The following is a 57441-nucleotide window of genomic DNA, read 5'->3' as shown; positions in this document are numbered from 1 at the left end:
CCGATCCCGCCGAGGCCCTCGAACAGGCGGGCCGCGTCGCCGAAGCGGTGGGTGCGCATGACCGGGTGCAGGTAGGCGTCGGCGTCCAGCACGTCCTGGTCGCGCGGGTCGGCGCCCGGTGAGGTGCCCGTGCCGTAGCGGCCCGCGGACCGGCCCAGGCCCAGCCGATGCACCACCGACAAACCCTCTTCGCCGGTGTCGCCGCCCGACAGCAGCCGCACCAGCTCGCGGTCGATCAGCCGCTGGTGCTCGCCGAAGCTGTGGAACAGCCACAGGTACATCAGCCCGCCGGGCGACAGCCGCTCGGCGAGCCAGGCCAGGCCCGCGCGGGGGTCGTCGAGGCAGTGCAGGACCCCGGTCATCACGATCAGGTCGTAGGGCCCCTCGAAGCCGTCCCCGCCGATGGCGCCGCGCACCAGCTCCACGTTGGTCAGCCCGTTGCGCTCGCGCAGCTCCTCGGCCACGTCGAGCGACGACCGCGACAGGTCCATGCCGGTGAAGTGCGCCTTGGGGTACTGCGAGGCGAGCCCGAGCAGCTGGTGCCCGGTGCCGCACCCGGCGTCCAGCACCCGCTTGCCCGCCAGGGTCTTGTCCCTGGCGACCATGCCGATGCCGAGCGCCAGGTCCAGGATCAGGTCGTCGCCGACGGTCAGCGACGGGCACGGGTAGCGCTCGTACAGCTCCCTGACCTGCTCGACGGCGCTCATGGAGTGTCGATCTCCTCGTACGGGATCTCCTCGACCCGGCGGGCGAAGACCCAGTGGTGGCCCTCCAGGTCCTCGCTGGTGTAGTTGCGGTCGCCGTAGAAGCGCGTGTCCGGCTTGTCGCGGATCACCGCTCCGGCCGCCTTCGCGCGCTCGTAGTGCCCGTCCACGTCGTCCACGAAGACGTACAGGCTCTGGCGCAGCTCGCCCTCGCCCTGCGGCTCGTGCTTGCGGCCGTCACCGGTCCCGGCGAGCTGCACGACCCCCTCGCCGAACGACAGCTCGGCGTGGACGACGGACCCGTCGTCGTCGTTCAGCACCTTGCGCTTTTCGAATCCGTACGCCTCGATGAGCCATTCGATGGCTTTCTCGACGTCGGAGTAGAAGATGACGGGGGTGATTCTCGGCATTCCGTCGGGTGGGGTGAGCAATTTCTTCATCTCCCTCGATCGGTGACCATGGAAACGTAAGGGGACGCTACCCCGCATCCCGCCGGCGAGACGTCCCGGCGTTCACGGGATCGGTGTCCTGCTCGGAGACTCCGTCCCCGAACGTCTCAGGATCTGGGCAGGCGCAGGCCGCCGTCCAGGCGGACGACAGCCGCGTTGAGGTAGCCCAGCTCGCACACGGCGCGCACCGCCCGCGCGAACTCCCCGGGCGTTCCGGGGCGGGGCGGGAAGACGATCTGCCGTACCAGCGGGCGCCGGAACTCCGGGGGGATCGCCGCGAGCAGCGGGGTGTCGAACAGGCCCGGTGACAGCGCGCACACCCGCACGCCGACGGAGGCCAGATCGCGGGCGGCCGGCAGGGTGAGCGCCGCGACGGCGCCCTTGGAGGCGGCGTAGGCGACCTGACCGGCCTGGCCGTCCTCGGCGGCGGCCGAGGAGGTGTTGACGACCACGCCGCGCTCGCCGTCCTCCAGCGGCTCGGTCGCGGCCATCGCGGCGGCGGCCAGGCGCATCACGTTGAAGGTGCCGACCACGTTGACCGCGAGCGCCCGCTCGAAGGTCTCCACGTCGTGCGGTCTGCCGTCGAGGCCGACCGTGCGGGCGGCCGGGGCGATCCCCGCGCAGCTCACCGCCACGCGCAGCGGCCCCGAGACCCCGGCGGCCACCTCCACGGCGCGCTCGACCGACTCCGCGCGGGTCACGTCGGTCTCCACGAACGTGCCGCCCACCTCGTCGGCCACCGGGCCCCCGGCGGCGGCGTCCAGGTCGGCCACGACCACGTGCGCGCCGGCCCTGGCGAGCTCGCGCGCGGTGGCGGCGCCCAGCCCTCCGCCGGCCCCCGAGACCAGCGCCGTCACACCCCGCAGCTCCATATCCGTTTCGCCGCCTTTTCGCAATAGAGGGAAAATGCTCTCGCTTATCCAGACATATCCTGACGCAAAATTCTGCATTCACGCTGCACCCCACAGACGTGAGGACACCATTCACATGACGATTGCCAAGAGCGCGGACAATGTGCACGACCTGATCGCCCGCCGCCGGCGCGAGCGAGATCGCATCCCGCGACATCCCGTGCCGGCTTCGGGGGTGCCGGTCTCCTCCACCCAGGAACGCATCTGGTTCGGCGAGATGTTCAATCCGGGTTTCGGGTTCTACCACGTGCCCGCCACCCTGCGGCTGCGCGGCCCCCTCGACGCCGCGGCCCTCGACCGGGCGCTGTGCGAGGTGATCAGGCGCCACGAGATCCTGCGCTCCACCGTCGAGGAGGTCGACGGCATGCCCGTGCAGCGCGTCGGCGACGCGCCCGCGAGCGTGCTGCGCTCGGTGGACCTGTCCGCTGACCCGTCCGTGGACCTGGACGCCGATCCCGAGACCGGTTCCGGCGCCGATGCCGATGTCGAGGTCGATGTCGAGGCCGAGGCCGCGCGGATGGCCGCCGACGACATCCTGGCCCCGTTCGACCTGCGCCACGGGCCGCTCTGGCGGGCCCTGCTGCTGCGGCTGGGACCCGACGACCACGTGCTCGTGCTCACCTTCCACCACATCGTCTTCGACGACCCGTCCTTCGGCATCGTCGGGCGCGAGGTCGAGGCCCTCTACGGCGACGGCGGCTCGGCGAACCTGCCGGAGCTGGACCTGCAGTACACCGACTTCTCCGTCTGGCAGCGCGAGCGGCTGCGCACCGAGGACGTGCGCTCGCGCCTGGTCGACTACTGGCGGCGGACCCTGGACGGCGTCCCCCGCCTGCTCGACCTGCCCTCCGACCGGCCCCGGCCGCCGCACCGGCGCCGCGCGGGCCGCTTCCACCGCTCCCGGCTGTCCGGCGACGTCGTCGCCGCCGTGCGCGCGGTGGCGCGCGACGAGGGCACCACCCCGTTCACCGTGCTGCTGGCCGCCTACGGCGTGCTGCTGTCGCGCTACGCGGGCCAGGCCGACATCGTCACCGCCGTACCCGCCGCCGGGCGCATCCGTCCCGAGCTAGAGGCGCTCGTCGGGTGCTTCATCAACATCATCTGCCTGCGCCTCGACCTGCGCGGGGAGCCCACCTTCCGCGAGCTGCTGCGCCGGGTGCGCCACGCCTCCGTCGAGGGACACGACCACGAGGAGATGCCCTTCGAGGAGCTGGTCCGCGAGCTGCACCCGCAGCGGCCGCAGAGCCACACGCCGCTGTTCCAGGCCGGGCTCGGGGTGCGCGACAACGACGGGGTCTTCCTGAACCTGCCGGGCGTGCGGGCCTCGGAGTTCGTCCCCGACGTCGAGGTATCGCACTTCGACCTGATGGTGGACTTCAGCGTCGACGGCGACGGCATGGCGGGCCTGTGGGGCTACAACGACGACCTGTTCGACCCCGCCACCGTCGAGGTCCTCGCCGAGCAGTTCGCGCTCCTGGTCACCAGGGCCTGCGCCGACCCGGACCGGCCGGTCGGCGACCTCTCCCTTCCCCCCGCCCCCCGACTCGCGGAGCCGGGGACCGGCGACGCCGAGAGCGCGGCCGCCGTCCTGGCCGAGCGGGTGCGGCTCACCCCCGGCTCACCCGCCGTCACCACCCACGGGTCCTCCGCTTCCACGGGTATGTCTTCCACGGGTTCCGAGGGCCTGTCCTCCGCGGGCACGCCTTCCGGGGGCGCCTCCTCCGCCGTCACGCTGACGTACGCCGAGCTCGACGCGCGCGCCGAGACCCTCGCGCCCGCCGTGCGCAGGGGAGCCGAGCCCCCGGCCGCCGACAGCCCCGACCCCGCCGTCTGGCGGTACGCCCATCTCAAGGCGGACGCCCACGACGGCCCTACGGCGAGCACGGCGAGCACGACGAGCACGACGAGTGCGGCGAACACGACGAGCACGACGAACACGGCGAGCACGTCCGCCGCGCCGATCGCCGGCCTGGCCTCGCGGATCGGCCTGGGGGCCGCCGACACCGTGCTCACCTTCGCCCCGCCCGCGTCCGGCGCGTTCGCCGACGCCATGCTGCTGGCACTCCTGCACGGCGCGCACCTGGTGACCGCGCCCCCCGAGGCCGCCCGCGACGCCGGGCGGCTGAGGGAACTGGTCGCGGGCGCCACCGTCGTGCACGCCCCGCCCGCCGCGTGGCGGCTGCTGCTCCGGGACGGCCTGCCCGCCGACCGGCCGCTCACCGCGCTCTGCGACGCGGCCGCCACCCCGCCCGGCCTCGCGCGGGAACTGGCCGCGGCCGTCCCCACCTGGACCCTGTACGGGGAGCGCTGGGCCTCGGCCCACCGGGTCGACCCGCTCGCCGAACCCCGCAGGGGCGTCCCCCTCGGCGAGCCCCTGCCCGGCACGCCGATCGAGGTCGTCGACCGGGCCGGGCGCCCCGGTGCCACCGGCGTGCCCGGCGAGATCCACGTCCGCGGCACCGCCACCGGCGACCGCGGCCGTACCCTCCCCGACGGCTCGGTCGAGCTGCTCGGCCGCTTCGACCGGATGTTCACCGTCGGCGGGTTCCGGGTGGACACCGACGAGCTGGCCCGCTCCCTGGCCGGGCGCCCCGGCGTGGCCGAGGCCGCCGTGGACGTGCGCCACGACCGGCTCGCCGCGTACGTGGCGGGGGAGGGGATCGACCCCAGGGAGCTCACCGCCCACCTGCCCGAGTACCAGGTGCCCGGCTCCGTCACCGTCCTCGACTCCCTGCCCAGGACCGCCGGCGGCCACATCGCCCACGAGGAGCTGCCCGGCCCCGACGCCCCCGCCGACGAGGGCGGGCACGTGCCGGTCCAGGGCGGCACCGAGGAGACCGTCGCCGGGATCTGGCGCGAGCTGCTCGGCGTGGAGGAGATCGGCGCCTCCGACGGATTCCTCGACCTCGGCGGCCACTCGCTCACCCTGGCCCGGCTGAGCCTGCGCTACGAGGTGGCGTTCGGCGTCGAGGTGGAACTGCCCGACCTGCTGCGTCACGCGACCGTCCGCGAGCAGGCGGCGCTCGTCGACGAGCGCCGCGCGCAGGCCGGTCTCACCGGAAAGGAGGCGGCGTCATGACATCGGTAGCCGCCAGGCCGTCACCGGGCACGATCGAGGGCCCGCCCAGGACGCGGCTGGAGTCACTGACCGGGCTGCGGTGGTTCGCCGCGTTCGGGGTGTTCTTCAGCCACGTCGCGATCCTGCTGCCCCTGCCCTACCTCAACGAATTGTTCGTCCTCGGCACCGCCGGGGTGACGTTCTTCTTTGTCCTGTCCGGCTACGTCCTCACCTGGACGTTCTTCGACAGGGACACCGCGCCGAAGTTCTACTGGCGCCGCTTCGCCAGGATCTGGCCGTCGCTGCTCATCACCACCGTCGCGGCGGTCGCGCTGCTCGTCGGCGGCCAGCTCTGGCCCACCGAGGGCGGCACGTCGCTGGTGTGGTGGACGGTCGCCACGCTGCTCATGGTGCAGGCGTGGTTCCCGTCGTCGTTCCAGGGCGACACCGTGCCGCACACCGTCTCCTGGTCGCTGTCGTGCGAGGCGTTCTTCTACGCGGTCTTCCCGTTCGTGGTGCGCCCGATCGTGCGGCGCACGCTGCGCCAGATGGTGATGATCGCCGCGGTGCTCGTCGCGATCAGCATCGGCACGCGCGTGTGGCTCTGGCTGGCCAACCCGCAGCTCACCGGGGAGAACTGGTTCACCTCCGACCTGTACTACTTCGCCACCCACTCGCCGATCTCCCGGGTCAGCGAGTTCGTGCTGGGCATCGTGATCGCCGCCGCGGTGCGCCGGGGCTGGCGCTGCCCGGCCGGGCTGCGCACGGCGACCGCGATCACGGTCGGCTACTTCGCGCTGCTGTGGGCGTGGTCCTGGTCCGGCGTGTGGCAGACCGCGCTGGCCGAGACCGCCAACCGGGGCAGCATCGTGGTGTTCGCGCTGCTCATCGCGGCGGCGGCGACCAACGACCTGGCCGGGCGGCGCAGCCTGCTGAGCTCCCGCCCGCTGGTGGCGCTCGGCCAGTGGTCCTACGCCTTCTACCTGATCCACTTCCTGGTGCTCTTCCCCATCGCCAAGCACGCGTTCGGGCGGCAGTCGCTCTACGACTTCCCGCAGCCCACCTGGGCGCACCTGCCGTACGCGCTGGCGGGCCTGGTCGTCAGCGTGCTGCTGTCGTGGGGGCTGTACCGGCTGTACGAGTACCCGATCGAGAAGAGGCTGCGGGCCCTGCTGCGCCGCGAGCCCAAGGCCGTCACCCCGGCACCGGGCGCGGAACCCTCCATGTGAGGCACGAGCCCGCGGGGTGGTCACGGTGGCCCCGTGACCACCCCGCGAGCTTTCTAGTAGCGTTCCGCCACGCCCGAGTTGATCTCGGTGAGGACCAGGGTGGTCTTCGTGTAGCGGACGAGGTTGGGCAGGGCCGGTGGCTGGGCCAGGGTGGTCTGGGCGTAACGGACGGCGTCGCCGACCGTGTTCAGGCCCAGGGCGCGCGTGGTGAGCGTGCTGACGGCCGTGCCCGCGTTGATCCGGCGGGACGCCAGGTTGAGCGTGGTGGCCAGCAGCTCCGCCCGCAGCGTGCGCGGCTGCGTCACCGGCAGGAACAGGACGGCCGAGGCCTCCCGCTGCGACAGCGCGCCGTCGGCCGCCGAACCGTCGGCCCCGTCGAAGCGGGTGTCGGTGGCCTGGACGCGGGCCAGCATCTCGGCCGTCCGCAGGTCCGCCCGCAGTCCCCACAGCGCCGGGAGCATCGGCAGCCTGCTGGGCGCGACCGCGGTGACCGACGTCGCCGCCGAGGCCGCGACCGGGGCGAAGGCGCACGCCCCGCCGGCACTCCGGTAGCTCACGGACACGGTGCCCGTGTACGCCGTGCCCGCCGTCGCCAGCAGCGTCGGACGCGCGGTGAAGACGATCGTCCGGTCGCCGGACCGCGCGGGCAGGGCGCCCACGTTCCAGACGAGCGTCCGGGTGCCGTCGCCGTTGAGCGTGACCGAGGCGGGTTTAGGGCCGGCGCCCAGGTCGAGCGCCGGGCTGTAGTAGACGCCGGCCGGCAGCGTGCCGGTGACGGTGACGCCGGACGCGCCGTCGCCGCCGGTGTTCGCGTAGACGACCGTGTAGGTGATCGCCTCACCGGCGTTGACCGTGGCCGTCGCCGTCTGGCTCACCGTCAGCACCGGCGCGCGCACCGTGGTCGTGGCCCGCGCGGTGTTGTCGCCGGTGTACGGGTCGGGCACCCCGTCGGTGTCCGTCCCGGTGACCGTGACGCTGTTGGTGAGCACCGTCCCGTCGGCCGTGTCGCACGGCACCTGGTAGGTGAACTTCGGCGTGACGGTGGCGACGCCGCCGTTGGCCAGGTCGGGCAGCGAGCGCTGCCGGGTGGTGCCGTCGGGCAGCGTGTCGGTGACCGAGACGCCGGTGGCGGTGCCGGGGCCGAGGTCGGTCACCGACACCGTGTAGCTCACGGTGTCCCCGCCGACGGCCGTGGCCTGGTCGGCGGACTTGGTGACCTTGAGGTCGGCCTTCTGCGCCATCGCCCTGACCATCTTCTCGGTCAGCTCCGGCGGCGTGCCCGGCCGCGCGCCGTCGGCGAAGAACGTGGCGTTGAGGCGGGGGTTGTACTGGATGTTGGCCCAGTCGTCGAAGCCGTCCAGCGTCTGCCCGGCACTGGTACGGCTGCACCCGAACTCGTTGTCGGGGCCGATGGACTCGATGTGGTTGATGTCGGCGGCGATGTCACCCTCGGTGTCGCCGTTGGCGAGGTTCCAGTCGATGCCGTCGTCGTCGGCGGGTGCCGTCCTGAGCTTGCCACCGGCCCCGTATATCAGCGTGCGGGCGGGGTCGGCGGGTGTCCCGTGAACCCCGTCGTTCTCGTCGAGGTGGGCCTCGTCGAGGTCCGTGGCGGCCGTGGTGCCGAGGGCGGTCCCCTTGGCCGTGCTGGAGTAGTCCAGGGGCCGCGAGGAGTCGTTGTTCGCGAACTGCAGGGGGTAGTTCATCACGCTGAGGTAGTTGGGCTTGCAGTTGGTGTAGTCGTCACCGCCGTGGCCCAGGCCCAGCGTGTGTCCCAGCTCGTGCATGAAGGTGGCGGCCTCGGCGCTCCTGCGCCCGCCCGCGTCGTCGATGCCGTCGGTGTCCCACGAGCCGAGCGTGACGATGAAGTCGTTGCCGCCCCGAGGACTGACGGAGGTCCACTCGGCACTGCCCGAGGAGCCGTTGCCGTCGAAGTAGCTGTCGCCGAAGATCATGTAGCGGTACACCTGGCGTTTGGCGTTCAGGATGTTCACGCAGTTCTGGCTGGAACGGTCGGCGGCCGTGCCGAAGAAGCCCGTGCAGAAGCCGGGTGCCAGGACGGCCGGGTTGCCGTTCTTGAGGTCGTCGAAGTCGTCCTTGGGCTTCGGCCCGGGGTTGTCGAACCTGAGGTCGGGCACGTCGGGCACGGCGTCGTTCTCCGTCGCGTGCAGGGCGATGCCCTGGTGCCTGGTGACCGACGGGTCGGCCGGGTCGGGGTAGGGGTCGACCGGCGCGCCTGCGAACGCCTGGACCACGTCGGCCAGGGCTCCCTCCTGCGGCTTGTCGGACTCCATGTAGTCGACCTCGACGAACAGGTCCTTGCGGTAGGGGAGGGCGCCGTACGGCCCCTCGCCCAGCGCCAGGTCGACCGTGCCGTCGTTGTCGACGCCGAGGCCCCGGCCGGGGGTCTCCCAGGTGTTCATGATGCCGTCGCCGTCGCTGTCGGCGTCGCCCGCCAGCGCGAGGCAGGCCGGGGTGGTGATGGTGAAGTACGCCCGCGCCGAGTCCTCACCGCCGGTCTCGCTCTCCCCGGCCAGGGTCGGCAGGTTCGCCCCCTGCCGGGTGGTCAGGCCGCCGCCGGTGAACACGCACGTGTTCAGGTCGAACTTGAGATCCAGGTAGTCACCGCTCGTGACCCAGTGGATGGGGTCGTCGCCGCTCAGGTCGTCCTGGTCCCACAGCTCCAGGTGGATGTCGACGGGGTTGCGGGTCGTGTCGACGGTCTTCTTGTGGACCCAGTTGGTCCTGAAGTCGGACCCGTGGGCGCAGCAGTAGTCGTCACCGCCGTCGAACAGGCCCTGGTGGTCGATCTCGAACTTCGGGTAGTAGTCGTTGCCGCAGGCCTCGCCGTCGCCCTCGTCACACGACAGCTCGACCACCCTGTACAGGCTGACGGTGACCTCCACGGTCTCGGCGTGGGCCGGGGCGGCCCCGAACGCCACCCAGGTCAGCGCCAGGAGCGCCGCCACCAGCGAGCGGGCGAGCAGACCGGGACTCCGTTTTCCGCTTGAGGGGCTCATCAACGTACCTCTCCACACCTCGACGGGCGAAGATCGCCCGATGCCCGCGCCGCGGCCGCCGTCGATGCCGGCGGCCGGGTCGGGCCTTCTGGGATCGACGTCGCCGCGCCCCCCCGGCACGCCCGCGATCCGCTCGCGTGGCACCCCGACGTCGCCCTCATCGTCGCCGCGTTCGCGACATTCCGCCTGAGTAGGGGGTACTCATGCGACAGCCCGCCCCGGCGTGTGGATCACCGGGGCGGTGTCGTCACGGGGACGGGCGGCTTACCCGAGTTCGCGCAGGGCCGAGGCCAGGCCCGCGGCGGTGGGGCGTTCCCAGAGCAGCCGGGCCGCGACCGGCCTGCGCAGGCCGCCACGGAGGCGGCCGAGCAGCGTCACCGCGAGCCGGGAGTCGCCTCCCGACTCGAAGAAGGCGTCGTGCGGGCCCATCCGCGGCTCGTCCAGCACCCGCCGGAAGGCCTCCAGCACCTCCAGCTCCAGCCGGTCGCGCGGCTCGTCCGACCGGCTACCGGCGCGGGCGGCCGAGGCGGCCAGCCGGCGGCGGTCGATCTTGCCCGCGGTGGTCAGCGGCAGCTCGCCCAGCACGTGCACGGTCCCCGGCACCATGTAGCCGGGCAGCCGCCCGGCCGTCCACGCCCTGGCGTCCTTCGCCGTCACGGGGGGAACGGCGGAGGCGGCCACGTAGGCCACCAGCTGCTCGTCCTCCAGTGCCACCGCCGCGTCGTCCACGCCGGGACAGGCCCGCAGCGTCTGCTCGACCTCGCCCAGCTCGATCCGGTAGCCGCGGTGCTTGACCTGGTGGTCCACCCGGCCGATGAAGTCGAGGCGGCCGTCGGGGCGCTGCCGTACCAGGTCACCGGTCCGGTAGAGCCGCCCGCCGGGGGGCGCGGCCGGTGGCGGTGCGGCGAGGGGGACGAACCGCTCGGCGGTCAGCGCGGGCCGCCGGTGGTAGCCGCGCGCCACGCCCGCGCCGCCGACGTGCAGCTCGCCGGGCACCCCCCACGGCGCGACGCGCCCGGCGGCGTCCAGCACCAGCGCGTACGCCCCCGCCATGGGCAGCCCGATCGGCGGTACGCCCTCGCCGGGCGAGCAGTCGGCCAGGGTCGCGATGACGGTCGCCTCGGTCGGCCCGTAGGCGTTGACCATGCGCCGGCCGCTGCCCCAGCGCTCGACCAGCTCGGGGGTGCACGCCTCGCCGCCGGTCACCAGCACCCGCAGGCCGGGCAGCGGGTCGTCGCCGGGCAGCGTCGCGATCACCGAGGGGGGCAGCAGCACGGCGTTCACCTCGCGCTCCGACAGGCACCTGCTCAGCGCCCGGCCGACGAGGATGTTCCCGGCCTCCGGCACGCACAGGGTGCCGCCGGAGACCAGCGTGGTGAACACCTCCCACACCCAGGCGTCGAAGGTCGGCGGCGCGAACTGCAGCAGCCGCACCCCGGGGCCGATGCCCAGCTCGGGGGCGAGGGCCATCACCAGGTTGCACGCGCCGGAGTGCTCCAGCAGCACCCCCTTGGGCAGGCCGGTCGAGCCCGAGGTGTAGATCATGTACGCGGGGTCGTGGGGCCCGGCGGGACCGGGCGGAGTCGTCCTCGCGGGGTCGGGCCGGTCCTGCCCGGGGGGGTGGGGGCGGGAATCGCGGCGGTCGAGGTCGAGGCGGCGTCCCCCGCCCTCGGGCAGGCCGCCGAGGATCTCCCCGGTGCTCACCAGGACGGCCGCCGCCGCGTCGGACAGCAGATACTCCAGCCTGGGAGCCGGTTGCGACGGGTCGAGTGCCAGGAACGCGCCGCCCGCGTACAGCACCCCGGTCACGACCGTGACCAGGCGGGCCGAGCGCGGCAGGCAGATCGCGGCCACCCCGCCGGGGCCCACCCCCTCGGCGGCCAGCCATCCGGCCAGCTCCCTGGCGCGCTCGTCCAGCTCGCGGTAGGTGAGCCGCTCGTCGTCCCCGTCCACGGCCGTCGCGTCGGGGGTGCGTCCGGCCTGGGCGGCGATCAGCGCGGCCAGGGTGGAACCCGGGGAGTCCAGGTCCACCGCCGGGGGCGGGCCCGCGATCGGGCCCGAGCGGTCGTCGAGCGGCAGGTCGAGCACCGGCCGCCCGGGGGAGCGGGCCATCTCGCCGAGCAGCCGGGTCAGGCGGGCGGCCATCAGCTCGATCGTGGCGTGGTCGAAGACGTCGGTGGCGTAGGCCAGGGTCGCCCACAACCGGTCGCCGCTCCCGTCCCCCTTCCCGCTCCCGTCTCCCTCCCCGCTCTCGATCCCGGCCCCGTTCCTGCCGGTTCCGTCATTTCCGGTCCGGGCGCCGGTCCCGTCCGGTGCTCCCGTGGTGAGGCGCAGGTCCAGGTCGCAGGCCGTCCGCCGGGCGACGGGCTCCTCCTCGCCGAGCGGTTCGAGGCGCAGGCCCGCCGCCTCGTGCGCGGCGGGGCGGGGGACGACGCCGTACGCCACGTCGAACAGCGCGCCCCGGCTGGGGTCGCGGGGCGGTGCGACGGCGGAGGCCAGGTCCTGCAGCGGCAGCCGGTACCGCCAGGCGTCGCTCGCGACCCGCCCCAGGCGGGCGGAGAACGTGGCGAGGTCCGGGTCGCCGGACAGGTCGACGGGCAGGGGGACGACGTCGTCCAGCGGCCCGGCCGTCCCGGCGAACGCGTTCGGCTCCCCCTCCAGCAGCCCCGAGACGCGGCCGGGGGCGCGCGCGCCGATCGTGAAGCGCTCCTGGCCCGAGCAGCGCGACAGCAGGACGGCGAACGCCGCGAGCACCGCGAGGGAGGGGGTGCCCAGCTCGGGCGGCACGGTCACCTCGAAGCGGTGCGCCCCGCCCGCGCCGGAGCGGCGCCCGGGGCGGGGGCGGTCGGTGGCCGGTTCCAGCGGCGGCACGTCCCGCAGCGCCTCCCGCCAGAACTCCCCCCTGTCGTCGCCCGTCACCTCCGTGCCGGTGCCGGTGCCCGGGGCCGGTACGGAGGCACCGGACGATCCGCCCACGCCGTCGGCGGACGACGCGTGCCGGGTGGCATCGGGGGACGACGCGTCCCGGCTGTCGCCGGGTGACGACGACGCCGGGACGCCGGGGGCCGTCGCCTCCGGGCGGGGGAGGTCGTCCTCGGCGGGCACGCGAGGCACGGAGGGCAGGCGCGGGGAGTCGTCCTCGGCACGGGCCCGGTACAGCTCGGCCAGGTCGGCGGCGAGCACGGCGACCGAGCCCTCGTCCGCGACGCACGGGTGCATGCGCAGCACCAGCACGTGCTCCCGGGGGCCGAGTCCCAGCAGGGAGACGCGTACCAGCGGACCCGTCACCGGGTCGAACGGACGGCCCTCCACCTCGGCCAGCGCCGCGCCGAGCCTCTCCGGCTCGACCGGCACCGCCCGGGGCACGGGCGGCGCCCCGGCCGACACCACCGGGCGGGGGCCGTCGCCCCGGGTGGGCAGCACCCAGCGCAGCACCCCGTGCCGCGCGGCCAGGTCGCCGAGCGCCGAGCCCAGCGCCTTCTCGTCGAGGGGGCCGGTCAGCCGCAACCGCAGGGAGATCCCGTCCGGTACGGCGTCGCCGCGGATCCGGTGTTCCAGCCAGGCCCGCTCCTGGGCGGGCGAGAAGAGTCTCACCGGTCGCCTCCGGGCAGGTTCAGGCGGAGCCACTCCAGCTCTTGTTCGATCATGCTCTGGAAGTTCGCGGGGGAGATCATCGAGTACGGCATGTGCGCCTCGCCCCAGTAGCTGACCAGCCGCACCTTCTTGCCCTGCCTGGCCAGCGCGGTGTACATCTCCTCCGAGCCGGTGTGGGTCAGGTAGTCACGCTCGCCGTGCAGCATGAGCACCGGAGTCTTGATCTTGCCCGCGTGCAGGAGCGGGCTGTTGCGCACGTACTTCTGCGGGTCCTCCCACGGCGGCTTGCCCAGCCCGAACTCGAACGCCGGGTCCTCGATGTAGGCGGGCGCGAACCACTCCTGGGCGCGCGGCGAGTAGCGGAAGCGGGAGTCGAACACCCCGTAGCTGCTGATCACGTCGGAGAAGCCGGAGATCGCGATCGCCGCCTTGAACCGGTCGGTCCGCGTCACGAGGCTGTGCACGTTGTAGGAACCGAAGGAGTGCCCCAGCACCGCCAGCCGCTCGGGGTCGGCCACACCCTCGTCGATCGCGGCGTCCACCGCGTTCATGATCGGCTTGGTGGGCCAGGTCATCGGCTCGGACGCGGCCTTGCCCTCGGGGCGGGGGATGGAGGGGACGAGCACGGCGTAGCCGCGGGCCGCGAGGAACTGCAGGGTGAGGTAGCTCGGGTTGTTCACCTGGAACTCCGGCACGTCCTCCAGCGTGGAGACGATCCGGGTGCCGTACACGTTGACCACGAGCGGGTGACGCTGCCCGTCGCGGTGGTCCGGCGGCAGCAGCAGCGCGCCGGTCAGCTTCTCCCCGCCCGCGCCCCTGTAGGTGACGAGCTCGCGCTTCGGCGGGAGCACCTGGGCGAGATGGCCGTTCAGCGACAGCCGCTGGGTGTGGCGCCCGGCGTGGGAGGTCCACAGCGCGGTGCCCTGGTCGCCGCCCGCGCCGAAGACCGCGGTGCGGTTCGCGGGGGAGTACCCGGCGACGCCCGCCTCGGGGTGGGGCAGCGGGAGCGGGGTCAGCGTGGGCGAGGCGCCGGGCGCCAGCTCGTACAGGCCGCCCTTGGCGTCGCGTGCCAGCACCATGGGGAAGTCGCGGTCGAGGCGGGGGTTGGCCGGTTCGGCGCCGCCCCGGTCGGTGGGCCGCACGCCGTTGCGCCGGACGCCGTCGTCGAGCGGCCAGGCCAGCTCCGCCAGCGGGGCGGCGCCGGTCGCCTTCAGGTCGCGCGCCTGCCCGGTGCGCGGGTCGATCAGCCAGGCGCGCCCGTCGGCCACGCCCAGCACGCCGCCGGGCACCGGCACCAGCTCCAGCGGCGGGACCTCGAACCGCGAGGTCAGGTCGCGCGGAGTGGCGGCCGGGTCGGCGGGGTCGAACGCCCACCAGTCCTGGCGGGCCGCCGGGTTCGCAGCGTCGGCGACCTTTGTCCCGCGCACCAGCGGGGTGCCCGCCCCCCACAGCAGGCCGGTGGCCACCAGCCGGTCGGCGGCCAGCGGCGCGGCCTTCCCTCCGGCGGCGGGGACGAGATAGGCGGTGAACGGGTCGGGCGTCTCGGGGGTCGCCTTGCCGACGACCAGCAGCCGGGAGCCGTCGGCGGCCCAACGGGGCTGCACGGTGACCGAGGGGCTCGGCACGTCGCTCACCAGGCGTGGCTGCCCGCCGGAGGCGGAGGCGATCGCCAGCTGGGTGCGCCGCTCCATGATGCGCTTGAGCTTCCCGGCGACCGCCGGGGTGGGGCCGAGGTCGTCCACGCGGGCGATGTTGCGCCCGGTCGGGTCGGCCACCAGGTTGCCGGCCGTGTAGGTGCGGGCCGGGCCCGCCGAGGTGATCTTCCCGGTGACGGCGTCGACGACGACGATCTCCTCGTCCAGCTTGTCCTGGCCCTGGGTCATCGAGCTGTCGAGCACCGCGGCGGTGGCCTCCTTGCCCTTCTCGACCTTGGCCCACGCCTTCGGGGCGACGCGCTGGGCCTCCAGCCACTGCCCGTACTCCAGCGTCCACCGGCCCGCGTTCACCATCGGGGCGATCACCCGCCGCGCGTCCAGCCACTGGATCAGGTAGCCGGAGGCGTTCGTCATCGTCTGCACCCCGCGCGGGGTCAGCTTGCGGGTCTCGCCCGTCTCGCGGTCCCACACGTGCAGGAAGACGTCGTCGCCGCCCCGGGTGGAGGCGAAGGCCAGCATGCGCCCGTCGGGCGACCACACCGGGTTGTAGTGGCCGGTGCCGTCTTTCGCGCCGTGCGTCACGTCGCGGGCCGGGCCCTGGCCGTCCGCTATCCAGATGTCCGCGCGCTCGTTTCCGTCGACAAATGATGCGCCATATCTGCTCGATTCGCTCGGCCCGCGTTTCACGACCGCCGCCACCGATTTACCGTCGGGGGACGGGACGACCTGACCGAGTTTCCTCGTGGCCATGAAGTCCTGCATCGCGAACGGCTTCGCGGCCCCCGCGGCGGGACGTTCCTCCGCGGGGGAGGCGGGCGGTGAGGCGCCTCCCACCAGGGCGGCGGCCGTGAGCAGGGACACGATGAGCTTGACACGTAACACCATGGGAGGACGATAACCATGTCGCCGGAAACGCGAGAAAACGCTCGGACGGCTCTCTGGAAAGCGGCCTATAATCCCGCCCTCGCCTTAAACGGGACGACAATCAGGATGGCGGCCGGGGCGACAATCGGTGCGGTGATGAAGACGGCGATCGAGATGGTGCGAAGGTTGCCGAGGACCGTCTCGCCGGCGGCCGGGTCCGGAGGTGATCGGCCCGGAGGTGACCGGGCCGGAGGTGACCGGGCCCGCGCTGATCGGGGCATCCCGCCGGCGAGATGACCCCCGCCGGAAGAACTCTCTGTGGAACCTGTGGAATCCGAGGAATGGGAAGTTCCAAATGACTGATGTCGATCTGGCCGACGCCGATCTGCACGTCGGCGACAGACCCCACGAGGTCTTCCGCCACCTGCGAGACAACGACCCGCTCTACTGGAACCCCGACGGCAAGGAGCCCGGCTTCTGGTCGGTCACCCGGTACGAGGACTGCGTGAGCGTCCAGAAGGACCCCCAGACCTTCAGTTCCAACCAGACCAACACCCTCGGCCCGCACCGCAACACCGGTGACCAGGGATCCGGCAAGATGATCAACACGACGGACCCGCCCCGCCACACCGAGCTGCGCAAGCTGGTCAACAAGTGCTTCACCCCCCGGGCGATCGCCGCCCTGGAGCCGTACCTGCGCTCGGTCGTGAAGGACGTGTTCGCCGGCGCGCTGGAGAAGGGGGAGTGCGACTTCGCCACCGTCGTGGCGGCCCTGCCCGTCGCGGGCATCTCCGCGCTGCTGGACGTGCCGCGCCAGGACTGGGACCTGATGCTCAGGCTCACCTCCACCGCGTTCGGCTCGCACGACAGCGAGTACCAGATGACCTCCGACGTGCGCGCCAACGCCGCCCAGGCGCACGGCCAGCTCCTGCTGTACTGCCAGGGCCTGGTGGAGAAGCGCCGCGAGTCGCCCGGCGACGACATCGTCAGCCTGCTCGCCCGCTCCCAGGACGAGGGGGTGCTGAGCGAGGAGGAGTGCCTGCTCTTCTTCGACGTGCTGATGCTCGGCGGCAACGAGACCACCCGGCACGCCGCCGTCGGCGGGCTGCTCGCCTTCATGGAGCACCCCGACCAGTGGGACCGGCTGCGCAAGGAGCCCGAGCTGGTGCCCAACGCGGTGGGCGAGCTGCTGCGATGGACCTCGCCCAGCCGCCACGTGCTGCGCCGCGCCGCCCGCGAGACCGAGCTGCACGGCAAGACCATCCACCCGGGCCAGGACGTCGTCATCTGGCACACCTCCGCCAACCGCGACGAGCGCGTGTTCGACTCCCCCGACGTGTTCGACGTCGGGCGCCCGCGCAGCTCGCGCAGCGGGCACGTCGCGTTCGGCTCCGGGCCGCACTTCTGCCTGGGAGCCGCCCTCGCGGAGCTGGAGCTCACCGTCTTCCTGGACGAGCTCGCGAACTCGGTGTCGGGGGCCGAGCTGCTCGGGCCGCCCGACTATCTGCGCTCTCCCGTCATCAACGGTGTCAAGCACGTCCAGGTTCGGCTCCACCCCATGGGGTAGAAGCGTCGACCATGAACTCACTCACCTGGGATCAGGTCCACGCGCGGCGGCTGGCCCGCCACCATCTCGTGAAACCCGTCTCCGGCGACCTGCGCAAACCCGTGCGTGACGTGTGCGGGGTGCAGTCGCAGGTCGCCGCCGCGGCCGAGCTGGCCATCGGGTCACGGGTGAAGGGCGCCACGCAGGAGCAGGTGCGCGCCGAGCTGTACGACAAGAAGCGCCTCGTCAAGACGTACAGCCTGCGCGGCACCCTGCACGTGCACGCCGCCGACGAGCTGGCCCTGTGGATGGCGGCCATGCGCTGGAAGCCCTACTGGCGCGCCAAGGGCAGCTGGCACGCCCACCACGGGCTCACCGCCAAGCAGGGCGAGGCGTTCGTCGACGCGGTCCGCGAGGCGCTGGACGGCGAGTGCCTGACCCGCGAGGAGCTGGCGGGGGAGGTATCCGGGCGCGTCGGCGCGTGGGCCAAGGACAAGCTCGCCTCCAACTGGGGCGAGCTGCTGCGTCCCGTCGCCTACCTCGGGGTGCTCTGCTTCGGCCCGGTGCGGGGGGCCAAGGTCACCTACGTCAGGCCCGACCGGTGGGCGGGGCTGAAGACCGAGGTCAAGGACCAGCCCGACCCCGAGGAGTCGGCGATGGAGATCGTGCGCCGCTACCTGCGCGCGTACGGCCCCGCCACCCACCAGGACCTGGCCCGCTGGTTCGCGCTCAGGCCGCCCGAGGCGCGCGAGGCGCTGGAGTCGCTCGGCGACGAGGTCGCCCAGGTCGCGGTCGAGGGCCGCAAGGCGTACGTCCTCGCCGCCGACGAGGGCCGCTGGCCGTCCGACCCGAGCTGCGTGCGGCTGCTGCCGCAGTACGAGGCCTACGTCCTGGGCAGCGGTCCCAAGGAGGTCGTCGTGCCCAAGGACACCGCCGCGCGCGTCTTCGAGCACGGCCGGGGAAAGTACGAGGGCGCGGTCGCCCACCAGATCATGCTGGTCGACGGGGTCGTCTCCGGCATGTGGGAGCGCAGGGAGAAGGGCGGCAAGGTCGAGATCAAGCTGGAGTCGTTCGTCGAGCTCGACTCCGGCCAGACCAAGGAGCTGGAGAAGGAGGTCGAGCGCGTCGGCCGCTTCTACGGCGCCGAGGCCACCCTGTCCACGGGCAGGCTCACCGGCAAGAAGCGCTGAGTTCCGCCCGTGACCCCCGCCGGCCGCCGGCCCGGTGGGCACACCCGGACGGGGGAGTCCGTCCAGGATTCCCGCTCGCCGGCGGGTTCGACCGGATCTCGCTCGCGGCCTCGCCCGGCCGTGATTCCCGCCTCCCTCACCGGCAGGTGCCGAGGTCTCCCCGGATCGCGCGCAGCACCGACCGGCGCTGGGTGTGGATGAAGAAGTGCCCGCCGGGCAGCAGCCGCAGCCGGAAGGCCGACCCCGTCTGCGCGCTCCACGCGCCCAGCCCGGCCGCCGTCGTGGTCGGGTCCCCGTTCCCGCCGAACACCGAGATCGGGCAGACCAGCGGCGGCTCGTCCTGGTGGACGTACGACTCCGCCGCGTTCAGGTCGGCCCGCAGCACCGGCATGACGAGGCTCATCAGTTCCTCGTTGCCGATCACCTCCGGCGGGATGCCGTCCAGCCGGTGCAGCACCCGCATCAGGTCCTCGTCGCCGAGCTGCCCGAGGCGCGGCATGCCGTCGCGGGCCTGGGGGGCGTTCCAGCCCGACACGAACAGCCGCCCCGGGCCCGGCAGCCCGCGCGAGCGCAACCGCCGCGTCACCGTGAACGACACCAGCGCGCCCATGCTGTGCCCGAACAGCGCGAACGGCAGCGGGTCCAGGCGCGACAGCCCGTCGACCACCGGATCGACGATCATCGACAGCCGGTGCGGCGGCTTCTCCGAGATGCGGGTCTCCCTGCCCGGCGAGCGCACCGCCCACAGTTCCACGTCGCCGGGGAGCAGGTCGGCCCAGCCGCGGAACGTCGTGGCGCCGCCTCCCGCGTTGGGCACGCAGACCAGCCGCGCGCGGGGCCGTTCCGGCCGGTGCAGCGGCACCAGCCAGCTCGCGGGATGGGCCGCCGAGGTCATGGAGGTGGAGGAAGGGGTGAAAACAGTCATAGCGGGACCGCCAGGGCTCGTGCGGAGTCCCGGGTCCGCTCGCAGGCGGCGACCAGGTCCGCCAGGGACTCGGGAGGGAACATGTGCGCCGCGTCGCCCGGCCGGTACATCCTCTCGGGCTTGCGGCACGACTCGATGAGCAGCCCGTCCACGCCGTACGCCGCGGCCGCCAGCGAGGCGGGGGCGACCAGCGAGGCCGAGCGGGTGCTGTGGCTGGGGTCGAAGACCACCGGCAGGCCGGTGCGGGCCCGCAGCGCGGCGATCGCCCCGAACCCGGGCTGAGGCGGCGTCCCCGAGGCGCCCGCGCAGAGCACCACGGCGGCGTTGCCCCGGGTGAGGACGAACTCCGCCGCCCGCAGCCAGTCGTCCAGGCTCGCCCGGGGCCCCCGCATCAGCAGCACCGGCCTGGGCTGCGCGCCGAGCTCGGCCAGGAGCGGGCGGTTGTCCAGCTGCCGCCCGTCCACCTGCAGGCAGTCGGCCACCTCGGCGACCGCTCCCACCTCGCGCGGGTCGCACACCTCGGTGATCACCGGGATGGCCGCCGCCCGCCGGACCTCCGCGAGCGCCTCCAGGCCCCGCGCGCCCTTGCCGGGGAAGTGGTAGGGGCTGCTGCGCGTCTTGGACAGCCCGGCCCGCAGGGCGTGCGCCCCCTGCGCCCTGACCGCCAGGGCCGTCTCGACCGCGTCCTCGGTCGATTCCAGCGCGCACGGCCCCGCCGCCCACCACAGCCGGGGTCCGCCGGCCACCCCGTCGCCGATCGTCACCTCGCGGGGCGCCACGCCGCTGTCCCGCCGTACCAGCCAGTGGCCGTCGGGGGTCGGGCGCAGGGCCAGCACAGCGGGCGAGGAGGGTACGCGGGCGAGGGACTCGTCGCCGCTCACCACGACGAACACCCTCCCGGCCAGTTCGACCGGCCAGGCGGTGACGTCCTCGTGCGCCCCGGCCAGTGCCGCCACCTCCGCGGCGACCTCGGCGGGGGTGCCGGGCCGCAGCTCGATCAGCACGCCGGGACCCCCGCGCCGATCTCCTCCCGCCAGGTCGCGATGCTCGCGCCCAGCGAGGCGACGTCCGGGCCGTGCCGCAGCACCCCGGTGGTGACCGGCAGGACGGCCCGTCCGGGGGCCTCGGCGGCGACGGCGACGAGGTCGCGGGTCTCGCGCCCGGCACGGCCGAGGCCGGGGAGCTCCACGACCGCCGACGGCATGCGGGCCACCAGGTCGAGGGCCTCCTCGCGGCCGGCCCCGACCACGGCCGCGGCCGCCACGCCGTGCTCGTCGTTCCACTCCCGCACCTCGTCGGCGGTGCGCTGCGCGACGGTGCGCGAGCCGGTCACCGCGCCCTGCACCCCGCCGGCCGCGTGGTTGGAGGTGCGTACGAGCACCATGACCAGCGTCCCGCTGTCACGGGCCCGGCGCAGCAGCGGGCCGAGGGCGGCGAAGCCCATGAACGGGTTCGCCGTCACCGCGTCCCCGCCCAGCACGCTGCCGGGGCCGAGGTAGAGGTCGGCGTAGGAGTCCATCGTGTCGTCGGCGTCGCACACCTTCGCGTCCAGCACGGCCAGCGAGCCCCGCTCGTGCACGCCGTCGACGACCTCGCGCAGCAGGGCCGTGCCCGCGGCGCCGAAGCGGGTGAAGAACGGCACCTGGATCCGGTAGACGGACACCCGCTCGCCCGCGGCCTCCAGGACCACCGCGCACATCCGCCGGGCCCCGTCCACGTCGTCGTCCATCCTCCACGCCCGCAGCCACTTGGGGGAGGGGGCGATTCCCAGGCAGAGGGAGGATCGGGTCCGGAGCAGGTCGGTCCACATCGGTAGGGCAGCCATGGGCCCATTGCACACGCTCGCGCCGGGGACCGCGCCGGGCCCGCTCGCGGGCGGGGCCGCGTCGGCTAAAATCTCCGCCCGCGTCGCTTATTGATCTACGTCGTAAAGGCGCCTGGCCCGGCGAGGAGTGGCTCGCTCCTCGCCGGGGGGACGGGGGGCGCCGGGGGGCCCCGGCGGATCACCGCTCACGGGCCGCAGCGCGCGCCCTTCCTGGGCGGGGTCAGGTCGACGAGGTAGCGGGTGACGGTGTCGTCGACGCAGGAGGAGGCGCCGGTGGCGTAGACGGTGTGCCCGTCGGCGTCGTAGGTCAGCAGCACGGCCGAGGGCATGTTCCCGGCGACCTCCCTGGCCCAGCGGTACGGCGTGCGCGCGTCCCGGGTGTGGCTGATCAGGACGATGGGCCCGGCGCCCCCGGCGCGGGCGGGGGCGGGGGCGACCGCGGGTGAGGGCAGGAAGGCGCAGGTCAGGTTGGTGCCCTCGGAGAGGCGGTCGATACGGCGGATCTGCCCGGCGAGCCGTTCGTAGTCACGCAGGTTCCTGGAGTGGGGCCGGTCGAGGCAGTTGACCACGCTCGTCACCTCGTCGACGGGCAACGACACCGAGGGGGCGGCGAGCTGGACCCGCAGGTCCGCGAGCGGGGTTCCGTCCCCGTCGGCCGCCGCCCCCAGCGCCGTGGACAGCGCCCGCCAGGAGGAGGGGTCGATCAGGGTGCCGCCGATCACCGCTCGCACGGTGTCGGCGTCGAGGTCGTACCTGCCCCCGCGCAGGGGCTTGGTCCTCGCCCGCGCGATCACCTTGTCGATGGCGGTGAGGACACCCTTCGCGCTGGTGGCCGGGCAGGCCATCCGGGGGTCGCGGGCGCACGCGCGGGCGAAGGAGCGCAGCGCCGCGGCGTGGGCGCCGGCGCCGTGGAGGGAGTCGGTGGCCCAGTCCAGGTGCGCGGTGTCGATGCCGTCGAGCACCATGGCGCGGACGCGCTGCGGGAAGCGGTCGGCGTAGCGCTGGCCGATGTTCGTGCCGTAGGAGTAGCCGAGGAAGTTGATCGTGTCCTGGCGCAGCGCCGCGCGCAGCAGTTCCAGGTCGGTGACGACGTTGGCGGTGCCGACGTGGGGCAGCACGTCCTTGCCGGTGCCCCGGGCGCAGGCCTGGACGATGAGCCGGTAGTACGGTGCGACCTCGCCGACCAGCGGCAGGTCGGCGCGGGGCTTGCCGACGGGCTTGTCGCCCGCGCGCAGGCCGCAGTCGATGGCGGGCTTGCTGCCGCCCACCCCTCGGGGGTCGAAGCCGACGACGTCGAAGCGCTCGCGGATCTGCGCGGGCCAGCCCTCGTGGAAGGTGCGGACCATCCAGGTGCCGGACTGGCCGGGCCCTCCGGCCGCGGCGACGAGCGTCCCGATCCGCTGGTCGGGCTTGCTCGCCGGGGCCTTGATCAGGGGAAGGGTGAAGGTCCTGCCGTTGCCGGGGTGGGCGTAGTCGACGGGCACCGTGAAGGTCGCGCACCTGAACAGGCCGCAGCGCCTCCACTTGGGGGCCTTCTTGATGAAACGTTCCAAACGGGCGTCGGACGCTGGGCCGGGAGCCGTGGCGAGGGCCTTGACGCCGGACGTGGTGCCGGTGGCCGCGGCGAGGGTCTGGGCGCCGGAGGTGTCCGCCGCGCGGTTCGGTACGCCGGCCGAGGCGGGACCGGCCCCGAGGCCCACCATGACCGCCGCGGTGGCCAGCGCCACCACGGCCCCGGCCCATCGGCGCCGGGCACCGCCTGTCCTCGCCGTTCTCGTCGGCCTGTCGCCGTTCATGTTCTCTCCTTCGGGTCGGTCCTGATCGGTCCCGATCGGTCCGCCCCACCTGCGGGTGGAGTCGAGGATCACCGGATGGCAGGAAAGAACTTCGGGGCAGGAAAATGAAGATCCTTCCGCTTCTATCTACCTTTGTAGGCATTTCAAGTTGCAGGCCGCTTTCGTAGCGCTTGACGAGCGATCTTCGACGGAAGCGGACGCGGCCGTGCCGCCCGCGATGGGCCTTCACGGGGTCAGGTCATGGGCGCGCCCCGAGGTGCCCGGACCCGTGACCGCCGGGCGAGAGGTCCGAGGTCGAAAGGTGGGCGTTTCCCCGTTTCCCGCCGTCACGGTTCGGGGGGCGAACCGGCCGGTGAACGGCGCTTTTCCCGTCGCGCGACGGGCGGGACATCTGAATCGGAAAATGATTTCAAGATATAAGCGGATATGGATGGTTCGAGGTCGCCGTCCTCGGCGAAAGCCGATGTCCGCCCTGGTGGAAAGCGGGTTGGTGTCGGCGAGATTTACATGTATGTCGTATAACGAGTGCGGCGTCGCCAATCGATATGGTCGGGAGTGATGCGTCGCTGAAAATGCGCCTCGACGGGGCGATGTTCAACGTTGAAGGAAAAGGAAAACATCATGATGGAGACCGTTCGATTTCGTGCGGTGCCACGAAATACCGTCCGTTCCCGGCTGGTGGGGGTCCTCACGGCCCTGGTCGCGCTGGGGGGCGTGGCCGTGACCCCGGCGACCGCGGCGACCGCGAGTCTGGAGACTGCGACCCCGGCGACCCCGGCGACCCCGGCGACCGCGAGCGTGGCGACGCCGGTGCCGCTCGGTACGGCCGCGAGCTTCGCGGTCCTGGGCCGGGACGCCGTCACGAACACCGGGACCACCGTCATCACCGGGGACCTCGGGGTGTCGCCGGGGTCGGCGCTGACCGGTTTCCCGCCCGGCACCGTGACAGGGACCGTTCACCAGGACGACGCCGTCGCCCAGCAGGCTCAGGCGGACCTGACCGTCGCCTACGACAACGCCGCGGGCCAGGCCGTCGACGCCACCCTCCCGGCGGAGCTCGGCGGGACCACCCTGACGCCGGGCGTCTACGACTCCGCCACCGGAGCCTTCCAGATCACCGGCAACCTGACCCTCGACGGGCAGGGAGACCCGAACGCCGTCTTCATCCTCAGGACGACCAGCACCCTGATCACCGCGGGCGCCAGCGCGGTGACCCTCGCCGGGAGCGCGCAGGCGGCCAACGTCTTCTGGCAGGTCGGCAGCGCGGTCACGCTGGGAGCCGGGTCCACCCTCGTGGGGAACGTCCTCTCGCTGGACGCGATCACCGCCACCACCGGCGCGACCGTGGTCGGCCGCCTGCTGAGCCGCGGCGGCGCGATCACCCTGGACACCGACACGATCTCGCTGCCCCTCTTCCAGGCCTGCGGAACGGCGACGACCACGACCACGCTGACCTCCACGTGTCCCTTGGGGGACAGCGGCCCGATCACCCTCACCGCGACGGTGACGTCCTCGGACGGGACCGTCCCCACGGGGGAGGTGGCCTTCGCCGCCGACGGGGTGGCGCCGGTCACGGTCCCGCTCGGCCCGGGCGGCGTCGCCACCCTGACCACCTCGGACCTCCCCGCGGGAGTGAATCGCGTCGTCGCCACCTACACGGGAACGGCCCAGCTCGATCCCAGCACCTCGCCGGTGCTGATCCAGCGCGTCGACCTCGGGTGCCCCTGCACGGGGGCCCTGCCGGGGAGCGGCGGCGTGCGAGGGGGCGCCGGCCACGACGACGGCGCCGGTCCCGCGGCCGGCCGGGAGACCCGCCACGACGACGCCGGTGCCCTGGCCGGCCGGGAGACCCGGACCAGGGTCACGGCCGCCTGCGGCCGTCGCTCCTAGCGGGCGCGCGGGGAGCGGGACGGCGCCCGAGCCGTCCCGCTCCCCGCGCGCCCGGCGGGGGAACTCCGGTCAGGTGCGGGGTTCCCTGGGGCCGCGGTAGGGCAGCGTCCGGCTGTAGACGAGGTTGGTGGTGGTGCTGCCCAGCTGGGCCAGCTCGTTGACGATCTCCTCGAGGTGACCCATGGAGGTCGCGGCGACCTTCAGCATGTAGCAGTCGTCGCCGGTGGTCCGCAGGCACTCCAGGATCTCCAGGCGCTCGTCGAGCAGCCGGTGCAGCGGCTGGTGCCGGCTGCCCGGATACTTCAGGCGGACGACGGCCAGCACGGGGAAACCGGCTCTCTCCAGGTCGACGTCCGCGTGGTATCCGGTGATGACGCCCGCCGCCTCCAGCCGCCTGATCCTCTCGGTGGTGGCGGAGGCGCTGAGGTTCACCCGCCGCCCCAGCTCGGTGATCGGGATGCGGCCGTCCCGCTGGAGCTCGACCAGGATCGACCAGTCGGTCACGTCGAGATTCTCGGTCATCCGCCGAAGATACCGGCATATCAACGGCAGATTACGCCGTACGCCGTGATGATCCTCTTCCGGCCGTCGACGGTTGCTCGCTAGCCTGAAGTGGTGAAAATGGGCGTCAACGTATTGAATTTCGGACCCGGTGCCGATCCCGGGATGCTGCGCGGCTGGGCGCGAACGGTGGAGGGGCTGGGCTTCGACCTGCTCATGGTCTCGGACCACGTCGTGATAACCCCCGACGTCGCCGAGCAGTACCCGCCGCCGTTCTACGAGCCCTTCACCACCCTGGCCTGGCTGGCCGGGGTCACCGACGGGATCCGGCTCGGCACCACGGTGCTCATCGTGCCGTACCGCCACCCGCTGCTCGTCGCCCGGATGGCCGCCAACCTCAACCGGCTCAGCGGCGGGCGGCTCGTCCTCGGCGTGGGCGTCGGCTGGGCGCGGCAGGAGTTCGAGGCGCTCGGGGTGCCGTTCGAGCGGCGCGGGGCGCTGACCGACGACCATCTCCGGGCGATGCGCTCCGCCTGGGAGGACGAGGCGGACTACCGGGCCGGGCGGATACCGATCTGGGTCGGCGGCAACAGCGACGCCGGCCTGCGCCGGGCGGTGCGCCTCGGCGAGGCGTGGCACCCGCTGCGCCTCACCCTCGGCCGGATGCGCGAGGGACTGGACCGGCTGAAGGCCGTCGCGGACGAGGAGGGGCGGCCGATGCCCGGTTTCGCGCCCCGCATCGCCCTGCGGCTCACCGAATCCCCGATCACCGCTCCCGGGCGGCTCGCCGGCGAGGGCACGATCGACCAGGTCCTCGACGACCTCGAACAGGTGCGCCTGCTCGGCGCCGAAACCGTCGTGCTCGACCCGTTCAACGGTGACCCGCGCGAGACGGCCCGTCCGGAGGTGGCCTGGCAGGCGCTCGCGACCGTGGCCGCCCGCTGGGATCTGCGCGACCATCAACCACGAACGGAACGATGATGACGAACGACGACGAGAAGTACCTCCGCCGGGCCATCGAGCTCGCCGCCGGGGCGCGAGCCGCCGGAGAGGCCCCGTTCGGGTCGCTGCTGGTGGGGCCGGAGGGCACCGTTCTGGCCGAGGACCACAACACGGTCCTCGGCGACCGCGACATCAGCGCCCACCCGGAGCTGAAACTGGCCAGGTGGGCGGCCCGCGAGCTCGATCCCGACACCGCGGCGGCCACGACCATGTACACCAGCTGCCAGCCCTGCCCCATGTGCTCGGGCGCCATCCAACGCTCCGGCCTCGGCCGCGTCGTGTTCGCGCTCTCCAACGAGCAGTTCGCGGGCCTCAAGCCGGGGGGCGGCTGGCCGCACGTGCCCCAGGAGGGTCCCGCGCTGTTCGACGAGGCACGCGTCCCTGTGGAGGGCTACTACACCTGATCTCCGATCGTCGATCCCAGGGGTTCGGTCGCCGTGACCGGGCTCCCGGAGAGGAACGAGCCGAGCAGCTCCGCCGTCAGCTCGGGCACCTCCTCGGGGACGTAGTGGCCGCTGGGCACCGCCCGGCCGCGCACGTCGTTCGCGTACCGCCGCCAGATGTCCAGGACGTCGTAGTTGCGCCCGACGAAGCCGTGCTCGCCCCACAGGGCCAGCACCGGGCAGGTCACACGCCGGCCCGCGTCCGCGTCCGCTTCGTCGTGGCGCAGGTCGATGCTCGCGGCGGCCCGGTAGTCCTCGCAGGAGGCGTGGACGGCCGCCGGATCGGAGAAGCAGCGGGCGTACTCCTCCTGGGCCGCCGGGTCGAACGGGGCGCCGCCGTGCTGGACCTTCATGTGGGCGCGGAGCCAGTAGCCGGGATCGGCGCCGATCATGCGCTCGGGGACGCCGTCGCCGGTGGCCAGGAAGAACCAGTGGTAGTAGCCGAGCGCGAACGTGGCGTCGGCGTGCCGGAACGCGTGGCGGGTGGGCACGATGTCCAGCACGGCCAGCCTGGTCACGGCCCGGGGCTCGTCCAGGGCCAGGCGGTGGCCGACCCGCGCCCCCCGGTCGTGGCCCGCCACCGCGAAGCGGTCGAAGCCGAGCGAGCGCATGACCAGCAGTTGGTCGTGCGCCATGACCCGCTTGGAGTAGGGGCCGTGGTCCGGCGCCGAGGGAGGCTTGTCGCTGTCCCCGTACCCCCGCAGGTCGGTGAGGACCACGGTGTGCTCGCGGGCGAGCACCGGCGCCACCCGGTGCCAGATGAGATGTGTCTGCGGGTAGCCGTGCAGCAGCAGCACCGGCGGGCCGTCGCCCGAGACGTACGTGTTGATGCGCACGCCGTCGGCGTCGACCATGTGGCGGGCGAACGAGGCGGGCAGAGGAATGCTCACGGTGGTGTCTCCGGTGGGCGCGACGGGTCTGCGGGCTCGGATGTCGGACGGGGGCGCGGGATCGGCCGGTCGCCTCACGGTCCCGGCCCGCCCCTGTCTGGATACCGGAACCCGGTGGGGTCTGTCACCCGGGACACTCCGTGGCCTCGTCCATGGCTTCCTCCCGACCGGATTACTCAATGAAAGCCGGATTTATCACTTATAAAGCCAGATATCTCATTAGGCGAGTGTTGAAAAGGCCCGACCGGGTCGGAGGCACGGTCGTCGCGTCCGGCTCACCGGTGATCACGGCGGCCGGAGGCCGCGTGAGCGACGCCAACGCTCGGCTCATGGCCGCCGGTCGAGACCCGGCTGAGCTGGAGGACGCTCATGCCGAACATCAGCACGCCCAGCGGCACGTGCAGGGTCTTCACCCGCGCGATGCCCAGCGCCACCTGCGCCAGCGTGAGCCCCAGGAACCCGGCCGCGTACAGGATGGGCCTGGGCGAGCCGCCGCCCGGCCGCCACACCAGGATCGCGGCGACCAGGTGCAGCACCGCCACGGTGAACACCCCGTAGGCCGAGGCGCTGTGCCAGGCCTGCCCGCCGGGAGAGGACAGCAACAGCCCCGCGGTGACCGGCGCGGCGAAGAGGGCCAGGGTCTGCAGGATGATCGCGACACGCAACAACACGGGTGACTCCTTGACGGCTGCGGGACGGGGTGGGGGCGGGGTGAGCGAGGTGAGGGCGGGCGACGATCCGCGTGCCGGACGGCGTCCCGTGCTCCGGCGAGGTGACGATCCGCGTGCCGGACGGCGCCCGGTGCTCCGGCGAGGCGAACGCCGGGAATGTGAGGCGACGCGATCGCCCGGCCTGATGACCCCGGCCGGGCGCGCCGCGTACGGGTCGTGACGGCCGGGCCGCCTCGACGGCCGCGCCCCCGGGCCGGTCCGCCGCCGTCACCCCACCGTCCACGGCCGGAGCTTCTCGGGGTTGCGTACGGCCCAGACGCGCCCGATCCGGTCGCCCACGACGTCGAACGCCATCACCGTGACGGTGACGCCGTCCTGCTGGGTCACCAGGCCGGGCCGGCCGTTGACCGTACGCTCCAGGATCGTCAGGCCGGACGCCCCGGCGACGATGTCGGCGGCGTAGCGCATGATCTGCTCGGCGCCTTCGATCGGGCGGAGCACGGCGCTGACCAGGCCGCCGCCGTCGGCGATCACCGTGGCGTCGGGGTCGAGGAGGCCGAGGAGGGCGTCGATGTCCTTGGCCTCCCACGCCTGCTTGAAGGCCCTGACGAGATCGGCCTGCCGGGCCGCCGGGGTCGCGGGGGCCTGCGCGTCGCGGATGCGACGGCGCGCCGAGGAGGCCAGCTGGCGGCAGGCCGCCGGTGTACGGCCGACGATCTCGGCCACCTCGGCGAAGGAGTGGCAGAAGACGTCGTGCAGGATGAACGCCACGCGCTCGGCCGGGGTCATCGCGTCGAGCACGACGAGGAAGGCCATGTTGACCGACTCGTCCAAGGTGATCCGGTCGGCCGGGTCGGACGGCTCGGCCGTGCTGCCGCCCGGTCGCGCGCCGACCCACTCCGTACGGTCGGGCAGCGGCTCGGGGATCCACTCGCCCACGTAGCTCTCGCGCCGGGCCCGTGCCGAGCCGAGCAGGTCGAGGCAGATGCGGCTGGCGACGGTCGTCAGCCAGCCGCCGGGCGACCCGACGGCCTCCTGCCGCTGCCGGGACATGGCGTACCAGCGGGTGTAGGTCTCCTGCACGACGTCCTCGGCGTCGGCCAGGGAGCCGAGGAGCCGGTAGGCGAGGTTGATCAGCTGGCGCCGCTCGCTCATGATCGCGCTCAGGCCCGGATCGAGCGGGCCGTCTCCTGGTTCGGATGGGGTGGTCACGGTGTCGACGGCTCCCTCGGTCGCGGCTGCTCTCACCAGTCCGACGACACAACCCCCCGGAATGTCAGGTGGGCGCGTCGCCTCACATTCTCGGTGGTCGCGTCGTCGGACCACCGAGACACCGTCCACCACGCGGGAAGGCTCGGTGACCCCGGCCGGTACGCGGACCGCCGTCGAGGACCCGCGCCGGGACGGATGGCCGTCCCCGCGGCCGGTCACCTCGTACAGGAGCACCGGGCCAGGTGGGGCACGAGCCTCACGACACCGCCGGGACGGTCGTCGGGTCGTCCTCGCTGTGGTGAGCGGGGCCGGCGGTTGGGCGAGCGGGGGCTACCAGTGAGCCGGTCGGGTGAGTGACGGCGGCAGCGCGGTCCGGGCGTCACCCTTCGCCGCGTCCAGCTGGGACTGGATCAGGAAGATGCTTCCGGTGAGGTCGGCGCCCGAGAGGTCGGCGCCCCTGAGATCGGCTCCGATCAGGTCGGCCGTCCTCAGGTCGGCGCCCCTGAGGTCGGCGCCGATGAGATAGGCCCCCCTCAGGTTGGCGCCCCTGAGGTCGGCGCCCCTCAGCTTGGCCCCGATGAGGTCGGCCCCCCTGCGATCCTTCCTCCCGCGCCCGGCTCCGGCACGGACGAGCTCGCTCGTACGCAGCAGCAGGGCGTTGACCTCCCGCCGGTGTGCCGCCACGTCCAGCCGTACGAGAGCGTCGGGGGTGTCGCGGGTGAGGCGTTCGGTCCGCTCCAGGGCGAGGCCGAGATCATCGTGGATGGGGAGGGCCTGCGGCAGCGCCAGCGCCTCGGTCAGGTACCAGAGCAACTCGTGGAGGTCCCGCATGACCGGGAACACCTCGAACATCCGCTGCGCGGTCCGCGGGGCCCGCCGCCAGTCCTGCCCGCCGAAGGTGACCTGGGAGACCTTCTGCCCGGCGCCGAAGCAGTCGTAGACGGTGCAGCCCCGGAACCCCTTGTCCCTGAGGCGCGTGTGGATGCCGCAGCGGAAGTCCGTCCGCAGGTTGGGACAGGCCTGCCCGGCCTTCTTGTCGATCGCGAAGTCCGACGAGGCCGAGAAGGCGGGCACGACGCAGCACAGCGCGAAGCAGCTCTCGCAGTCGGCTCGCAGATCGGCGCGATCTCCCCCGGGCGAGGGAGCGGCGTTTTCGCGTCTCTCGGACAATGCGCGGGATCTCCTGTACGGAACGGCGACGCCGTTCACAGCCGCCGGAAAACGGCTGTGAACAGCTTGTTCACCGATGAACCCTAGTCGACCCCGCCCGTGCCGTCACCACGGCCGGGGCCGGGCGGCGGATGGGGGGCGGGCATGGTCCCGACGACGACGGTGGCGTCCAGCTCGTCGGAACGGACCACCCGTGGGATCAGCCCGTTGCGGGCGAAGGCCTCCGCGGTCCGTGGCGCCTGGCGCTCGCTCGTCTCGATCAGCAGGTGGCCGCCCGGTGCCAGCCACAGTGCCGCCGAGGCGGTCACCCGCCGCTGGATCTCGAGCCCGTCCGCGCCACCGTCGAGCGCCACCCGCGGTTCGTGCACGCGGGCCTCCGGGGGCAGCAGCCCGATCGCCTCGGTGGGCACGTAGGGCGCGTTGGCGGTCAGGATGTCGACGCGGCCCCGCAGCCCGGCGGGCAGCGGGTCGTAGAGATCGCCCTCGTACACCAGGCCGTCGCCGCCGGCGATGTTGCGCCGGGCGCAGCGCACCGCGGCGGGGTCGATGTCGACGGAGTGCAGCTCGACCCGTCCCAGGGCCGCGACCAGCGCGGCTCCCACCGCGCCGGAACCGCAGCACAGGTCGACGACGATCCGCGGCCGACCGAGGGCCTGACCGATGGAGCCGGCGGGCTTTTCGGGACCGGGGGGGCCGAGCGGACCGGGGGGAGGAGCGGAGGGAACGGCGGCCAGCCGGGTGCGGCCGGCGGGCCTGGCGGTCCGGTGGGCGAGGGCGACGGCCTGGTGGACGAGGAACTCGGTGCGACGGCGGGGGACGAAGACCCCGGTGTCCACCGCCACCCGCAGCCCGCAGAAGTCGGCCCAGCCGAGAACGTGTTCGAGGGGAAGGCCGGAGATCCGCCGATCCAGCATGGCGGCGAGGTCGGACGGCGTCCGCGCGGTGGAGATGATCAACCGCGCCTCGTCCTCGGCGAAGACACAACCGGCGGCCCGGAGCCTGGTGACGATGACGGGGATGGCGGGGTGGAGAAGAGATGACGGTAAAGCCGACATTGGAGCCTTTCGGGATGCCGCTGGGGCTCCCTCGGTCACCTAGGTCGGCAGGACCGCGCGGCCGTGAGATGGGAGCACCCGACCTGACACAGCGGTAATGGGGCTCACCTCCTCGATCACGTCCGTTGCTGGAGGGCAACACTACCCGAGCCGGTCCCGGTACGAACACCTTTGTGACAAGCCAGGACGGCGAGGACGACGAGCGTGACCTTCCAAGAGCTGCTGACACCATGAGTCGAGGCGGCGCCGGCAGATCGGTGCGCAGCCGAGGCCGAGGAAGGCTTCGTGGATGTCGCCACGAACTTCCCAGCGGATGCGCAACCGGCGGAAGTAGTGGAGCAAGGCGAAGGCCTGTTCCACAACCCAGCGCTGTTTTCCCAGGCCAGGGCCATGTTCGGTACCGCGCCGTGCGATGAGTGGGCGGATGCCCAGGGTGCGGACCTGTTTGCGGTACTTGTCGTGGTCGTAGCCGCGGTGGGCCAGGACGACGTCAGGCCGTCGGCGAGGCCGTCCGCGCTTGCCGCGTATCGGCGAGGTCGCCTCCAGCAGCGGCACCGGTTGGGTGACGTCGCCCGCGGTTGCCGCCGGTGAGGATGATCGCATGTTGTGAGCAGGCGCCGGCCTCGGGGGTCAACGGGGCCGTGAGCGGAAGGTGCGGCGGTAGGTGTCCGGGGGCACGCCGACCGTGCGGTTGAAGTGCCGGCGCAGCGTCGTGGCGGTGCCCATGCCGGTGGCCGCTGCGATGGTGTCGATACTGTCGCCGGTTTTCTCCAGCAGTTCCTGGGCGTGGCGGATCCGCTGGGTCAACAGCCATCGCAGGGGGGTGGTGCCGGTCGCCGCCTTGAAGTGGCGGCCCAGGTGGCGTGAGCTCATCCGCGCCCGGCGAGCCAGGTCCTCCACTGTCAGCGGCTGGTCAAGCCGTTCGATGATCCAGGGAAACAGGGCGGCGAGCGGGTGGTCGTCCTGGGCGGGCACCGGGGTGGTGACGAACTGGGCTTGGCCGCCGGCCCGGTGCGGTGGTACGACCAGGCGGCGGGCGACGGCGTTGGCGATCGACGCGCCGTGGTCGAGGCGGACGAGGTGCAGGCAGAGGTCAAGCGCGGCGGCCTTGCCGGCGGAGGTGAGCACGCTGCCGTTGTCGACGTAGAGCACGTCCGGGTCGACCTCCACCCGGGGGTGGCGGGCGGCCAGAGCCTCGGTGTGGGCCCAGTGCGTGGTCGCGCGCTTTCCGTCCAGCAGGCCGGCTGCGGCCAGCACGAACGCGCCCGTGCAGAGGGAGGCCACGCGCGCGCCCGCCTCGTGAGCCGCGCGCACCGCGTCGACCAGGTCGGCGGGCGGATCCTCGTCGATGTCGGCCCTTCCGGGGACGATCACGGTGTCGGCGTGCCGGAGCCGGTCGAGCCCGAGGTCGGGCTCCAGCCGGAATCGGCCGACCTGCACGGCGACCGGCCCGCAGACGGTGACGTCGTACCAGGGAACCGTCACGCCGTCCGGGGCGGCGGCGAAGACCTCGTGTGCCAGGGACAGTTCGAAGTGCAGCGTGCCGTCGGTGACGGCGAGCGCGACAGTGTTCATGTCCGGAATTGTACGAGTCATGGCGTTCCGGACACTGACGGTCGGCTGCCCGCCCCCGTCAGGATGTCCGCAGTGGATCATTCGAGCACAGGGGAGAGCACATGGGATCGGGGCAGATGGTAACGGTGTTCGGCGCGTACGGGCACACCGGACGATTCGTGGTGGCGGAGCTGCGGGAGCGCGGGTTCGTCCCGGTTCTCTCCGGTCGCGACGCCGGCAAACTGCAGGCGTTGGCGGCGTCCCATCCCGGACTCGAGGCCCGGCCGGCGTCGGTCGGCGATCCGGTCTCGCTCGACCTCGCGCTGGCCGGGGCGGCAGCCGTGATCAACTGTGCCGGGCCCTTCGCCACGACGGCCGCCCCCGTGATCGAGGCGGCACTGCGCGCCGGGATCGCGTACGTGGACGTGGCGGCCGAGATCGAGGCCAACGTCGACACGTTCGCGCACTTCACCGACCGCGCCCGCGCCGCGGGAGCGGTGATCGTCCCCGCGATGGCCTTCTATGGCGGTCTCGGCGACCTGCTGACCACCGCGGCGATGGGCGACTGGACGGCAGCCGACGAGGCGCACATCGCGTACGGGCTGAGCGGTTGGCAGCCCACGGACGGGACGCGGGCCGCGGGAGCGGTCTCCCGGCAGCGGCGGGGCGGCGCACGCGTCGTGTACAGGAACGGGCGGCTGGACTATCGCCAGGACGACGCGACGACCCTCAAGTGGCCCTTCCCCGACCCGATGGGCCCCCGGGAGGTCGTCGCGGAGTTCACGATGGCTGATGTCGTCACCGTTCCCAGCCACCTGTCCATCCCCGAAGTGCGCACCTACATGACGGTCGAGGCGGCCAGGGACCTGTCGGCCCCGGACACACCGACGCCGGTTCCGGTCGACGAGCGGGGGCGGTCCGCGCAGACCTTCCTCATCGACGTCGTCGTGCGCTCCGGCGGCGGTGAACGGCGCGCCGTGGCGAGCGGCCGGGACATCTACGCCGTCACCGCGCCGCTCGCGGTGGAGGCGGTCCACCGCATCCTCACGGGACAGACCAGGACGGTCGGCGTCGCCTCCGCCGGCGAGATCTTCGACGCGCCGAGCTTTCTTCGCGCGCTGTCCTCGCACATCTCCTTGGAACTGCGTTCGTAGCAGGCGGGCAGCAGGTCGAGCCGCCTGTTCGTGTCGAGGGCGTGAGGCGCGGAGCCCGGGTCTGGCCTGCTCGAGCCGGCTCAGAGGTCCTAACCGGCCCAGAGGTCCTAACAAAATGATCTCTGCCGCGTCCGATGGTCTCGCCGTTCGTTGACCTTCGCCTGAGGAAGGGTGAACAACCGCCATGGATCGCACGTCCGGGCGCTCAAGGACGGCCCGAAACCGGTCCGAGCCCGGTCGGCCGCGGCCGTCCGGGCTCCAAGCACCACGCGATCACCGACGGTGGCGGCGTTCCCCTGGCGGTCACGCCGACCGGCGGCAACCGCCACGACGTCACCCAGCTCATGCCGTTGATCGACGCGGTCCCGTCGGTCAAGGGCCGGCGCGGCCGGCCACGCAAGCGCCCGCAGGAGTTGTACGCCGACCGCGCCCACGACTACGACGTCTACCGCCGTCAGATCTGGGCCAAGGGCATCAAGCCGCGTACCGCCCGCCGAGGCACCCCGCACGGTTCCGGGCTCGGCGTGCATCGCCGGGTCGTCGAGCAGGCCATCGCGCTGCTGCACCGGTTCCGCCGACGGGTCGGGCCGATCCCGCCGCGCCCGCCGCCCTGGAGAGAGGATCAGGAAGACTCGGGGCGCTCCGCGCGAGGGATCCGCCTCAGCAGGTAGGTGTCCATGATCCAGCCCTTGCGCTCCCGGGCCTCGGCGCGGACGTCGCGGATCCGGTCGGCGACCTCCGCGACCGGCCCGGCCACCAGGATCTCGTCGGGGGTGCCGAGGTAGGCGCCCCAGTAGATCTCGAAGTCGGCGGTGTCGGGCAGGGAGGTGAAGGCGTGGCGGGCGTCGAGCATGACGACGATGTCGTCGGACCCGCCGGGCCCCTCCTCGGACAGGCGGCGGCCCGTGGTGATGTGCAGGGGCCGCGCGACCTGGGTCAGGCTGGTGCGGTGCCGGGCGGCCAGCGCCGACACGCTGCTGACACCCGGCACGACGTCGTACTCGAAGCGGACCGTGCCCCGGTCGAGGACCTCCTCGACGATGGCCAGCGTGCTGTCGTAGAGGGAGGGGTCGCCCCAGACGAGGAACGCGCCGGTCTCGTCGTCGCCGAGTTCGTCGCGGACGAGCCGCTCGTAGATGTCGGCCCGGCGCGACCGCCAGTCCTCCACAGCGCCCGCGTAGGCGGGGGTGGTCCGGTCGCGGTCGGGGTCGCGGGCCTCGACCAGCCGGTACGAAGCGTGGGCATGCGCGTCGATGAGGTCCTGCCGGAGCTGGACGAGGTCGTGCTTGGCCTCTCCCTTGTCGAGGATGAAGAACACGTCGGCCGCGGCGATGGCCTTGACCGCCTGAAGGGTGAGGTGGTCGGGATTTCCCGCGCCGATACCGATGATGAGGATTCGCTTCACGCGGGAAAGTCTGCCCCCTGCGCGAAAGGGACACCGCGCCGGGCCGGACCTCGACGCCGATCCCCGGCGAGAACGGTGAAACACGCTCTGACCCGATCGCACGACCGATTCCCGGCAGGGGGCGTGAAAGCGTGAGGTATGACCTCGTCCTGGTCTAGTCTCGCGATCGTGACGATCAAGAATTCGCACTGCTCCTTCTGCGGCGGAGCCTTCGCCCCCGGTCAGCCCTGGCCGCGTACCTGCTCCGGCTGCGGCAACACCTCCTACCTCAACCCGCTGCCGGTCGCGGTGATGGTGTTGCCGGTGGACGACGGCCTGCTGGTGGTCCGTCGTGACGTCGAACCGCACCGGGGCGGGCTCGCCCTGCCCGGCGGCTTCGTCGACGTGGGCGAGTCGTGGCAGCAGGCGGCCGTACGGGAGCTTCGCGAGGAGACGGGCGTCGTCGTCGACGCGGACGGTGTGCGGCTCCTCGACGTGCTCAGCGCCCCCGACGGCACCGTGCTGGTCTTCGCCCTGGGGCCGCGGACCGGGGCGGCGGACCTCCCGCCGGTCGTGGCGACGGACGAGACGACGGAGTGGCTGCTGATCGACGGGCCGCGAGAGCTGGCGTTCCCGCTGCACACCCGGATCGTGGCGGAGTACTTCGCCGGAAAGTGATCACGGCGGCGGCCCCGGTCCGGTCTTCGACCTCGGCGGGGAGGCACGACGCGACCGTCAAGGGTCTTCCCGGAACGGCTCCACGTTCGCCACGGTCTGTTTAGCGCGGGCGCGACGGGTAGAGGGCGAGTGTCACACCTTCGCTGACGAGGAGAAACGCCATGACGGATAACGTGTGGAGCTACCGCCCCGAGGCCTACAGTGGCGAGCAGACGCTGGATCTCGTGGGGTTCGACGTAGAGGCCACCGACGGCAAGATCGGTTCGGTGGACGAGGAGAGCAACGCGGTAGGCGACAGCTACATCGTCGTCGACACCGGTTTCTGGATTTTCGGCAAGAAGGTGGTGCTCCCGGCCGGTACGGTGCACCAGATCGATCCGCAGGAGCGCAAGGTGTACGTCTCGCGCACCAAGCAGGAGATCAAGGACGCCCCGGAGTTCGACGAGGCGACCTACAAGGAGCCCGACTACCGCGACAAGCTGGGCGGCTACTACGGTCCCGGCGCGCCGTAATCGTTGACGACGAACGAGCCCCTCCCCGCCCGGGGAGGGGCTCGTTCGTCGTATGACCGGCCTTCGGTCAGTCCTGGCCGAGCCAGAGGTCGGGCCCGAACACCTCGTAGTGGATGTCGGAGGCGGGCACCCCGCGCCGGAGCAGCTCGGTGCGCACCCCGCGCATGAACGGCAGCGGCCCGCACAGGTAGGCGACCAGGGGGTCGGGGAGGTCGATCCCGGCCAGGTCGACCTGGCCCACGTTGGGCGCGGGCCGGCAGGAGCAGTCGCCCACCTCCTCGTACCACCGGTGCAGGGTGGCGCCGGGCAGGGTGTCGACCAGCCGGCCGAGCTCGTCGCGGTGGGCGTGGTCGGCGGGGCTGCGGTCGGCGTGGACGACGGTGACCTGGCGGGCGGAACCGTTCGCCGCGAGGTGCTCGACCATCGACAGGATCGGGGTGGCGCCGATTCCCGCCGAGGCCAGGAGCAGCGGGGGGCCGTCGGTGGGCAGGGTCAGGTCGCCGAACGGCGCGGAGATCGTCAGCACGTCCCCGGCCCGGACGTTGGCGTGCAGCCAGTTGGAGACCTCCCCCTCCGGGGTGGCGCCGCCGCGCACCCGTTTGACGGTGATCCGCAGGTCGTCCCGCTCGGGGGCGCACGACAGGCTGTACTGCCGGATCTGCCGCGCGCCGTCGGGCAGGGTGATCGCGACGCTGACGTACTGGCCCGGCTTGAAGGGCAGGGGGATCGGCGGCCGCAGGGTGAAGGAGGCCGCGTCCGGGGTCTCGCTCCGCCGGTCGAGCACGGTGGCCCGCAGCCAGCCCTCGCCGGGGGAGGCGCGGTGGAGTTCCGCCTCCAGGGCGATGAGCGCGTTCGCCATCAGCCAGTAGACCTCGTCCCAGGCCGCCACGACCTCGGGGGTGGCGGCGTCGCCGAGGACCTCGGCGATGGCGGCGAAGAGGTACTTGTGGACCACCTCGTACTGCTCGGGGGTGATGCCGAGCGAGGCGTGCTTGTTGGCGATCCTGGCGAGCATCGCGTCCGGCCGGTCGTCGGGGCGCCGCACCAGGATGGTGGCGAAGGCGGCGATCGACCCGGCGAGGGCGCTCTGCTGCTCGCCGTTGGCCTGGTTGCCACGGTTGAAAAGCTCCCGCAGCAGTTCGGGGTGGTCGGCGAACATCATCCCGTAGAAGCGTGCGGAGATGTCCTGGATGGCGCCCCCGACCGCAGGCAGGGTGGTACGGACGATCACGGCCGAATCTGGGGAAAGCACAGGTCCTCCAACTACTAGATGATCTCCACATGAGGCGGGCGGGCACGCTTGAGTCCTGGTCAGACGCGACATCTCCCCCGCAGCCCTATTTATACAATCACATTTTGTGTAAACTCAAGTTCGTGGCGTGTGAGATAGGGCTCCCTCGTACGGACCCGGGGGACCGGGCGTTCGTGCGGGAACGCCCGGCCGGCCGCGTCTACGATGGCGGCCGGGGTCTTCGCGTCCACCCGGACGAGCACGTCGCGGCACTGCCGCAGGGGAGGTGAGCCGGCCATGGCCGAGTCGAGGAAGCCGCGCGGGACCGGTGACGTCACGGGCGGTGCGCCGTCCGCGCGGGCCGCCGAACACCTCGCGCCGCCGCCGGCGGGTCGCCGGCGGCTCATCCTGACGATGCTCCGCGAGTCCGAGGGGCCGCTGGGCGTGGTCGAGATCGCCGAGCGGCTCGACGTCCACCCCAACACGGTGCGGTTCCATCTCGACGCCCTGGTCGACGCCGGGCAGATCGAGCGGGTCCACGCGGCACCGGCCGGTCCCGGCAGGCCGCCGCTGGTCTTCCGGGCGCGGCCGGGGATGGATCTCGCCGGGCCGCGCAACTACCGCGTGCTGGCCGAGATCCTGGCCGGAAGCCTGGCCGCGGGCCCCGAACCCGCGGCCAGGGCGACCGAGGCCGGACGGGCGTGGGGGGACGCCCTGGCGGCCGGCCGCCCGGCTCCGGAGGTCGCTCCCACGCGGGAGGAGGCGGTACGCGAGCTGGTGGGCCTGCTCGACGACATCGGGTTCGCCCCGGAGGAGCGGTCGGCGGGCGGCGACGAGCAGACCGAGCAGACCGGGCAGACCGGGCAGATCGGGCTGCGGCACTGCCCGTTCCTCGAACTCGTCAGGACCCAGGGCAAGGTGATCTGCCCGCTGCACCTCGGGCTCATGCAGGGGACGATGGCGGCACTCGGCTCCCCGGTGACCGTGGACCGGCTCGAACCGTTCGCCGAGCCGGACCTGTGCCTCGCGCACCTCGCGGCGGTCCGTGAGGAGCCGTGACATCTCGGGCGGCCTGCCAGGGTCGTACGGCCTCGTCAGGACGGCCTCGTCAGGACGGCCTCGTCAGGACGGCCGCGATCGGCCGGAAGGCGGGCGCCCCGCGAGCCCGCGAAGGGAGGAACCCCACGCGAGGCCGGAGCCTCGCGGGGGGAGAACCTTGAGGGAAGGAACCCCCGCGGGGCCGGAGCCTCGCGGGGGGAGAACCTTTGGGACCTCGAAGAGGTTCCGGAACGCGGCGGGAGACCCGGTCAGGGATAGCTGACCAGGTTGGCCTCGTTGTTGCTGGAGTTGGACGGTCCGCCCGTCGTGTTGATGATGTTGCGGATCGTGCCGACGCCGCCGAGCGAGACCGTCACCATGTTGTGGAAACGGACACCCGGCGTGTTCGGCGCCTCGAACGCGCGGGCCGCCACGACGCCCGGATTGACGTTGAAGTAGCAGTAGCTGCCCAGGCCCCACGCCTCGTGCGTGGTGACCGTGTCGGCCACCTTGTACGCGGTGTAGCCCTGCGTGCTCCCGTTCATCCAGGCGGCCTGGTTGGGCGGGTCGTAGGGCATCTCGTTCTGGTAGAAGTACGTCCGGCCGCCGTTGCCGTTCCAGACGGTCTGGTGCTGCTGGTAGTGCTCGACGAACAGGCCGTACATCGTGACGTCGTCGCCGTTGACGGTGAGCCCGTTGGCGGCGGTGTTGACGTTCCACCCGACGCCGTAGCTGTGGTCACCCCGCCAGATCCACAGGTGGTCGCCGATCACGTTGTCGCTGTTGACGACCAGGCTCTGGGTGGCCCTGCCGACGGCCGCGCCGCCGACCCGGAAGTACACGTCGTGCAGCGACGTCGGGTTGGCGGCGTGGCTCGCCGACGATCCCGCGGGGCCGACCTGCATCAGCATGGACGAGTTGGTCGGACCCGCGTCGATCAGCAGCCCGGCCACCTTGACGCCGTCCACGTCGGCGACGGTCATCGCGGTCACGCCGTTGTCGGGGATCAGCGTGGCCAGGCCCAGGCCGAGCACGACGGTGTTGGCCCGGGTCACCCTGATCGTGTCGTTGAGGTGGTAGACGGCGGGGGTGAACAGCAGGTTCAGCCCCTGCGCGAGCGCGGCGTTGATGTCCGCCGCGGTGTGGCCGGGCTTGACGACGAAGAACTGGCTGATCGGGATCGAGGAGCCCGCCGGGTTGCCGCCCGCCCACGTGGTGCCGGTGGAGTTGGTCCGCAGCGCCGGCACGAACACCTGGTAGGCGCCGGCCTGGTCGACGTACAGGAACGGCTTCTCCCGCACGACCGGCGTGGTGGCCACCCTGGTGTACGGAGGGTCGGGGAAGTTGCCCGAGGGCGGGTTGTTGACGCCCACGAACACCATGTTCCAGTTGGAGCCGGTCCAGCTGCTCCACTCGGCGTTGCGCGACAGCCACTGCTGCTGCGAGCCCGACCTCACCTGGCCGTCGATCTTCGAGTCGGCGATGAAGCCGCCGCTCGACCAGCCGCCGTCGTCGAGCTGCAGGTTGCCGCGCAGGTGCATCCGCCGGTACGAGGAGGCCTGCGAGACCGCCCAGCGGTCGGTGCCCGACGGCGGGTTGACCGACAGGTTCTCGGCGCCGCGCCAGAAGTTGTGGGTGGCGTTGCCCTGGAACCAGTCGGCCTCGACGTGCACGCCGCCGTTGATGGTGACGCTGTCGGGGGACAGGCCGAGACCGGCGATCTGCGTGTAGAAGCCGATGTTGGCGTCCACCGAGTACGAGCCGGGCTTGAACAGCAGGGCGAAGCGGTTGCCGCCGAACTGGTTGGTCTGCTGCTGGCTGAACACCGAGTTCAGCCTGGCCTGGATGGTCGCGGTGGGCGTCGAGGGGTCGAAGATGCTCACGTTCGGGCCGAGGTCGGGGTTGTTCCCCGTCGGCGGCGGGCTGCCCAGGCTGAAGGACTGGGCGGTCGTGCCGTTGCACGTGTACTGCTGGAGCTGCACGCTGTCCCCGATCGAGGCGCCCGGCACGTCGAGGCACTTGCCGCTGTGCCGGTTGACGAAGTGGTAGAAGCCGCCGGCCTCCTCCACGGCCTGCCACTGCTGGTTGTTGCCGCCGGAGTAGGACCAGAGCTGGACGGGGGCGCTGTCGGCGGTGGAGACGTTCGTGACGTCCCACGCCTGGGCGGCGTTGTTGCCGTTGTTGACCCGGTAGTACCCGCCGCTGGTCGGCTGGAACTGCCAGAGCTGGGCGGTCGAGCCGTTGCACGCGTACTGCTGGACGACGGTGCCGTTGGCGGTCGCGGCGGCCCGCGCGTCCACGCACTTGCCGCTGTTGCGGCTGATCACGGTGGTGAGCCCGGTCGGCGGGGCGGCCTGCGCCGTGCCGGCCGGCACGACCAGGAACGCCGCGACCACGGCGAGCGCCATGAGGATGTGCCTCATCCGGTCCTCCTGGAATCCTGCCGTGACGCGGGTGAGGTACGGGCACGCCGGGCCGGTGTCTCGGCGGGACGGGCGGGGGCGGTGGCGGGCGCGGCGACCGCGCCCGGGGGCGGCGGTGGGGGGTGCTGCGGGGTCACGGTGGCTCTTCTCTGTGGTGTTTCTCTTCCTGTGCCGCGGTGCGTACGCTCCTGGCGCCGGGCACCCCGGCTCGTACGGCGAGGTGACGGCCCCGGAATCCGTCCCATCGGCTCGAAGGAGCGCCCCGGTAACTTCACCCCTTAAATTAACTTGGATCAAACACGGTGGGCAGAATGCTTGTCAATAGGAAAGTTTACAAACAGTAGTTGCGTAGGGGTGCGGCCCTCTTGGGAGAGGCCCGGTTCCTGCGAGGTGTGTCCCGGCGGGCCGGCGGCAGCGCCGGGAGGCGGAGCAGCCGACCGAGGTTTCCATCGTGGGGCGGGCTTCTCCGTCAATAGCGGACAGGGGATGACCGCAAATCCTTCTAGCGTCTGCGCCATGACCACAGAAAATCCGATGACCGTTCTCGTGACCGGTGCCACCGGCACCGTCGGCCGACCCCTCGTCGAGCAGCTGCTGGCCGCCGGACACCGGGTCCGCGCCCTCACCCGCGACCCGGCGAAGGCGGACCTTCCCGAGGGCGCCGAAGTGGTGGCGGGCAACCTGGCCGACACCGCGAGCCTGTCCGAGGCCTTCTCCGGCGTCGACGCCGCACACCTGATCAGCTTCGGCGGGGACGACTTCGCGCCGCTGACCAACGGCACGGAGATCGTGGACCTGGCGAGGAGGGCCGGGGTGCGCAAGGTGACGGTGCTCAAGGGGGACGTGACGAAGAGCGCGCTGGAGGAGGCCGTCGAGGCCGGTGGCCTGGAGTGGACCCACCTGTCACCGGTGGAGTTCATGTCCAACACCCTGGAGTGGGCGGAGTCCGTACGGGAGGAGGGCGTCGTCCGCGAGGCGTTCGCCGACGCCAGGAGCGCCATGATCCACGAGGCGGACATCGCCGCGGTCGCCGCGACCGCGCTGACCTCCGACGGCCACGCCGGCCAGGATTACTGGCTGACCGGCCCGCAGGCGCTGACCCCGCCGGAGAAGGTGCGCGTGATCGGCACCGTCCTGGGCCGCGAGGTGCGCTACGTCGAGCTCACCAGGGACGAGGTCGTCGCGGAGTGGCGCCGGACCGGCTACTCCGACGAGGACGTCGAGTTCTTCCTGACCATGCGGACCGACCCGCCCGAGGCGGGCTACACGGTCCTGCCCACCGTGGAGAAGGTCACCGGAAGACCGGCCAGGACCTTCGCGGAGTGGGTACGCGAGAACGCCGCCGCCTTCGGCGCCTGACGCCGCACCGGACCGGACCGGGCACCTGACGCCGTCATCGAGGCGCCTGACGCCGGACCGGTCGTCGTGCGCGTCGGCGAGGCGCGCACGACGACCGGCTCACCCACGGGACGTTCGCGCGTCGCGTCGCGTCCCGGACACGGGTACGGGTGGGGCACCGTCGTGAGCGGATGACTGCACATGCGGGACGACCGCGAGCGAATGATCGTACGAGCGGGCGATCGCAAGCGGATGCCGAGAGCGCGAGTGGATGCGGGACGCCGCGAGCGGACGTGGAAGGACAGCGTGGAGACCCTCACCCGACGAGCACTCAACCGGGCGACCCTGGAGCGGCAACTGCTGCTGCGCCGGGCGGACGTGCCCGCGCTCACCGTGATCGAACGCCTGGTCGGTTTGCAGGCCCAGGACCCCGACCCGCCGTACATCGGGCTGTGGACCCGGGTCGAAGGCTTCCGTATCGACGATCTGACCCGGTTGCTGTACCGGCGGGAGGTGGTGCGCGCGACGCTGTTCCGGGGAACCCAGCACCTGGTCGCGGCCGAGGACTACCTGTGGCTCAGGCCGCTGCTGCAGCCGATGCTGGACCGCTGGCAGAAGGGCGGGTTCGGCAGGGCCACCGCCGGGCTGGACCTCGGGGAGCTGGCCGCCGCCGCGCGGACGATCCTCGGCGCGAACACGCTGACCAGGCCCGAACTCGGCAGGGCGCTGGCCGAACGGTGGCCGGGACGCGACCCCGTCGCGCTGGCACGGTCGGCGCAGGGCCTGTTGCCGGTGGTGCACCCGCCCCCCGACGGGACCTGGGGACGGCGAGGCGCGACCCCCTTCGTCCTCGCCGAGCACTGGCTCGACCGGCCGCCGGCCGCCGAGCCCTCGCCGGGCGAACTGGTCGTGCGCTATCTCGCCGCCTTCGGCCCGGCCACGGTCAGGGACGTCCAGGCGTGGAGCGGCATGACCCGGCTGGGCGAGGTGATCGAGTCGCTCAGGCCCCGGTTGCGCGTGTTCGGCGACGAGAACGGGCGGGAGCTGTTCGACCTCCCCGAGGCGCCGCGCCCGGACCCCGGCGTCCCGGCTCCCGTCCGTTTCCTCGCCGCGCTCGACAACGTGGTGCTCGCCCACGCCGACCGGACCCGCGTGGTGTCCGACGACCGGCGCGGGCACGTCATCGTCGAGGCGGCGGTGACCGTCGACGGTTTCGTCCGCGGACTCTGGAGCATCGAACGGGACAGGCGCGGGGGCGCGGCGACGCTGGTGGTCAAACTCTTCGAACCCCTGTCGGGGCGGGACGAGGCCGCCGTGACCGAGGAGGGCGCGAGCCTGCTGCGCCTCGCGGCCCCGGACGCCGTCCACGACATCCGGTTTCAGCCCGTCGGCGACACCCCCGGACACGGCCGGGGAACGTGAGTCCCGCACGCCGACCGGCGCCCGGCACGTTCCGGCCGGCCGGACTCGTGCGCCCGTGCCCGTGCGGCCGGGTACGCGTGACCGTACGGGAAGGGCGGGTGGATCCTCGCCACCTCAGAGGGTTCTGACGGTGCTTAGGTAGGCCAGGAGCAGGATGGTGAGGAGCACGAGCAAGACGCTCGTTCCGATGATCATGACAAGGGCGCGCGTCCGCCGGACCGTCCAGCGGATCGCGGCGAACACCAGCGTGATCGTGGCCGCGAGGATGAGAAGTGTCAGATCCACGCTGTCGACGAAACTCGGCATCGCCGCGGCGAGGTGAGCAGGCAGTGTTGTCATTGGGGTTCCCTGGTACGAAGACATGCTCGGTCGGATGCCTTGCCGTGCGGACACCTCCGCTGACGAAGTGACGATCGGGCTCGCCGAAGGGTGTTCGCGGTCTTTCCTGTCGGGGTGCCACTCGCTGCCGGGTCGTGGGCGTCTCGGTCGCCCGGCATGATCCACCTCCCTCAGGTCGACTTTAGTTAACTTCAGTTAATTAAATGAAATTTCCTTCCATTCGATGATTCCCTCGCTGAACCTCCCAATGCTGCCCCGACGGCTACAGAAAACTGACTAGAATGACGTCGCCTCGTACGCGCGTCTTCGCATGTCGGACTGCTTTTAATGCCTCAGCTGCGGATTCTTCATCGACACCGCACTCAAAATTGATGTTTAGTGGGGTGACTGAAGTTCAGATGAATGAGGCTGAGATGAGGGGCGGCAACTCCGCGTCGACCGCGCTGGCGATCCGGTTACGCGAACTCCGTGATCGCCGATGGCCTGATACGCGGATCACACAGGCGCAACTTCGTGAGGCCCTCGGGGTCAGCGCTCCGCTGATCTCGTCGTGGGAGTCCGTTCACACGCCCAGGATCCCGCCTCTGTCCAGGATCGAGGGGTACGCGGCGTTCTTCGCGACCCGGCGGTCGGTCGCGGAGGGGAAGGCCCGCGTGCTCCCGCTGTCCGAACTGACGGTGGAGGAGCTCGACCGGCGCGCCGCGCTGCTGGACGAGCTGACCCGCCTGCGCAACGAGGCGCTGCGGTCGCAGATCGCCGTCACGCTCGCCGGGGAGAGGAGCGCACCGGTGGACGCCTTCCGCGAGGGCCCCTGGCATTTCGCGGACGGCCGGCCGATCACGATCATCTGCTCGCAGGTCCCGGAGGTGGACCTGGCCAGGATCCCGTACGCGAACCCCGCCAGCGCCGACTACATCGAGCTCTACAAATACTCGGACCTGGACTCGTTGTTCGAGCTGCACGGGCACCTTCGCGCCGCGAACCCCCAGAGCCTGGTGACCGTCCGGGTGACCGAGGACCTGAAGTCGGACGACCTCACCACTCACCTGGTGCTGCTGGGCGGCGTGGACTGGAACAAGGTCACCGCGTCCATGCTCGCGAGAATCGAGCTTCCGGTCCGGCAGGTGCCCGACTGGGCCGGGGAGAAGGGCCCCTACTTCGAGGTCGACGAGGACGGCGAGACGCGCAGGCACCACCCCCTCACCCGGAAGTCGGACGAGGGCCTGCAACTGCTGGAGGACGTCGCCTTCTTCTATCGCGGCGTGAATCCCGACAATGTCCTGCGCACGCTGACCATCTGCAACGGGATGTACGCCCGAGGCGTGTACGGGGCCGTCCGGGCACTGACCGACGAACGTTTCCGCGACAGGAACGCGATGTTCCTGCGGACGCGTTTCGGCGACGCGCGGTCGTACGGCATTCTCACCCGGGTCAGGATCCAGGGGCAGGTCGTCGTCACGCCGGACTGGAACCTCGACACGGTCAGGCTGCACGAGTGGGCGAAGCCCGTCGATGGCGACTGAGACGAAGCGGGTCGCGACGGAGCATCATCACGGCTCCCACCGGCACCTGATCGACGTCTTCAAGATGCCGCCCTCTCCCGGAGCGCCCTCTCCCGGGACGCCCGGAACCGGGACGCCCGGTACAGGAGCGCCCGGTACTAGAGCGCTCGGAACTGGAGCGCTCGAAACGGTGGCGGGCGGGACCGGGACGCCCGGAAAGGTCGACGCCATCGTGGTGCCCACGATCCGGCATCCCCGCTGGCTGGAGCACGCGATCCGCCTGGCGGGCGCGTTGCGCTGCCCCCTGGTCTCCCTGCACAGCGGCAGGTGGAGCAGCGCGAGGCGCGCGGCCACCATCGTGCCGGTCAACGTGGAGTTCGTCGCGATCGACATCGACGACGTGGGCCGGTTGAACCTGCCCGACCTCATGACGACGGAGCTGCTCCGGGGCACCCTGTTCGAACGGTCGACCGATCTCAGCGCGAAGCGGAACACGGGACTTCTCCTGGCCCGCCTGATGGGCTGGAAACGCATCGTCTTCCTGGACGACGACATCGAGGTCGGGGGGCACGAGGAGGTCGCGCGGGCCGCCGCGTTGCTGGACACCTACGACGTGGTGGGCATGCACATCGGCGGTTACCCCGACAACTCGGTGGTGTGTCACGCGCACCGGGAGACCGACGGGCACCAGGAGTCCTTCGTGGGCGGCGGCGCCCTCGCGGTCGAGACGACCCGTTTCCCCTCCTTCTTCCCGAACATCTACAACGAGGACTGGTTCTACCTGCTGGGGGAGACGTCGCTGCGCCGGCTCGCGGTGACGGGAATGGTGAAGCAGCGGCCGTACGACCCCTTCGACCGGCCCGCCCGGGCCCGGGACCAGGAACTCGGCGACGTGCTCGCCGAGGGCGTCTACTGGCTCCTCGACGAGCGGACGGGCACGGGCTGGCGGGGCGCGACCGACGTACGGCACTGGAGCCGCTTCCTGCTGGCGAGGAGGGAGTTCCTCGAGAACGTGCTGCGGCGGGTCAGACGTCTTCCCGCGGGTTCGCGGCCGGACCGCGGGGCCATGGAGGCCTCGTTGCTGGCCGCCCTCGGCCGCCTCAGCCGGATCGAGGCCGGGTTCTGCGTCTCCTACGTCAGAGCCTGGGAGCAGGACCGCCGCCGGTGGGCGGAGCACCTGCGCCGGTTGCCCGTGCTCGGGACCGGCACCACGGACGCCATGAAATGGTTGGTCGGAAATGGCGAGAGTCCCCTGCACGGATATGCCGGATTGAAATGAACTCTTGATTTTCCAGACATTTAGCCGTGAATGTGTTGTTCGTGGTGACAGCCGACATACGACAGGCTACTGACCGGGATCTTCCCGCCATGGTCCGGTCGCTCGGCCAGAAGGAGTACTTCGGCGAGCGGCTGATCCTGCAGGGCAGCGGTCACGGGCTGCTCCTCGTCGCCTGGCAGGACGGCGCGACGGGCGGTGTGGCGGTGGGGGACGTCTACGTCTGGCTGGCGGCCGCCGAGGAGCCCGAACTGCGCGCCCACCTGCCGGACGTCGCGCTGATCACGCACCTGGAGGTCGTCGCTGGACGGCGCAACGAGGGGATCGGCACCGGACTCCTCAGGGCGGCCGAACACCGGCTCTGGGACCTGGGCCACAAACAGGTCGCCCTCGGCGTGGGCCTGGACAACCATGACGCCCAGCGGCTGTACGTCCGCCTGGGGTACGCCGAGTGGCCCCACGGCCAGGTGGCCACGACGGAGGTCGTCTACCATCCCGGCGGCGGGCGTGAACTCCGCCCGGAGATCTGCCGGATCATGGTCAGGCAACTCGATCCGTGATCACGGGAGCCCCCGGGGGCCTTGGGTGACCCCGTTTCCAGGTCCTCCCGGCGGTTCAGGGACGCCGCCCGAGCCTGTCGCGACCGCTCCGCCGACGAGGGCGCCCGGCGCGAGCGGGGTCACCAGGGCACCCGGCCCCGGTCGTCGAAGAAGCCGCCCGTCTCGCCGTCGTCGCCGACGGTGGCCCAGTACACCGAGGCGCGCGCGCCCTCGTCCGTGGTGCGCACGCCGTTGAAGTCGTTCAGATCGGTCGCGACGTACCCCGGCGTCACCGCGTTGATCTTCACGTGTGCCAGCTCGGGATCGTCGAGGAAGGCGTTGGCGTACTTGACGGTCAGCATGTTCACCGCGGTCTTCGTCGCGGAGTAGGCGAACGAATCGTGCGAGAGGGCGAACATCGAGCCCTTCTCGGTGGCGTTGGCGAACATGGCGGAATCGCTGGAGACGTTGACGATCCGGGCCGAGGAGGACTCGCGCAGCAGCGGCAGCATCGCGTGGACGACCCGCACCGTCCCGAAGACGTTGGTCTCGAACTCCGCGCGCATGTCATCGCCCGACACCTCGGTCGCGTGCCTGCGGATGAGCGTCCCCGCGTTGTTCACCAGCACGTCCAGGCGGCCGTACTCGCGGCCGATGAACTCGGCCGCCCTCCTGACCGACTCGTCGTCCGTGACGTCGATCCGCACGGGCCGCACCGTGATCCCTGCCTCGGCGAGTTCCTCGGCCGCCCGGGCGCCGCGCTCGGCGTCACGGCTGCCGAGGAGCACGGTGAGGCCGCGCTCGGCCAGCTGGCGGGCCGTGGCCAGGCCCACACCCTTGTTGGCGCCCGTGACCAGGGCGATGGTTTCGGCGGACATCTCTCGCTCCCTCATGCTCGCGGCACATAGACTCAGAACTGATAGTGCCCCTACACTTTAAGCGTAGGGATCCTACGGTTGTCAATCCGGGAGGTGACGTGGAGCCCGTCCTCGGTTCGAGGCGCCCGAAACGGGCGGACGCCCGCCGCAACTTCGACGCCCTGCTCGTGGCGGCCCGGGAGACGTTCGCCGAGATCGGGGCGCAGGCCTCGCTCGAGGACATCGCCCGGCGGGCCGGGGTGAGCATCGCCACCCTGTACCGCAACTTCCCCACCCGCGAGGATCTCGTCGAGGAGGTCCACCGCGAGGAGGTCGAGGCGCTGTGCCGCGTGGCCGCCGAGCTCGACGACCTCGAGGCGTGGGAGGCGCTCGTGACCTGGCTGCACCGCTTCGTCGAGTACATCGGCGCCAAGCTCGCCTTCGCCGACGCGCTCAACCGCACCACCGACAGCTTCCAGGCCTGCCGCAAGGCGATGCGCGACGCCGGCGGCCCCCTGCTCGAACGCGCGCAACGAGCCGGAGTCGCGCGGCCGGAACCGTCGATCGACGACATCCTGCGCATGATCTCGGGCATCAGCACCGTCGAGTACGTCGACGACGCCCAGCGCGAACGGGTCCTCAGGCTCGCTCTCGCGGGTCTGCGGGCAGTGTGATCCCGGGCAGGGCCCGCGGCTCGGAGGCCGTCCGTGCCGCGAGGCGCCGGCGCGGCGGCTACTCCGGTGGCTGTCCGGGTGACCGTTCCGGTGGGTAGATCGTCGTGGCGGCGGTGAGGACGAAGGCCGTGAGGTCGTCGACGTACCCGGGGCTGCGCGCGGCCATCTCCGCGTGCAGTTCCTCCGGCGTGGCCAGCACGTGGTTGAGCACCCCGCCCAGCAGGGTGTCGAGGATGAGGGTGGGGGAGGCCCGCTCGCCCAGCTCCCCGCGCGCGATGGCACGGCGGATGATCGCCCGGGCCTCCCGCACCCGCGAGCGCCGGATGGTGGCCGACATGTCGGCGAACAGGCCGGGGTGGGCGCGGGCCTCGACGTGCAGCCGCAGGCCCGCCAGCCCGTGGGGGCCGAGGTAGTGCTCCATCATGGAGCGGGCGAGCTCGCGCAGGTCCTCGCGCAGGGTGCCGGTGTCGGTGGAGATGGCGGGCAGCAGGAGGGCGTACTCGATCGCGTCGGTGACCAGCCTCTCCCGCGTGGGCCAGCGCCGGTAGATCGCCGCCTTGCCGATCCCGGCCCGCCGCGCCACCGCGTCGAGCGTGAACTTGGCCCAGCCGAGTTCGGCGTAGATCTCCATCGCCGCCCGGAGGGCCTTCCGGCCCACCTCCGCGTCGCGGGGCCGACCGGGCCCGGCGGCACCGGTCGCGGGTGAGGGCACTGCTGTCACCTCCCGAGGGGACATCGGTCGAAATCCTAGACGCGGCCGGCGCGCCGGCACACGATGGACGGGGCCACGAAGGTCAGGCCCGCCCGGCTCCCGGGGAGGTTCTGCCTGGTTTCGGGGTGTGAAGATCCGCCAGGCTTCGAGGCCTGAAGGTTCGAAGCCTCGGGGTGCGAAGGCTTGCCGGGCTTCGGAGGGCGGGGATACGCTCCATCCTGTTTAAGGACGATATTCGTCTATAAATCGTACCTGTTCACATCATCTTTCACGGGTGACCAGGACGCATCTGCCCGGGGCGGTGACGGACCCCATCCCCGAATCCGCTGGAGCGTGAAGATGACCTTCGAGGGCCTCGATCCCCGTACGCCGGTGCTCGTGGGCGTCGGGCAGTCGTCCGAGCGGATCGGCGAGCCCGGCTACCGGCGCCTGTCGCCCGTCGGGCTCGCGGCGGCAGCGGCCCGCGAGGCCGTCGCCGACACCGGCGCGGACGGCGCGGCGGTCGCCGCCGCCGTCGACACCGTGGCGGGAGTACGCCAGTTCGAGATCTCCGCGCCCGGTGTTCCCTCGCCGCTGGGCAGGTCCACCAACTACCCCCGCTCCGTCGCCGGCCGGGTGGGGGCGAACCCCGGCCGGGCGATCCTGGAGGTGGCCGGCGGGCAGGGGCCCCAGCACCTGGTCAACGAGCTCGCCGCGACGATCGCGGCGGGATCCTCGCGGGTGGCCCTCGTCTTCGGGTCCGAGGCCATCTCGACGGTGCTGCACCTGGCCGGGGCCGAGGACAGGCCCGATTTCGGGGAGACCGTCGAGGGCGACCTGGAGGACCGGGGCTACGGGCTCGAAGGCATGACCTCCCGGTTCCTGGCCGCGCACGGGCTGGCGGGCGCGCCGAGCCAGTACGCCCTGCTCGACAACGCGCGCCGGGCCCGCCTCGGGCAGACGAGGCAGGAGTACGCGGCCGGGATGGGGGCGCTGTTCGCCCCCTTCACCAAGGTCGCCGCCGCCAACCCGCACGCCGCCGCCCCCGTCGAGCGCGGCCCCGCCGAGCTGGTCACCCCGACCGAGGACAACCGGTTCATCGCCGAGCCCTACACCCGCTACCTCGTCGCGCGCGAGAAGGTCAATCAGGGGGCGGCCGTCCTGCTGATGTCCGTGGCCGCCGCCAGGAGTCTCGGCGTCCCCGTGGAGAAGTGGGTCTTCCTGCACGGACACGCCGACCTGCGCGAGCGCGACCTGCTGGACCGGGCCGACCTCGGCAGGGGACCGGCTTCGGTCATGGCCGCCGAGCACGCCCTTGACCTGGCCGGTATCGGGGTGGAGGACCTGCACGCCATCGACCTGTACAGCTGCTTCCCGATCGCCGTCTCCAACATCTGCGACGGCCTCGGCCTGGCCGCCGACGACCCGCGCGGGCTGACGGTCACCGGTGGCCTGCCCTTCTTCGGCGGAGCGGGCAACAACTACTCGGCGCACGCGATAGCCGAGATCGTCCAGCGGCTGCGCGCCAGGCCCGGCTCGTACGGCATGGTGGGGGCCAACGGCGGGATGCTGAGCAAGTACTCGGTCGGCGTCTACTCGACCACCCCCGCCGGGTGGCGCCAGGACCGCGGCGCCGAGCTGCAGGCCGAGATCGACGCCTGGCCCGCCGTCCGGCAGGCCGTCCGGGCTGACGGGTGGGGCACGATCGAGACCTACACCGTCAGGCACCGGCGGGCCGGCACCCGCTTCGGCATCGTGGTCGGGCGGCTGGAGGCCGACGGCCGCCGCTTCCTGGCGACGACCGCCGACGGGGACGAGGAGACACTCGCCCTGCTCGGCGACGGCGAGCCCGTCGGGCGGCGCGTCCACGTCCGCTCCTTCGACGCCGGCAACCGGGTGACCACCGGCGGCGCCGGGACGGACGGCTGACATCGGACACGTCCGGCGCCCTCCCGCCGACCGCGGGTCCGGAGAGCGGCCGCGGGGATGATCGTGAAGCGGTCGCGCTAGGCTGAGAGGTGTGGATCCCGCCGACGCGGGGGTCCCGCGGCGGTGGGGCCCGCCGCACCCAACCGCCGCACCCGTTGCCGCCAACGGTCCCTACCCGTGACATGTCGTGCCCGCGCGGCCACGCCGGGCGCCCGCCACGTGCAGGGAGAGGGATGCGTCCGAAGCAGGCGAGGTTCACGGTGGCGACCGAGCCCATCGACCCCGATGTCGACCCTGACGCCGATCCGCCCGATCCGCCCGGTCGGCCCGGTGCTCGCGGGCGCGACGAGTCGCGCCGCTCCCGCCGCTCCCGTCACGGTGTCCTGGCGGTGATCGCCGCCGGTGGCTCGATCGGTACGGGTGCCCGCTACGGCGCCGCCCTGCTGTGGCCGACCGGGGCGGGCTCCTTCCCGTGGACCACGCTGGCGGTCAACGCGGCCGGTTGCCTGCTCATCGGTGTTCTCCTGGTCGTGCTCACCGAGGCGCGGGCCGCGCCGGCCTGGGCGCGGCCCTTCCTGGCCACCGGCGTGCTGGGTGGTTTCACCACCTTCTCCACCTACTGCGTGGACATCGAGCGCCTGATCTCCGGCGGCCGGGCCGGTCTGGCGCTCGGCTATCTGGCGGCGACTCTCCTGGCGGCGCTGGCCGCGGTGGCGGCGGGCACGTGGACCACCCGCCGGCTCCTGGCGAGAACGGCGAGAACGGCGAGAACGGCGGGGGAGCGGGGACGACGAAAGCGACGGGGACAGCGAGAACGAGGAGCGTGAGGAGGAGAGCGCGATGATTCCAGCCGGACGGGCGCTGCGGTTGACGATCTTCGTCGACGACACCGACACCTGGCACCACCGACCCCTGTACACCGAGATCGTGCACCGTGCCCACGCCGCCGGGCTGGCCGGGGCGTCGGTCTTCCACGGCCTTGAGGGGTTCGGCACCGCCTCGATCGTGCACACCACCCGGCTGCTGTCGATGGCCGACGACCTGCCGGTGGCCATCATGATCGTCGACACCGAGGAGCGGATCCGTGCCTTCCTGCCACAGCTGGACGATCTTCTCACCGGAGGGCTGACCATCCTGGACGAGGTCGAGGTCGTGCGCCACCGGGACGGGAGGGCGACGTGAGCGGGCCGCAAAACTGGCTTCCGGTGCTGGTCGGCGGCGCCGTCGGGGCACCGCTGCGCTATCTGACCGACCGGGCCGTGCAGGCCCGCCACGACACGGTCTTCCCCTGGGGGACCTTCACCGTCAACGTGGTCGGCTCGCTGATCCTGGGCCTCCTGACCGGGGCGGCGCTGTCCGGCGCGGTGGGCACGGACCTGCAACTGCTGCTCGGCACCGGGTTCTGCGGGGCGCTGACCACGTACTCGACCTTCTCCTACGAGACGCTGCGGCTGGCCGAGACCGGCGCGATCCTCTTCGCGGTGGCCAACGTCGTCGCCTCGGTCGTCGCCGGTCTGGGGGCGGTGTTCCTCGGTCTCGCCCTCGCCCAGGCGATCTTCACGTGATCTCGTTCCGCGGAGGTCCGGGAGAGTCCCGGCCCCGGAGAGGCCGGGGGGAGTGACGCCATCCCGGTCCCGCCGTGCCCGGGGCCGAGTGTGAACGCCGCCACTCCGGGCTCATCGTGCCTGGGCCGGGCAGGTGCCCGCTGTGCCCGGGGCCACGCGCGCGGACGCCACGACCCCCGGGTCGACGTGCCCGATCCCTCGCGTGCGGACGCCGTCACCCACCTCCTCGGAGGTCTGTTCCGCGGCCGTCGCGCAGCACCTTGACGCCGCGCGGCACCTCCACCCTGAAGCGGGCGTCGCAGAACGCGATCCCGGTGCAGCCCGCCTCCAGGTCGAGGACGCCGCCCTTCAGGTCCCACCGGAGCGTTTTCGAGCTGCCGATCTTGGCGTCGAACCAGCGGGTGACCTTGATGTCCTCGCGGTCGCCGGCGACCAGGTCGGTCGGGATCTCGTGCGACTTCACGTTCAGCGTCTTGCCGCTGAAGGCGAAGGTCCTCTCCTCGGGTCGTGCGTTCCCGGCGTTCACCGAACAGGCCGTCAGGCCGCCGATCAGCGCGGTCACCGCACAGCACACCAGAACGCGCGTCGTCACGGTCGATGTCAACGGATCCTCCAGGGGATGGGCCGGGGGTGTGAGCGCGCCGTCCGGCGCGCTTCCCGAGGATTTCCCGGCGGGGGGATCCGGTGCATCGGCTGTTCGGCGGATATCGGCTGCGATGAAGTGGCCGAATTGCCACAATCACCACTCATCGGCTGTGCCGGCCGCATCGCCCGTGCCCGCTGTACCGCCCGTGCTCACCGTCGTACCGGCGTCGTATCGGCGTGGCGCCGTGTCAGGTGTCCCGCCGGGTGGGCCGGTCACTGTCGAAGGGGCGGGCCATCTCGTCGAGAACGTCGTCCATGATCTCGTCCAGCGGGCGGGACTCGTGCTCGTCGGTCCAGATGTGCGTGGCGACGCGCAGCGCGACCAGGAAGGCCGCGGCCATCACCTGGGGGCGCGAGCCGGGGCCGCCGTCGCCGCGCTCGGCGATGACCTGGGCGAGCTCGCGTTCGAGGCTGGCGTGGTTGGCCAGCTGCCTGGCCAGGAGCGAGGGGTGCCTCTTGGCGAGCCTGGCGCGGACCGCCCACTGCTTGTCCGGCCCGCCGACCTTGCAGTAGAAGTCGTGGACGGCCCCGTGCAGCGCCCGCCAGGCCGGCTCCTCGGCGGGGCGGGTGCGGATCCGCTCGACCAGGAGGCGGATACGCTGCTCGTCGCCGTAGAGGACGGCGTCCTCCTTGCTGTCGAAGTAGTTGGAGAAGGTCCGCCGCGAGATGTTGGCGGCGTCGGCGATGGCCTCGACGGTGACGTTTTCCAGGCCGTGCTCGGTGGTCAGCCGCAGGGCGGCCTCGTGGACCGCCTGCCGCGTCTCGGCCTTCTTGCGCTCGCGCAAACCCGCTGTGATCTCCATGACGGGGACAGCCTACCCGGATAACCATGCCCAGTGCGCAAACTTGCTCAGTGGGCATGTATCTTGTCTCAGTCTGTTCTGATTTATCTGAAATATCCTTATCGGAGGCTGTGCGTGAGCACACAAGCGGTCGCGCCCCCCGGCGCTGAACCGATGACCCATCGCGAGATCCTTGAAGCACTGAGCGGTCTGCTCCTCGCGCTGTTCGTGGCGATGATCAGTGCCACGATCGTGTCGGTGGCGCTGCCGCAGATCATCGGCGCGCTCAACGGCACCCAGTCCCAGTACACGTGGGTGGTCACCGCGTCGCTGCTCGCCGCGACCGCGTCCACCCCGGTCTGGGGCAAGCTGGCCGACCTGTTCAGCAAGAAAGTGCTCATCCAGATATCCATCGTCATCTTCATGCTGAGCTCGCTGGCCTGCGGATTCGCGCAGAACACCGGCCAGCTCATCGCCTTCCGCGCCATTCAGGGCCTTGGCATGGGAGCCCTGCAGGTCCTGGTCCAGGTCATCATCGCCGCGATGATCAGCCCCAAGGAACGGGGACGCTACAACGGCTACCTCGGCGCCGTGATGGCCGTGGCCACCGTGGCGGGCCCGCTCCTCGGCGGCCTGATCGCCGACACCTCGTGGCTGGGCTGGCGCTGGTGCTTCTTCATCGCCGTGCCGTTCACGGTCGTCGCCTTCATCCTGCTGCACAAGACGCTCCACGTGGTCACGGTCCGGCGGCCCGACGCCAAGGTCGACTACGCCGGCGCCACGCTGATCGCCGCGGGTGTGAGCGTCCTGCTGATCTGGATCACCTTCGTCGGCAACTCCTTCGACTGGATCTCCTGGCAGACCGCCGCGATGGCCGGAGGCGGGATCCTCATCCTCGCCGTCGCCGTGCTGGTGGAGTCGCGGGTCAAGGAGCCGGTCGTGCCGCTGCACATCGTCCGCAGGCGTGACCCCGCCCTGGCCATCCTGGCCAGCCTCGCGGTCGGCATGGCGATGTTCGGCGGATCGGTCTTCCTGGGCCAGTACTTCCAGATCGGCCGCGGGTACGGCCCCACCGAGGCCGGCCTGCTGACCATCCCGCTGATGCTCGGCGTGCTGCTGTCCTCGACGGTCTCCGGGACGCTCGTGTCCAAGACCGGCAAGGTCAAGCCGTACATCGTGGCGGGTGCCGTCGTGCTCACCGTCGGGTTCCTCGGCCTGTCCGTGATCGACCACGAGACCTCGCTGGTGATCGTGTCGGCCGCGATGCTGCTGGTCGGCATCGGCGTCGGCATGTCCATGCAGAACCTGGTGCTGGTCATCCAGAACGTCGTCCCGCTGCGGGAGCTGGGCGCCGCCAGCGGCGCCATCACCTTCTTCCGCTCGCTGGGCGGCACGATCGGGGTCTCGGTCCTGGGCGCGATCCTGGCCAACAGGGTCGCCACCGGCATCGCCGAGGGCTTCGCGAAGGCGGGCATCCGGCCGTCCGGCTCGGGGGGCAGCACCCTCAACCTCCAGGCGCTGCCCGAAGCCGCGAGGACCGTCGTGCGCGCGGCGTACGGCGACGCCACCGGGCACATCTTCCTGGTCTCCGCCGGGATCGCCGCGGTGGGCGTCGTCGCCGCGCTCTTCCTCAAGCCGACCCGGCTCCGTGACAGCCTGGACCTGCCGGACACGCGGGTGAGCGACGCCCTGATCGACTGACCCGGGATCCGCCGACCCGGGTACGGGACGGGCGCCGCGATCGCCGCGCGGGCCTTCTCAGGTGGTCGAGAGCACCTGGTGAAGCCTGGCGGCGAAGGCCTCGGGTTCGGAGCCGAAGCCCCCGTGGTCGCCGGGGAACGCCGTGGGCCGCGTGCCCAGCAGATCGGCCACGGCGGCGGCGGCCCGGTACGGCGGCTCACCCGCCGACTCCTCACCCACGGCGGACACGACGCGCACCGGGGACGTCCTGAGCGCCGTGGCGTCGGGGGTGTACCGGGAGAACGGCGGCACCTCGTAGCCGATGAAGAACTCCATGTTCCTCTCGATCCGCGCCATCATCTCCATCGTTTCCCGGTCCGGCTCCCCCTGAGGTGCCCGCGCGCCCCCCGGGACGCGCTCCGGCCCCTCGGCGGCCGGGCCGTCCTGCGCCCGCGCGCCTTCCGTCCGGGTGCCTTCCTCCCGCGTGTCCTCCACCCGCGTGTCCTCCGCCCGCCGTTCGCCGGCGTCTGTCGCGAACGCGGCGGAGAGGGCCCGCATGGCGGCTCCGGTGCCCTCCTCGGCGAAGGCCTTCTCGACGTCGCGGATGACGGCGCGCCAGCGGTCGCGGTCG

47 protein-coding genes and 3 pseudogenes (1 of these 50 only partly in view) are annotated in these 57441 nt (G+C 72.2%); 23 read left to right on the top strand and 27 right to left on the bottom strand.

Annotation, left to right across the window (positions count from 1 at the left end):
* The 3 genes from AC5L38_RS32175 to AC5L38_RS32165 form a co-directional block, all read right to left on the bottom strand.
* Positions 1–707: the 5' portion of a class I SAM-dependent methyltransferase gene (locus AC5L38_RS32175; RefSeq protein WP_495246569.1), read on the bottom strand. The gene continues 289 nt to the left of window position 1, outside the view; 707 of the gene's 996 nt are visible here — the first part of the coding sequence; its start codon is at positions 705–707; its stop codon lies off the left edge, out of view.
* Entirely contained in the window at positions 704–1144 is a 441-nt protein-coding gene (locus AC5L38_RS32170; RefSeq protein WP_495246568.1) for a VOC family protein, read from the bottom strand. Before AC5L38_RS32170 ends, AC5L38_RS32175 begins: the two co-directional genes overlap by 4 nt.
* 116 nt (positions 1145–1260) lie before the next feature.
* Positions 1261–2025, bottom strand: a complete 765-nt coding sequence (locus AC5L38_RS32165) for an SDR family NAD(P)-dependent oxidoreductase (RefSeq protein ID WP_495246567.1) — start codon at positions 2023–2025, stop codon at positions 1261–1263.
* A 115-nt stretch (positions 2026–2140) separates the two neighbouring features.
* Between AC5L38_RS32165 and AC5L38_RS32160 the strand changes: the two genes are divergently transcribed.
* Entirely contained in the window at positions 2141–5143 is a 3003-nt protein-coding gene (locus AC5L38_RS32160; protein WP_495246566.1) for a condensation domain-containing protein, read from the top strand.
* On the top strand, positions 5140–6351 hold the full coding sequence (locus AC5L38_RS32155; RefSeq protein ID WP_495246565.1) for an acyltransferase family protein: 1212 nt from the start codon (positions 5140–5142) through the stop codon (positions 6349–6351). Before AC5L38_RS32160 ends, AC5L38_RS32155 begins: the two co-directional genes overlap by 4 nt.
* Before the next feature lie 53 nt (positions 6352–6404).
* On the opposite strand, the gene AC5L38_RS32150 is transcribed toward AC5L38_RS32155, so the two are convergent.
* From AC5L38_RS32150 to AC5L38_RS32140, 3 genes are all read right to left on the bottom strand, one after another.
* Entirely contained in the window at positions 6405–9368 is a 2964-nt protein-coding gene (locus AC5L38_RS32150) for a hypothetical protein (protein ID WP_495246564.1), read from the bottom strand.
* 264 nt (positions 9369–9632) lie between these two features.
* The gene (locus AC5L38_RS32145) at positions 9633–12962 is read right to left on the bottom strand and encodes a non-ribosomal peptide synthetase (protein WP_495246563.1); all 3330 of its coding nucleotides are present in this window, start codon (positions 12960–12962) and stop codon (positions 9633–9635) included.
* On the bottom strand, positions 12959–15502 hold the full coding sequence (locus AC5L38_RS32140) for a S9 family peptidase (RefSeq protein WP_495246562.1): 2544 nt from the start codon (positions 15500–15502) through the stop codon (positions 12959–12961). Before AC5L38_RS32140 ends, AC5L38_RS32145 begins: the two co-directional genes overlap by 4 nt.
* Positions 15503–15836: 334 nt before the next feature.
* Between AC5L38_RS32140 and AC5L38_RS32135 the strand changes: the two genes are divergently transcribed.
* Positions 15837–17048: a cytochrome P450 gene (locus AC5L38_RS32135; RefSeq protein ID WP_495246561.1), complete on the top strand. Its 1212-nt coding sequence runs from the start codon at positions 15837–15839 to the stop codon at positions 17046–17048.
* Positions 17049–17059: 11 nt separating this feature from the next.
* On the top strand, positions 17060–18217 hold the full coding sequence (locus AC5L38_RS32130; RefSeq protein WP_495246560.1) for a winged helix DNA-binding domain-containing protein: 1158 nt from the start codon (positions 17060–17062) through the stop codon (positions 18215–18217).
* Positions 18218–18353: 136 nt separating this feature from the next.
* Here the strand turns inward: AC5L38_RS32130 and AC5L38_RS32125 are convergent, their stop codons facing one another.
* From AC5L38_RS32125 to AC5L38_RS32110, 4 genes are all read right to left on the bottom strand, one after another.
* The gene (locus AC5L38_RS32125) at positions 18354–19142 is read right to left on the bottom strand and encodes a thioesterase II family protein (protein ID WP_495246559.1); all 789 of its coding nucleotides are present in this window, start codon (positions 19140–19142) and stop codon (positions 18354–18356) included.
* Positions 19139–20146, bottom strand: coding sequence for a 3-deoxy-7-phosphoheptulonate synthase (locus tag AC5L38_RS32120; RefSeq protein ID WP_495246558.1), 1008 nt, complete (start codon positions 20144–20146; stop codon positions 19139–19141). The genes AC5L38_RS32125 and AC5L38_RS32120 overlap by 4 nt, the downstream gene beginning before the upstream one ends.
* The gene (gene pyrF, locus AC5L38_RS32115) at positions 20140–20967 is read right to left on the bottom strand and encodes an orotidine-5'-phosphate decarboxylase (RefSeq protein WP_495246557.1); all 828 of its coding nucleotides are present in this window, start codon (positions 20965–20967) and stop codon (positions 20140–20142) included. Before pyrF ends, AC5L38_RS32120 begins: the two co-directional genes overlap by 7 nt.
* 185 nt (positions 20968–21152) lie before the next feature.
* The gene (locus AC5L38_RS32110; protein WP_495246556.1) at positions 21153–22763 is read right to left on the bottom strand and encodes an alpha/beta fold hydrolase; all 1611 of its coding nucleotides are present in this window, start codon (positions 22761–22763) and stop codon (positions 21153–21155) included.
* 648 nt (positions 22764–23411) lie between these two features.
* Here AC5L38_RS32110 and AC5L38_RS32105 point away from each other — a divergent pair.
* Positions 23412–24653, top strand: a complete 1242-nt coding sequence (locus tag AC5L38_RS32105; RefSeq protein WP_495246555.1) for an ice-binding family protein — start codon at positions 23412–23414, stop codon at positions 24651–24653.
* Between the two features lie 69 nt (positions 24654–24722).
* Here the strand turns inward: AC5L38_RS32105 and AC5L38_RS32100 are convergent, their stop codons facing one another.
* A complete protein-coding gene (locus AC5L38_RS32100; RefSeq protein WP_495246554.1) occupies positions 24723–25175 on the bottom strand; it encodes an Lrp/AsnC family transcriptional regulator in 453 nt (150 codons plus the stop codon).
* A gap of 99 nt (positions 25176–25274) precedes the next feature.
* On the opposite strand from AC5L38_RS32100, the gene AC5L38_RS32095 reads away from it, so the two are divergent.
* Both AC5L38_RS32095 and AC5L38_RS32090 read left to right on the top strand, forming a co-directional pair.
* Complete coding sequence (locus tag AC5L38_RS32095) at positions 25275–26135, top strand: LLM class flavin-dependent oxidoreductase (protein ID WP_495246553.1); 861 nt, start codon at positions 25275–25277, stop codon at positions 26133–26135.
* The gene (locus AC5L38_RS32090; protein ID WP_495246552.1) at positions 26135–26560 is read left to right on the top strand and encodes a nucleoside deaminase; all 426 of its coding nucleotides are present in this window, start codon (positions 26135–26137) and stop codon (positions 26558–26560) included. The genes AC5L38_RS32095 and AC5L38_RS32090 overlap by 1 nt, the downstream gene beginning before the upstream one ends.
* Here the strand turns inward: AC5L38_RS32090 and AC5L38_RS32085 are convergent.
* From AC5L38_RS32085 to AC5L38_RS32055, 7 genes and pseudogenes are all read right to left on the bottom strand, one after another.
* Positions 26551–27489 carry an alpha/beta fold hydrolase gene (locus AC5L38_RS32085; RefSeq protein WP_495246551.1) on the bottom strand — a complete coding sequence of 313 codons (939 nt, stop codon included), beginning with the start codon at positions 27487–27489 and terminating at the stop codon, positions 26551–26553. The genes AC5L38_RS32090 and AC5L38_RS32085 overlap by 10 nt on opposite strands.
* Before the next feature lie 275 nt (positions 27490–27764).
* Positions 27765–28160: a hypothetical protein gene (locus AC5L38_RS32080; RefSeq protein ID WP_495246550.1), complete on the bottom strand. Its 396-nt coding sequence runs from the start codon at positions 28158–28160 to the stop codon at positions 27765–27767.
* Between the two features lie 267 nt (positions 28161–28427).
* Positions 28428–29408 carry an RNA polymerase sigma factor SigJ gene (sigJ, locus tag AC5L38_RS32075; RefSeq protein WP_495246549.1) on the bottom strand — a complete coding sequence of 327 codons (981 nt, stop codon included), beginning with the start codon at positions 29406–29408 and terminating at the stop codon, positions 28428–28430.
* Positions 29409–29702: 294 nt separating this feature from the next.
* Entirely contained in the window at positions 29703–30542 is an 840-nt protein-coding gene (locus AC5L38_RS32070; RefSeq protein WP_495246548.1) for a pentapeptide repeat-containing protein, read from the bottom strand.
* Between the two features lie 83 nt (positions 30543–30625).
* Positions 30626–31597: a putative protein N(5)-glutamine methyltransferase gene (locus AC5L38_RS32065; RefSeq protein WP_495246547.1), complete on the bottom strand. Its 972-nt coding sequence runs from the start codon at positions 31595–31597 to the stop codon at positions 30626–30628.
* Between the two features lie 249 nt (positions 31598–31846).
* A pseudogene (locus tag AC5L38_RS32060) lies at positions 31847–32192 on the bottom strand (transposase); the annotation flags it as partial.
* A gap of 35 nt (positions 32193–32227) precedes the next feature.
* Positions 32228–33172, bottom strand: coding sequence for a helix-turn-helix domain-containing protein (locus AC5L38_RS32055; protein ID WP_495246546.1), 945 nt, complete (start codon positions 33170–33172; stop codon positions 32228–32230).
* Positions 33173–33288: 116 nt separating this feature from the next.
* Here AC5L38_RS32055 and AC5L38_RS32050 point away from each other — a divergent pair, with 116 nt between their 5' ends.
* Positions 33289–34305, top strand: coding sequence for a saccharopine dehydrogenase family protein (locus AC5L38_RS32050; RefSeq protein WP_495246545.1), 1017 nt, complete (start codon positions 33289–33291; stop codon positions 34303–34305).
* Between the two features lie 186 nt (positions 34306–34491).
* Positions 34492–34883: pseudogene (locus AC5L38_RS32045) on the top strand (transposase); the annotation flags it as partial.
* A 44-nt stretch (positions 34884–34927) separates the two neighbouring features.
* Here the strand turns inward: AC5L38_RS32045 and cobF are convergent.
* On the bottom strand, positions 34928–35710 hold the full coding sequence (cobF, locus tag AC5L38_RS32040) for a precorrin-6A synthase (deacetylating) (RefSeq protein ID WP_495246544.1): 783 nt from the start codon (positions 35708–35710) through the stop codon (positions 34928–34930).
* 168 nt (positions 35711–35878) lie between these two features.
* Between cobF and AC5L38_RS32035 the strand changes: the two genes are divergently transcribed.
* Positions 35879–36367 carry an NUDIX domain-containing protein gene (locus AC5L38_RS32035; RefSeq protein ID WP_495246543.1) on the top strand — a complete coding sequence of 163 codons (489 nt, stop codon included), beginning with the start codon at positions 35879–35881 and terminating at the stop codon, positions 36365–36367.
* A gap of 161 nt (positions 36368–36528) precedes the next feature.
* Entirely contained in the window at positions 36529–36879 is a 351-nt protein-coding gene (locus AC5L38_RS32030) for a PRC-barrel domain-containing protein (protein ID WP_495246542.1), read from the top strand.
* Positions 36880–36946: 67 nt separating this feature from the next.
* Here the strand turns inward: AC5L38_RS32030 and AC5L38_RS32025 are convergent, their stop codons facing one another.
* On the bottom strand, positions 36947–38131 hold the full coding sequence (locus tag AC5L38_RS32025; protein ID WP_495246541.1) for a globin domain-containing protein: 1185 nt from the start codon (positions 38129–38131) through the stop codon (positions 36947–36949).
* 276 nt (positions 38132–38407) lie between these two features.
* Between AC5L38_RS32025 and AC5L38_RS32020 the strand changes: the two genes are divergently transcribed.
* Positions 38408–39169 carry a helix-turn-helix transcriptional regulator gene (locus AC5L38_RS32020; protein WP_495246540.1) on the top strand — a complete coding sequence of 254 codons (762 nt, stop codon included), beginning with the start codon at positions 38408–38410 and terminating at the stop codon, positions 39167–39169.
* Between the two features lie 248 nt (positions 39170–39417).
* Here the strand turns inward: AC5L38_RS32020 and AC5L38_RS32015 are convergent, their stop codons facing one another.
* Positions 39418–41571, bottom strand: coding sequence for a pectate lyase-like domain-containing protein (locus tag AC5L38_RS32015; RefSeq protein WP_495246539.1), 2154 nt, complete (start codon positions 41569–41571; stop codon positions 39418–39420).
* Between the two features lie 516 nt (positions 41572–42087).
* On the opposite strand from AC5L38_RS32015, the gene AC5L38_RS32010 reads away from it, so the two are divergent.
* Positions 42088–42930 (top strand): NmrA family NAD(P)-binding protein, encoded by an 843-nt coding sequence (locus tag AC5L38_RS32010; RefSeq protein WP_495246538.1) that lies wholly within the window; start codon positions 42088–42090, stop codon positions 42928–42930.
* A 285-nt stretch (positions 42931–43215) separates the two neighbouring features.
* The gene (locus AC5L38_RS32005; protein ID WP_495246537.1) at positions 43216–44331 is read left to right on the top strand and encodes a winged helix DNA-binding domain-containing protein; all 1116 of its coding nucleotides are present in this window, start codon (positions 43216–43218) and stop codon (positions 44329–44331) included.
* Positions 44332–44445: 114 nt separating this feature from the next.
* Here the strand turns inward: AC5L38_RS32005 and AC5L38_RS32000 are convergent, their stop codons facing one another.
* The gene (locus AC5L38_RS32000) at positions 44446–44670 is read right to left on the bottom strand and encodes a hypothetical protein (RefSeq protein WP_495246536.1); all 225 of its coding nucleotides are present in this window, start codon (positions 44668–44670) and stop codon (positions 44446–44448) included.
* Between the two features lie 398 nt (positions 44671–45068).
* Here AC5L38_RS32000 and AC5L38_RS31995 point away from each other — a divergent pair, with 398 nt between their 5' ends.
* The 3 genes from AC5L38_RS31995 to AC5L38_RS31985 all read left to right on the top strand — a co-directional run bounded on the left by AC5L38_RS31995 (position 45069) and on the right by AC5L38_RS31985 (position 48008).
* Positions 45069–46193, top strand: coding sequence for a helix-turn-helix domain-containing protein (locus AC5L38_RS31995; RefSeq protein WP_495246535.1), 1125 nt, complete (start codon positions 45069–45071; stop codon positions 46191–46193).
* A complete protein-coding gene (locus AC5L38_RS31990; protein ID WP_495246534.1) occupies positions 46183–47451 on the top strand; it encodes a hypothetical protein in 1269 nt (422 codons plus the stop codon). Before AC5L38_RS31995 ends, AC5L38_RS31990 begins: the two co-directional genes overlap by 11 nt.
* A gap of 89 nt (positions 47452–47540) precedes the next feature.
* On the top strand, positions 47541–48008 hold the full coding sequence (locus AC5L38_RS31985; RefSeq protein ID WP_495246533.1) for a GNAT family N-acetyltransferase: 468 nt from the start codon (positions 47541–47543) through the stop codon (positions 48006–48008).
* 119 nt (positions 48009–48127) lie between these two features.
* Here the strand turns inward: AC5L38_RS31985 and AC5L38_RS31980 are convergent, their stop codons facing one another.
* On the bottom strand, positions 48128–48865 hold the full coding sequence (locus AC5L38_RS31980) for an SDR family NAD(P)-dependent oxidoreductase (RefSeq protein WP_495246532.1): 738 nt from the start codon (positions 48863–48865) through the stop codon (positions 48128–48130).
* Between the two features lie 98 nt (positions 48866–48963).
* Between AC5L38_RS31980 and AC5L38_RS31975 the strand changes: the two genes are divergently transcribed.
* Positions 48964–49518 carry a TetR/AcrR family transcriptional regulator gene (locus tag AC5L38_RS31975; RefSeq protein WP_495246531.1) on the top strand — a complete coding sequence of 185 codons (555 nt, stop codon included), beginning with the start codon at positions 48964–48966 and terminating at the stop codon, positions 49516–49518.
* Between the two features lie 58 nt (positions 49519–49576).
* Here AC5L38_RS31975 and AC5L38_RS31970 read toward each other — a convergent pair whose 3' ends face one another.
* Complete coding sequence (locus AC5L38_RS31970) at positions 49577–50239, bottom strand: TetR/AcrR family transcriptional regulator (RefSeq protein ID WP_495246530.1); 663 nt, start codon at positions 50237–50239, stop codon at positions 49577–49579.
* 330 nt (positions 50240–50569) lie between these two features.
* On the opposite strand from AC5L38_RS31970, the gene AC5L38_RS31965 reads away from it, so the two are divergent.
* The 4 genes from AC5L38_RS31965 (at position 50570) to crcB (ending at position 53703) form a co-directional block, all read left to right on the top strand.
* The gene (locus tag AC5L38_RS31965; RefSeq protein WP_495246529.1) at positions 50570–52138 is read left to right on the top strand and encodes an acetyl-CoA acetyltransferase; all 1569 of its coding nucleotides are present in this window, start codon (positions 50570–50572) and stop codon (positions 52136–52138) included.
* A gap of 233 nt (positions 52139–52371) precedes the next feature.
* Positions 52372–52965: a fluoride efflux transporter FluC gene (locus tag AC5L38_RS31960; RefSeq protein ID WP_495246528.1), complete on the top strand. Its 594-nt coding sequence runs from the start codon at positions 52372–52374 to the stop codon at positions 52963–52965.
* 13 nt (positions 52966–52978) lie between these two features.
* Positions 52979–53320 carry a DUF190 domain-containing protein gene (locus tag AC5L38_RS31955; RefSeq protein ID WP_495246527.1) on the top strand — a complete coding sequence of 114 codons (342 nt, stop codon included), beginning with the start codon at positions 52979–52981 and terminating at the stop codon, positions 53318–53320.
* Positions 53317–53703, top strand: coding sequence for a fluoride efflux transporter CrcB (gene crcB, locus AC5L38_RS31950; protein ID WP_495246526.1), 387 nt, complete (start codon positions 53317–53319; stop codon positions 53701–53703). The genes AC5L38_RS31955 and crcB overlap by 4 nt, the downstream gene beginning before the upstream one ends.
* A 214-nt stretch (positions 53704–53917) precedes the next feature.
* Here the strand turns inward: crcB and AC5L38_RS31945 are convergent, their stop codons facing one another.
* Both AC5L38_RS31945 and AC5L38_RS31940 read right to left on the bottom strand, forming a co-directional pair.
* A complete protein-coding gene (locus AC5L38_RS31945) occupies positions 53918–54442 on the bottom strand; it encodes a hypothetical protein (RefSeq protein ID WP_495246525.1) in 525 nt (174 codons plus the stop codon).
* A gap of 94 nt (positions 54443–54536) precedes the next feature.
* Positions 54537–55151 (bottom strand): TetR/AcrR family transcriptional regulator, encoded by a 615-nt coding sequence (locus AC5L38_RS31940; protein WP_495246524.1) that lies wholly within the window; start codon positions 55149–55151, stop codon positions 54537–54539.
* A 153-nt stretch (positions 55152–55304) separates the two neighbouring features.
* Between AC5L38_RS31940 and AC5L38_RS31935 the strand changes: the two genes are divergently transcribed.
* On the top strand, positions 55305–56831 hold the full coding sequence (locus AC5L38_RS31935) for an MDR family MFS transporter (protein WP_495246670.1): 1527 nt from the start codon (positions 55305–55307) through the stop codon (positions 56829–56831).
* A 57-nt stretch (positions 56832–56888) separates the two neighbouring features.
* Here AC5L38_RS31935 and AC5L38_RS31930 read toward each other — a convergent pair.
* A pseudogene (locus AC5L38_RS31930) lies at positions 56889–57441 on the bottom strand (hypothetical protein); the annotation flags it as partial.

The sequence above is a fragment of the Streptosporangium nanhuense genome (assembly GCF_059358815.1).
This window is presented reverse-complemented; position numbering and strand designations above follow the sequence as displayed.

Coding starts and splice junctions, on each gene's coding strand:
- AC5L38_RS32170 (WP_495246568.1), bottom strand. CDS start 1,144: ATGAAGAAATTGCTCACCCCACCCGACGGAATGCCGAGAATCACCCCC.
- AC5L38_RS32165 (WP_495246567.1), bottom strand. CDS start 2,025: ATGGAGCTGCGGGGTGTGACGGCGCTGGTCTCGGGGGCCGGCGGAGGG.
- AC5L38_RS32160 (WP_495246566.1), top strand. CDS start 2,141: ATGACGATTGCCAAGAGCGCGGACAATGTGCACGACCTGATCGCCCGC.
- AC5L38_RS32155 (WP_495246565.1), top strand. CDS start 5,140: ATGACATCGGTAGCCGCCAGGCCGTCACCGGGCACGATCGAGGGCCCG.
- AC5L38_RS32150 (WP_495246564.1), bottom strand. CDS start 9,368: ATGAGCCCCTCAAGCGGAAAACGGAGTCCCGGTCTGCTCGCCCGCTCG.
- AC5L38_RS32140 (WP_495246562.1), bottom strand. CDS start 15,502: ATGGTGTTACGTGTCAAGCTCATCGTGTCCCTGCTCACGGCCGCCGCC.
- AC5L38_RS32135 (WP_495246561.1), top strand. CDS start 15,837: ATGACTGATGTCGATCTGGCCGACGCCGATCTGCACGTCGGCGACAGA.
- AC5L38_RS32130 (WP_495246560.1), top strand. CDS start 17,060: ATGAACTCACTCACCTGGGATCAGGTCCACGCGCGGCGGCTGGCCCGC.
- AC5L38_RS32125 (WP_495246559.1), bottom strand. CDS start 19,142: ATGACTGTTTTCACCCCTTCCTCCACCTCCATGACCTCGGCGGCCCAT.
- pyrF (WP_495246557.1), bottom strand. CDS start 20,967: ATGGCTGCCCTACCGATGTGGACCGACCTGCTCCGGACCCGATCCTCC.
- AC5L38_RS32110 (WP_495246556.1), bottom strand. CDS start 22,763: ATGAACGGCGACAGGCCGACGAGAACGGCGAGGACAGGCGGTGCCCGG.
- AC5L38_RS32100 (WP_495246554.1), bottom strand. CDS start 25,175: ATGACCGAGAATCTCGACGTGACCGACTGGTCGATCCTGGTCGAGCTC.
- AC5L38_RS32095 (WP_495246553.1), top strand. CDS start 25,275: ATGGGCGTCAACGTATTGAATTTCGGACCCGGTGCCGATCCCGGGATG.
- AC5L38_RS32090 (WP_495246552.1), top strand. CDS start 26,135: ATGACGAACGACGACGAGAAGTACCTCCGCCGGGCCATCGAGCTCGCC.
- AC5L38_RS32065 (WP_495246547.1), bottom strand. CDS start 31,597: ATGTCGGCTTTACCGTCATCTCTTCTCCACCCCGCCATCCCCGTCATC.
- AC5L38_RS32055 (WP_495246546.1), bottom strand. CDS start 33,172: ATGAACACTGTCGCGCTCGCCGTCACCGACGGCACGCTGCACTTCGAA.
- AC5L38_RS32050 (WP_495246545.1), top strand. CDS start 33,289: ATGGTAACGGTGTTCGGCGCGTACGGGCACACCGGACGATTCGTGGTG.
- AC5L38_RS32030 (WP_495246542.1), top strand. CDS start 36,529: ATGACGGATAACGTGTGGAGCTACCGCCCCGAGGCCTACAGTGGCGAG.
- AC5L38_RS32020 (WP_495246540.1), top strand. CDS start 38,408: ATGGCCGAGTCGAGGAAGCCGCGCGGGACCGGTGACGTCACGGGCGGT.
- AC5L38_RS32015 (WP_495246539.1), bottom strand. CDS start 41,571: ATGAGGCACATCCTCATGGCGCTCGCCGTGGTCGCGGCGTTCCTGGTC.
- AC5L38_RS32010 (WP_495246538.1), top strand. CDS start 42,088: ATGACCACAGAAAATCCGATGACCGTTCTCGTGACCGGTGCCACCGGC.
- AC5L38_RS32000 (WP_495246536.1), bottom strand. CDS start 44,670: ATGACAACACTGCCTGCTCACCTCGCCGCGGCGATGCCGAGTTTCGTC.
- AC5L38_RS31995 (WP_495246535.1), top strand. CDS start 45,069: ATGAATGAGGCTGAGATGAGGGGCGGCAACTCCGCGTCGACCGCGCTG.
- AC5L38_RS31990 (WP_495246534.1), top strand. CDS start 46,183: ATGGCGACTGAGACGAAGCGGGTCGCGACGGAGCATCATCACGGCTCC.
- AC5L38_RS31985 (WP_495246533.1), top strand. CDS start 47,541: ATGGTCCGGTCGCTCGGCCAGAAGGAGTACTTCGGCGAGCGGCTGATC.
- AC5L38_RS31980 (WP_495246532.1), bottom strand. CDS start 48,865: ATGTCCGCCGAAACCATCGCCCTGGTCACGGGCGCCAACAAGGGTGTG.
- AC5L38_RS31965 (WP_495246529.1), top strand. CDS start 50,570: ATGACCTTCGAGGGCCTCGATCCCCGTACGCCGGTGCTCGTGGGCGTC.
- AC5L38_RS31960 (WP_495246528.1), top strand. CDS start 52,372: ATGCGTCCGAAGCAGGCGAGGTTCACGGTGGCGACCGAGCCCATCGAC.
- AC5L38_RS31955 (WP_495246527.1), top strand. CDS start 52,979: ATGATTCCAGCCGGACGGGCGCTGCGGTTGACGATCTTCGTCGACGAC.
- AC5L38_RS31940 (WP_495246524.1), bottom strand. CDS start 55,151: ATGGAGATCACAGCGGGTTTGCGCGAGCGCAAGAAGGCCGAGACGCGG.
- AC5L38_RS31935 (WP_495246670.1), top strand. CDS start 55,305: ATGACCCATCGCGAGATCCTTGAAGCACTGAGCGGTCTGCTCCTCGCG.